The organism is Micromonospora sp. NPDC006766 (genome assembly GCF_040636055.1).
Lineage (GTDB): Bacteria > Actinomycetota > Actinomycetes > Mycobacteriales > Micromonosporaceae > Micromonospora.
In genome coordinates, this window is record NZ_JBEYIX010000040.1 from 1 (window position 1) to 54662 (window position 54662).

Below are 54662 nucleotides of genomic sequence, written 5' to 3' on the forward strand. Positions count from 1 at the left end.
AACTCGCGGGCGAGCTCGCTCTTGCCGACGCCGGCACCGCCCGTGAGGGTGACCGGGCCGCTGCTGTCGGTCAGCCGGTCGCGGAGCCGTTCCAGCCCGACCCGCCGGCGGTGTCGGCGTGTACCGTGGCCAGCCGCAGCCGCCGCTGCACCGGGCCCTGGGTCACCCGCACGCTCTGGATCCGGGCGTACGGCACCAGCGTCATCCGGCGGGTCAGCAGCCCGGACCGGGCGACGAAGACCTGCTCGTCCAGACCGGCGCCGACCGCGGTGCGGGTCAGCGGGCGCAGCCAGCGGGCCCGCGCCGGCGGCGGTGTCGTGGGCAGCGCCGCCAGCCGTACGCCGGCCAGCACCTCCGCGACGATCAACTCGGCCGCCGGCGCGTCGCCGACCGGCAGCAGCCGGTCCGGCCGGTTCCGGTCGTCCGGCTCGCCGGTCGAGTAGCCGGCCACCTCCAGCCGCAGCCGCAGCCAGCCCTTCATCCGCCACAGCAACGGCCAGGTGACGCCGACGGTCTGCACCCGGTGCAGCGGCACGGTCTGCACCCTGGTCTCCAGCAGGCCGCGGCGGACCCGCAGCGTGTCGTCGTCCCGGTCGAGCCCGAAGCTCCAGTCGTCGAGCACCCGGCGAGCCGGATGCAGCAGCACGCCCGCCATCGCGGTCAGGGTGCTGGCGAGCGCGATGAACGACCAGGACCCCGCGGTGAGGAACTGCACCACCACGAAGGCCACGCCGAACGGAAGCAGGAACGCCTGCGGGGTGAGCAGCTGGCTGACCAGCAGGTCCTCCTTGCGTACGGTGTGCAGTCGGCGCCCGGCCGGCGCAGGCGTGGGCGCGGGCGGCTCGCCGACGGCGGGCGGGGTGGCGGTCTCGCGCGCGCGGCCGGCCACCGCGAGCAGCCGCTGACGCAGCGCGGTGGCTTCCGCCACGCTCAGGTACGCCAGCGGCGCCTCGGTCTTGCCCCCGCCGACCACCTCCAGCCGCAGCTCGGCCAGCCCGGTGAGCTGCGCGAGCAGCGGCCGGACCACCTCCACGGCCTGCAGCCGTTCCAACGGGATCGCCCGGGTACGCCGCCAGATCAGCCCCTCGTGCACCCGCAGCTCTCGGCCCACCAGGTGGTAGCCGGTGTTCCACCAGCTGATCACGGACAGCACGGTGGCGCCGAGGGCGAAGATCGCGACCAGCAGGGCGAACCAGCCGAACCCGACCCGGGACAGCGTCGACCAGGAGAGACCGGCGATCACCACGACCAGCGACTTGGCGCCGTGCAGTGCCGGGCTGAGCGGGTGCAGCCGCCGCCGCGGCTCCTCCCCGGCCGGCGGGGACGGGACCGGATACGTCGGCCAGCCGGGGCCGGCGTCGGCCGGTGCCGGTGGCCACCCGGTCGGGGGACGGTCGTCGGCGCCCGGGTACGGCGGTGGGAGGCCGGGCCCTGGGTCGGCCGGGCCGTGGCTCACAAGCCCTCCGCCCGGTCCTCGCCGAGCGCGGTCAACCGGTCGCGCAGCCGGGACGCCTCGGCCGGGCGCAGGCCGGGCACCCGGGCGTCGCTCGCCGCCGCGGCCGTGTGCAACTGCACGGTGGCCAGGTCGAACGCGCGCTCGAGCGGCCCGGCGGTGACGTCGACGAACTGCATTCGCGCGTACGGCACGATGGACAGCCGCCGCACCAGCAGCCCGTGCCGGACGAGCAGGTCGTTCTCCCGTTCGGCGTAGCCCCAGGCGCGCACCGCCCGGACGATGGTGACGGTGCGCCAGGCCGCCAGCAGCAGCACCACGCCGAGGGCGGCGCCGGGCAGCCAGTGACCGGTTAGGGCCCAGGCCACGGCGAGCACCACCAGCACGACGGCGAGCAGGATGCCGAGCCGGATCAGCTCGACCCAGATCAGGTCGCGGGAGATCGGCTGCCACCGGACGGTGTCCGGCCAGGGCTCGAGGGCGCTGGTCGGGCTCGGCGCTCGGCCGGCGAGGTCGTCACCGTTCACCGGAGTGGTCCCTGCGGTCGCTCACCCCTCAGAGGGTAGGCGATTCCGGCAGCGCCACCACCTCGCGGAGAAAGCCACGCGCGTCGAGGAATGCGCCGAGTGATTCCCGGTGCCCTCCGCAGGCCAGCCAGGTCTTGCGCCGGTCGGCGTCGTGCAGGCGGGGATTGTTCCAGCGCAACGCCCAGCCGGCGGTGGCGCGACACCCCCGCGCGGAGCAGATCAGGGGCTCACCGGTGGGGGTGGGAATGGTCACCGGGCCGAGTCTAGGGTCGCGCTCCGGGAGGTTTAGCGCCGGGCGGCCACGGGGGGAGCCGCCCGGCGACGGGGTGAATCGTACACATGCCGGACCCCTGGTTGTCCACCCGTGTTCATCGTTTTCCGCGGGGCGGGACGGCGTGGCGAAAATCGTCCCTCTCCCACCCTCTGCTCCCAGCCGAGCATGACAGTCTGGATAGGCACCACGCCGCGATGACGACCATGCTGTGGAGGACCGGTGGCCCAGCCGACCACGCCCGACGCCCCGAACCCGATCGAGGCCCTGCCGAGCGGGGTGCCGCCGGCGACCACCACCCCGGCCCAGGACGCCACCCTGCTGGAACGGGCGCTGTTCGAGATCAAGCGGGTAATCGTCGGCCAGGACCGGATGGTCGAGCGGATGTTCGTCGCCCTGCTCGCTCGGGGGCACTGCCTGCTGGAGGGGGTGCCCGGCGTGGCCAAGACCCTCGCCGTGGAGACCCTGGCGAAGGTGGTCGGCGGGTCGTTCGCCCGGGTGCAGTTCACCCCGGACCTGGTGCCGGCCGACATCATGGGCACCCGGATCTATCGGCAGTCCAGCGAGAAGTTCGACGTCGAGCTGGGCCCGGTTTTCGTGAACTTCCTGCTCGCCGACGAGATCAACCGGGCGCCGGCGAAGGTGCAGTCGGCGCTGCTGGAGGTGATGAGCGAGCACCAGGTGTCGATCGGCGGGGAGACCCATCGGGTGCCGGACCCGTTCCTGGTGATGGCGACGCAGAACCCGATCGAGCAGGAGGGGGTCTATCCGCTGCCGGAGGCGCAGCGGGACCGCTTCCTCATGAAGATCGTGGTGGGTTACCCGACCGACGCCGAGGAGCGGGAGATCGTCTACCGAATGGGTGTCGCGCCGCCCGAGCCGGCCCGGGTCTTCGACACACCGGACCTGATCGCGCTTCAGCGCAAGGCCGACCAGGTCTTCGTGCACAACGCGCTGGTCGACTACGCGGTCCGGCTGGTGCTGGCCACCCGCGCGCCCGCCGAGCACGGCATGCCGGATGTGGCGCAGCTCATCCAGTACGGCGCCAGCCCACGCGCCTCGCTCGGCCTGGTCCGGGCCACCCGGGCGCTGGCGCTGCTGCGGGGCCGGGACTACGCGCTGCCGCAGGACGTGCAGGACATCGCCCCGGACATCCTGCGCCACCGGCTGGTGCTCAGCTACGACGCGCTCGCCGACGACGTGCCGGCCGACCATGTCGTGCACCGGGTGATGTCGACCATCCCGTTGCCGTCGGTCGCGCCTCGGCAGCAGGCCACCCCGCCACCGGCCGTCCCGCAGGGGCCCGGCTGGCCCGGGCAGCGGCCGTGACCCCACCCACTCGGCTGCCGGCCACCGGCGACCGCTCCGGGGCCGTCCTCGCCCGGCTGCAGCTGATGGTCACCCGCAAGCTCGACGGGCTGCTCCAGGGCGACTACGCCGGGCTGCTGCCCGGCCCGGGCAGCGAGGCGGGGGAGTCCCGGGAGTACCGCCCCGGCGACGACGTGCGCCGGATGGACTGGCCGGTCACCGCGCGGACCACGCTGCCGCATGTTCGGCGTACGGTGGCCGACCGGGAGTTGGAGACCTGGCTGGCGGTGGACCTGTCGGCGAGCCTGGACTTCGGCACCGGGCGGTGGCTCAAGCGGGACGTGGTGGTCGCCGCCGCGGCCGCCCTGGCGCACCTGACCGTCCGGGGCGGCAACCGGATCGGCGCGGTGGTCGGCACGGGCGGTCCCGTGCCCGCGCGGGCCGGCCGGTGGCGGGGCGAGGCTCCGGCCCCCGGGCCGGGGACGCTGCTGCGGCTGCCCGCCCGGGCCGGCCGCAAGGAGGCGCAGGGGCTGCTGCGGGCGATCGCCGGGACCGAGATCCGCCCGGGCCGCAGCGATCTCGGGGCGCTGGTCGACATGCTCAACCGGCCGCCGCGCCGGCGTGGCGTGGCGGTGGTGATCTCCGACTTCCTCGCGCCGCCGCAGCAGTGGGGCCGGCCGGTCCGTAAGCTGCGGGTCCGGCACGACGTGCTGGCGATCGAGGTGGTCGACCCGCGCGAGCTGGAGCTGCCCGACGTGGGGGTGTTGCCGGTGGTGGACCCGGAGACGGGAGAGCTGCACGAGGTGCAGACCGCCGACCCGGGCCTGCGCCGCCGGTACGCCGAGGCGGCGACCGTTCAGCGCGCGGCCATCGCCGCCGAGCTGCGGGCCGCCGGCGCGGCCCACCTGCGCTTGCGCACCGACCGAGACTGGCTGCTGGACATGGTGCGGTTCGTCGCCGCGCAGCGGCACGCCCGGACCCGAGGGACGACCAGATGATCCGTTTTCTGCAACCGTGGTGGCTGTTGGCCGTGCTGCCGGTGCTCGCCCTGGCCGCCGCGTACGTCTGGCGGCAGCTGCACCGGCGGGCGTACGCGATGCGGTTCACCAACGTCGACCTGCTGCGTACCGTGGCGCCCAAGGGCCTGGGCTGGCGGCGGCACGCGGCGGCCACCGCGTTCCTGCTCTGCCTGCTGGTGCTGGCCACCGCGCTGGCTCGGCCGGCGGTGGACACCCGGGAACCCCTCGAACGGGCCACCGTGATGCTCGCCATCGACGTGTCGCTGTCGATGCAGGCCGACGACGTCGCGCCGACCCGGCTGGAGGCGGCGCAGGAGGCGGCCAAGCAGTTCGTCGGGGAGCTGCCGGCAAGCTACAACGTCGGGCTGGTGTCGTTCGCCAAGTCGGCGAACGTGCTGGTCGCGCCGTCCAAGGATCGGGCGGCGGTGGTGACCGCCATCGACGGTCTCGTGCTGGCGGAGGCGACCGCCACCGGGGAGGCGGTCTTCACCTGCCTGGAGGCGATCCGTTCGGTGCCCGCCGACGGTACGGCCGGTATTCCGCCGGCCCGGATCGTGCTGCTCTCCGACGGCTACCGCACCGCCGGCCGGTCGGTCGAGGAGGCGGCAGCCGCGGCGCAGGCGGCCAACGTGCCGGTATCCACCATCGCGTTCGGCACCGACTCCGGCACTGTGGACATCGGTGGCCAGCTCCAGCGGGTGCCGGTGGACCGGACTGCGCTGTCGGAGCTGGCGGAGACCACCCGGGGCTACTTCTACGAGGCCGCCTCGGTGAGCGAGCTCAAGCGGGTCTACCAGGACATGGGCAGCTCGATCGGGTACCGGACCGAGCCGCGCGAGATCATCCAGTGGTACGCGGGGGTAGCGCTGCTGTTCGCCCTCTGCGCCGGCGCACTGAGCCTGCTCTGGTCGTCCCGCCTGGTCTGAGGCGGGACGACCCGGGGTGGCTGGCCCGGGGTCAGTGACCGCCGGTCAGGACGAAGAGGACGGCCACCCAGACGGCGGCGAGGGTGAAGCCCAGCGGGGCGACGTAACGGCTCATGGGACTGCTCCGTGGCGACGGCGTTCCGGGCTCGACGACCGGACCGCGGGGGGTGGATCAGGGTGTACGCACACGAGAGTCGTGACCGGGGTGCTCCTCCACGGCAGCCGGATGGGCCGCACAGCACGATCGCCCCGACCAATGGGCGGGGAGATGGGTGATGCGGAGGCGCGGGAAGCTGGGTCAGCTCAGCGACTAAGCCGTGGCTCAGCGGGGCTGACGGTGGGCCCGGCCACGACTAGGAGGATCGCTATCTCGCACAGCGATCACCTCCTGCGGTCGGCGGGGCTCCGAAAGCGGGCGTGCAGCGGCCCGCAAGACGCGAACAGCATACACCCGCACCTCACCGTCCCGCACCCGGCCGACCGGCCGGCCCCGCTCCGCCGATGGGCCGGCCGGCACCGGCTCGGGATGACGACCCGACGGGTCCCCGCCGCGGCGTCACCAGCACGGCCAGGACCAGGGTGAACAGCGGCAGCCAGCAGATCCGGGCGGCCAACCAGCCGAGTCCGGCCGGCGCGGTGTGCAGCCCCGGCAGCGCCCGGCCGAGGTGCACGGCGAGCGCGGTCACCGTGACCAGCACCGGCTGGTGCCACAGATAGATCCCCATCGCCTCCCGGTTGACCGCGGCCACCAGCCGAGCCGGCCGAGGCCGGTCCAGCAGCCGGGCCAGCGCCGGCCGGGCCAACAGCGCGAGGCCGACCTGGCCCACGCCCAGCGCGACGGCGAACAGCGACGGCGGGTTCAGGTTGGACACACCCGCGCCGGGCACTCCCACGGCGCTGGCCGGGTAGCCGAGCGCGACCAGCCCGACGAGCGTCACGCCGCCGGCCGCGGCGAGCCCCGCGGCCGGGCGGGGGCCGACCAGCCGCCCGTCGGCGTGCGCGACCCCGAGCAGCCAGGGCACCGCCCAGGCGGCCAGCAGGGCGACCGGCAGCCGCCCGGGCGCCGCCGGCAGCAGCCGGGCCGCCAGGTCGGCCGCGGCCACCGCGGCCACCGCCGGGGCGGCACAACGCAGCGGGCCCCAGCGGCGTACGGCCGCCCGCAGCGGCCCGGTCAGCGCGGAGAGCGCCACCAGCGGCAGCAGGAACCACAGCGGACTGGCCGCCAGCGTGACCGCAACTCCGAGGGTGTCGTCCGGGGTGCCCAGGACGATCGCGGCCAGCAGCACCCCGGAGCCGACGCCGAGCAGCGCCAACGCCGGACGCAGCAGCCGGCCCAGCCGGCGGGCCAGCCAGCGGCCGGTGCCGTGCGGGTAGCCGGCCAGCGACCGGGTGGCCGCGTACCCGGCGGTGAAGAAGAACAGCCCGAGGGTCTGCAGCAGCCAGGTGGCCGGGGCCAGGCCCGGCAGCGCGGTCAGCGGGCTGGCCGCGCGCAGCGTCCCGTCAGCGGCCACCACCAGGGCGGTGACCAACCAGTGCCCGAGCACCACACCGCCGATCGCGTACGCCCGCAGCGCGTCGATCACCCGGTCCCGGCCCATCGGGGCTCGCAGGCCCGGCTCACTCCTCGCGCTCACGGTGCCACCGTCCCGGGGGCGGCGGCGAGCACGACCGACGCCACCGCGCCCGTCGTGACACTGCCCGGCGCCAGGTAGCCGTCGTGGCCGGTCACTCCCGTGGTGGGCAGCGGCCGCGCGCCGAAGGCCGGATTGCCGGGGCGGGCGCCGTGCCCCAGGCCGGGCAGCCGCACCTGCGGCACCCGGCGGATCCAGTCGGTGGGCGCCTCCGCCGCCCAGATCCGCACCCGGCCCAGGTCGTCGGCCCGGTCCACGCCGACGCCTACCCCGCCGAGCGTCACCACGTCGGTCACCCCGGCCGGCGACCGGCGGGCGGCGAGTCCGACGACCAGCGCCCCGTAACTGTGCCCGACCAGCGTCATCGTGGCGTTCGGGCGGCGGTCGGCGAGCACCCGCAGCTGGGCCTGGAGCGCGGCGGCTCCGCGGCGGGCCGCGGTCGCCCCGGCCCCGGCCGGCACCCCGTTCGGCGGGTGGTAGCCGAGCCAGATCAGCACCGCGACCCGGACGTCCGGTGCGGCGGCACGCAGCGCCTCGTACAGTTCGGCACCCTGCCGGGCCGGCGCCCGCCTCGCCACGCCGCCCAGCCCCCGGTCGAAGTCGCGCAGCGTGCTGCCCACCCCGGGGACCAGCACCGCGATCCGGTCGGCGGTGGCCAGGTCGCCGAGCACCTCCACGGCGAGGCCGTCGCGCGGATCGAAGACCAGGAACCGTCGGCCGGCCGCGGCCCAGCCCCCGTACGGCGGTCCGGCCGCCCGCAGCCGCGCCGCGACCAGCGGATACGCCTCGACATACGCGGCCGCCGCCACCGGGACGGGCCGGTCCGGCAGCAGCAGGCCGAGGCCGAGCAGCACGGTCAGCGCCGCCCGGACGGGTCGGTTCCAGTGCATCGTCGTCTCCCTCCGGATGTCTGTCCGGCGGAAGCGTGCGGCGTAGACGGGTCGAAGATCGTCACCCCGTGGGGTGGTTCCCGGCGTGCCACCCGGGAGCTATTCGCCGGCGGCGACCAGACCGGTCTCGTACGCGATGACCACGGCCTGGGCGCGGTCGCGGAGCTGGAGCTTGGCCAGGATCCGCCCGACGTGGGTCTTGACCGTCTGCTCGGCGACCACCAGGTCGGCGGCGATCTCCGCGTTGGAGCGCCCCCGGGCGATCAGGCGCAGCACATCGGTCTCCCGAGGGGTCAGACCGGCCAGGTCGCTCGGGCGGGGCCGGCGGTGCCCGGGCCGGGCGGCGAACTCGGCGATCAGCCGGCGGGTCACGGCCGGCGCGAGCAGCGCGTCCCCGGCCGCCACCACGCGCACGGCGTGCACCAGGTCGGCGGCGGGGGCGTCCTTGAGCAGAAAGCCGCTCGCCCCGGCGCGCAGCGCCTCGTAGACGTAGTCGTCGAGGTCGAAGGTGGTCAGGATGAGCACCCGGGGACGGTCCGCGCGGCGGTCGCCGAGCAGCTGCCGGGTGGCGGCGAGCCCGTCCAGCACCGGCATCCGTACGTCCATCAGCACCACGTCCGGGTCCAGCCGGCGGGCCGCCTCGACCGCCGCCGCGCCGTCGGCGGCGTCCCCGACCACGAGCAGGTCCGGCTGGGCGGCGAGCAATGCGCCGAAGCCCTGCCGGACCATCGCCTGGTCGTCGGCGATCAGCACCCGGATCATCCGTCCCCACCCTCTTCCCCGTACGGCAGCGCCGCGTCGACGGCGTACCCGCCGCCGTCGAGCGGCCCGGCGGCGAACGTACCGCCCAGCGCGAGGGCCCGTTCGCGCATCCCGGTCAGCCCGTGCCCGGCGCCCCGCTCGGCGGTGGTCGGGCCGGCCGGGCCGGCGGTGTTCTCGACCCGGACCGTCAGGACCAGCGGCCCCGGGCGCACGCTGACCCGTACCGCCGAACCGGGCGCGTGGCGGGCGACGTTCGCCAGTCCCTCCTGCACGATCCGGTACGCGGCCAGCCCGACCGGCGCGGGCGTCCCGGCGGCCGGCGCGGGGGCGTCCAGGGTGACCGTGAGGCCGGCCCGGCGGGCGGCCGCCACCATCGCCGGAACGTCGGCCAGGCCGGGCTGCGGCGCGGTCTGCGGGCCGGCCGACTCGCTGCGCAGCACGCCGAGCAGGCGGCGCATGTCGGTCAGCGCCGCGCGGGCCGAGCCGGCGATGGCCTCGAACTCGGCGCGGGCGCCGTCCGGCACGTCGGCGAGGCGGTACGGCGCGGTCTCCGCCTGCACGGCGATCATCGACATGTGGTGGGCGACCACGTCGTGCAGTTCCCGGGCGATCCGGGTGCGTTCCTCCAGCACCGCCCGGCGTTCCTGCTCCCGCTCACTGACCTCGGTCTGCTCGGCCAGCGCCCGGCGGCCGGCGCGGTTGCCGCGGACCAGGTCGCCGAGCACCAGCAACGTCACGAGCAGCAGCACGACGCCGGCCAGGTTGCTGGGCCGGACCAGGGCGACCACCGGCGTCATGGTGATCAGACCCACCCAGAGCAGCGCCGGCCGGTCCACCCGGGCCGCCACCACCAGCAGCACCAGCAGCGACCCGAGCACCAGAACCGGGTTCCACGGCCAGGCCTGGGCGGGTGGCGCGTTGAACGTGCAGGTGCACAGGGCCACGACGGTGAGCCGCCAGGCCAGCAGCGGACGCCAGAGCAGGGTGAGCAGCGGCGCGACGGTCAGCGTGGCGAAGAGGATCGCGACAGCCTGGGGCAGGTGCCGGCCGGTCTCCTCGGCCAGGGTGGCGGCGAACAGGCCGACCACCGCGAGCAGGCTCGCGTACCGGAGCAGCCGGGGCCAGCGCTCCAGCGGCGGCCGGACGGGTGGGACGTCCGGGCCGGCGACGACCCGGCGCAGCGCCGGCCACCAGGTTCCGACCCACGATTGCTCCATCAGCGGCAGCGTACGGGTCGGCCCCGTCGACGTCGTCCCGCCGCAGGGTGAGGTCCGGCGTCATACCCCGGTGCGACCCGCTCGCGTTAGCGCTTACCTGCCGGTAACCCCTAGGCTCCGACCGGCGAGATCAGCTGAGCAGAGGGGGAACCGTGGCCCGTACCGTGCTGGTGACCGGCGGAAACCGGGGGATCGGCCTGGCCATCGCGCAGGCGTTCGCCAAGCAGGGCGACCGGGTGGCGGTGACCCACCGTAGCGGCGACGCCCCGGAGGGGCTGTTCGGCGTGAAATGCGACGTGACCGACGCCGAGTCGCTCGACGCCGCGTTCACCGCGATCGAGGCCGAGCTGGGCCCGGTCGAGGTGCTGGTCGCCAACGCTGGCATCACCGACGACACGCTGCTGATGCGGATGTCCGAGGAGCAGTTCACCCGGGTGCTCGACACCAACCTGACCGGCACGTTCCGCTGCGCCAAGCGGGCCTCGACGAAGATGCTCCGGGCCCGGTGGGGCCGGATGATCTTCATCTCGTCGGTGATCGGCCTCTCCGGCGGAGCCGGTCAGGTCAACTACGCGGCCAGCAAGGCCGGCCTGGTCGGCGTGGCCCGCTCGATCACCCGCGAGCTGGGCAGCCGTAACATCACCGCCAACGTGGTCGCGCCCGGCTTCATCGACACCGACATGACCGCAGTGCTGCCCGAGGACCGCAAGGCGGAGATCCGCAAGTCGATCCCGGCGGGCCGGATGGCCAGCCCCGAGGAGGTCGCCGGTGTGGTCACCTGGCTCGCCTCGGACGCGGCCGGGTACATCTCCGGCGCCGTCATCCCGGTCGACGGCGGCCTGGGCATGGGTCACTGAGAACACGGAGGAATTGCGCAATGTCCGGACTCCTGGCCGGTAAGCGGCTGCTGGTCACCGGCGTCATCACCGACGCCTCGATCGCCTTCTCCGTGGCGAAGCTCGCCCAGGAGAACGGCGCCCAGGTCGTGCTCACCGGCTACGGCCGGCTCTCCCTGGTCGAGCGGATCGCCAAGCGGCTCCCCGAGCCGGCCCCCGTGATCGAGCTGGACGTGACGAACCCGGAGCACCTCGCCGGGCTGGCCGACAAGGTGCGCGAACACGTCGACGGCCTGGACGGGGTGGTGCACTCGATCGGTTTCGCCCCGCAGAGCTGCCTCGGTGGCGGCTTCCTCGACGCGCCGTGGGAGGACGTGGCCACCGCGGTCCACGTCTCGACGTACTCGTACAAGTCCCTGGCCATGGCGGCGCTGCCGCTGATGTCGGCGGGCGGCGCGGTGGTCGGCCTCACCTTCGACGCCACCAAGGCCTGGCCGGTGTACGACTGGATGGGCGTGGCCAAGGCCGGGCTGGAGTCCGCCTCCCGCTACCTGGCGCTGCACCTGGGCAAGCAGGGCATCCGCAGCAACCTGGTCGCCGCCGGCCCGCTGCGCACCATCGCCGCCAAGTCCATCCCCGGCTTCGAGCAGTTCGAGGACGCCTGGGCCGAGCGGGCCCCGCTCGGCTGGAACCTCACCGACCAGGAGCCCGCCGCCCGGGCGTGCCTGGCGCTGCTGTCGGACTGGTTCCCCGCCACCACCGGCGAGATCGTCCACGTCGACGGCGGCTACCACGCCATCGGTGCCTGAGGTGTAAGGAAAGGCCCCTTCTTAACGTCTCCGGTAGAGGAGGGGCCCCTGTTAACGCCTCGGCCCGGGGCCGTTGCCGGGCCGTCACGGCCGTCGGGGGACAATGGGGCCATGGCGTACGACGCGTTGGTGCTGGTCTCCTTCGGCGGCCCGGAGCGGCCCGAGGACGTGCGGCCCTTCCTGCAGAACGTGACCCGAGGGCGGGGCGTGCCGCCGGAACGGCTCGACGAGGTGGTCCAGCACTACCTGCACTTCGGCGGGGTGTCCCCGATCAACCAGCAGTGCCGGGAGCTGCTTGCGGCGATCCGCGCCGACTTCGCCGCCAACGGCGTCGACCTGCCGGTCTACTGGGGCAACCGGAACTGGGACCCGATGCTCGCCGACACCGTGGCCCTGATGCGTGACGACGGCGTCAGGCGGGCCCTCGCCTTCGTCACCAGCGCGTACGGTGGCTATTCCTCCTGTCGGCAATACCAGGAGGACATCGCCGCGGCGCGGGCCGCGGTCGGCCCGGACGCCCCGGTGATCGAGAAGCTGCGCCAGTTCTGGGACCACCCCGGTTTCGTCCAGCCGCACGCCGACGCGGTGCGCGCGGCGCTGGCCCAGCTCGACCCGGCCCGGCGGGACAGCACCCGGCTGGTCTTCACCGCCCACTCCATCCCCACCTCGATGGCCGTCACCGCCGGCCCGCACGGCGGCCGATACACCGCGCAACTGGAGGAGACCGCCCGGCTGGTGCACGCCGCCGCCGCGCCGGACCTGCCGTACGACCTGGTCTGGCAGAGCCGTTCCGGGCCGCCGCAGGTGCCGTGGCTGGAGCCGGACATCAACGACCACCTGGCCACCCTCGCCGGGCAGGGCGTCACCGGTGTGGTGGTCAGCCCGATCGGGTTCGTCTCCGATCACCTCGAGGTGGTCTGGGATCTGGACACCGAGGCCCTGGAGACGGCCAAGCAGCTCGGCCTGGACTACGCCCGCGCCGGCACCCCCGGCACCGACCCGCGGTTCGTGGCGATGGTGCGCGAACTGGTCCTGGAACGCACCACCCCGGACGCCGACCGCCGCCGCCTCGGCGACCTGCCGATCTGGGACACCTGCCCGACGGCGTGCTGCGTGCCCCCGGCCCGCCGCCCCTGAGCCTGGCCGACCTCCGACACCCCTGAGGACGACAAATGCAGGACCGCAAGCCGGTGCAAAGCTGGCTCACCGATATGGACGGCGTGCTGGTGCACGAGGGGCAGCCGGTGCCCGGCGCGCCCGAGTTCATCAAGCGGTTGCGCGCCTCCGGCAAGCCGTTCCTGGTGCTGACCAACAACTCGATCTACACCCCCCGCGACCTGCAGGCCCGGCTCAACCGGATGGGCCTGGACGTGCCGGAGGAGGCGATCTGGTCGTCCGCCCTTGCCACCGCCCAGTTTCTGGCCGACCAGCGGCCGGGCGGCACCGCGTACGCGATCGGTGAGGCCGGCCTGACCACGGCCCTGCACGCGGTGGGGTACGTGCTCAGCGACTTCGCTCCCGACTACGTGGTGCTGGGGGAGACCCGCACCTACAGCTTCGAGGCGATCACCAAGGCGATCCGGCTGATCAACGACGGGGCCCGGTTCATCTGTACCAACCCGGACGCGACCGGCCCGTCGGTCGAGGGCGCGCTGCCGGCCGCCGGCTCGGTGGCCGCGATGATCTCCAAGGCGACCGGGGTGGAGCCGTATTTCGTCGGTAAACCCAACCCGATGATGATGCGTTCGGCGTTGAACACCATCGACGCGCATTCGGAGAGCACCGCGATGATCGGCGACCGGATGGACACGGACATCCTGTGCGGCCTGGAGGCGGGGCTGGAGACGATCCTGGTGTTGACCGGCATCAGTACCCGGGCGGAGGCGGAACGATACCCGTTCCGGCCGTCCCGGATCGTCAACTCGGTCGCCGACCTGATCGACGAGGTCTGAACGGCGCCGACGCCTGCGGGGCAGGCGTCGGTCTCCCGGCGATGCGATGCACGAGCGCCGCCGCTGATCCGGTTAGGCTGGGGCAAACCGGCCCCGACTGCGGGAGGAGACGCACATGAGTGCCGAACCGGTGTTCGAGTGGCCACTGCCACCGCCCGGCGGCTTCACCGCCGAGGACCTGGACCGCATCCCGGATCTCCCGCCGCACACCGAGCTGATCGACGGGAGCCTCGTTGTCGTGAGCCCGCAAAGGGTCTTCCACACCTTGGCCGTTGACCTGCTGCTACACGGGCTGCGCCGGATGGCGCCGAAGGGCCTGCGGGTACGGCGGGAGATGTCGGTGATCCTGGGGCCTCGCCAGCGGCCCGAGCCCGATCTGTTGGTGGTTCAGGCGGGTGCTGAGACGAGCCCGGACCAGACGGCGTACCTGGCGGACGCGGTCGAGCTGGTGGTCGAGGTCGTCTCCCCCGACTCTGAGGAGCGCGACCGGGAACGCAAGCCGCAGCTGTACGCCCAGGCCGGCATCCGGCATTTCTGGCGGGTGGAGGACAGCTCCGGCGGAAAGATCGCCCTGTACGTCTACGAGCTGGACCCGGCGACCCGCACGTACGCCCTGACCGGCATCTACCACGACCGGGTGAAGCTGGCCTTTCCGTTCGAGATTGACCTCGACCTCACCGAGATCGACCAGCTCTGAGCTCGCTGCGCCCGCCGGCCGCCACTTGGTGCGAAGGCCGCCCAGCCTAGGCCGACAGCGGGGCGTTGCAGGCGGCCACCAGGGCCTGCCGGCAGGCGGTGGTGAGTGGGCGCAGCGCCGCGTCGCGCTGCTGTGCCTCGTAAGTGTTCACCGCGCCGCCCGGGGCGCTCTCGCCGGCCAGGGCGAGCACTCGGTCGAGCACCGCCGCGCGGGCGTACAGCCGTCGGGCCCGCGGGTCGAAGCCCGGGGGTAGGTCGGTGGTGCCGTCGGGGCGGCGCAGCGCGGCGAGGGCCCCGGCCAGCTCGGGCCGCCACTGCGCCACGTCGAGCCGGGTCAGCGCGGCGGTCGTCTCGGCGAGCGCGGCGGCCAGTTCGGCCTCCGCCTCGGCCGCGCCGGGCACCGCGAGGGACGCCTTCGGCGCGTCGGCCGGCAGCGGGTACACCCGCCAGAGCACCGTCTCCCAGGTCATGCCCGAGCCGGAGGTGTGGCTGCGTACCTCGGGTACGAGGCCGAGCCCGCTGGCCACCACTGCCTCTCCGGTGAGCAGCGCCGCCCCGGCGAAGTCGCCGGGGCCGGGCAGACCGCGCGGGTCGCCCGGGGCCGGCAGCACCAGGCGGATCTCGTCCGGGGAGTGCTTCGCCAGGCTGGGCAGCGCCTCCCGCAGGGACACGTCGGTCCAGGTGCCGGGGGCGTCGGCGACCAGGTGCTCCTCGTCGCCGGCGATCTCGTCGGCGACTTCGTCGAAGGGCACCAGGCCGGCCCGCCAGGCACGTACCCAGGCAACGAACCGGCTCGACCGGCGCGGAGCCAGCGTGGCCGCGCCCATTGCGGGGGAGGACATGCCGAAAGGGTACGTGCTCCCCACCGCCCCTGTCTCGGCTGCCGCACCACCACCCGTCCGCCCTGCCGATCATGGAGTCGTGGCGCCTGCTTCGCGTCGTCCGCGGCTTTTGTTCGGTGCCACAACTCCATGATCGACAACTGGGGCGGCGCGTCGGCGCGCGGTGGGGCGGGGTGGTGGTTAGCGTGAGTGGCGTGGTGGGGGGATATGGCGGGGACGTGTTGGCGGGGGACTGGCGGCGGCGGAAGGTCGTCCCGGAGGTGGACGCCGAAGCGGACCTGGTCATCGAGGACGCCGACTCCGGGTTCTGCGGCGCGGTGGTCGGTTTCGAGTCCGGCGCGGTGGTGCTGGAGGACCGGCACGGCCGGCGGCGCAACTTCCCGCTGCTGCCCGCCGCGTTCCTGCTCGACGGCCGGCCAGTCACCCTGCGCAAGCCGGTACGCGCTCCGGTGCCGGCGGCCCGGCGGCGTACCGCCTCCGGGTCGGTCGCGGTCGACAACGTCCGGGCCCAGGTGGCCAAGGCTAGCCGGATCTGGGTCGAGGGCATTCACGACGCCGCACTGGTCGAGCGGATCTGGGGCGACGACCTGCGCATCGAGGGCGTGGTGGTGGAACCCCTGGACGGAATCGACGCCCTGGCGGCCGAGGTACGCGCGTTCGACCCCGGCCCGGGCCGGCGGCTCGGCGTGCTCGTCGACCATCTGGTGCCCGGCTCGAAGGAGAGCCGGATCGTGGCGGCCGTGACCTCGCCGCACGTCCTGGTCACCGGCCACCCTTACGTCGACGTGTGGCAGGCGGTCAAGCCGACGGCGCTGGGCATTTCGGCCTGGCCGGTGGTGCCGCCCGGTCGGCCCTGGAAGGAGGGGGTCTGCGCGGCCCTCGGGGTGGCCGAGCCGGCGGACATGTGGCGGCACATCCTGTCCCGGGTCAACAGCTTCGCCGACGTGGAGACGCCGTTGATCAACGCAATGGAGCGGTTGATCGACTTCGTCACCGAGCCCGCGTAGGGGCCGGCTCCGGTCACCGGCGGCGTCAGGCCACCGACAGCAGAGCGTTGGCGCGCGAGGACGACGTTCAGGACCTTCCCCGCGACCGCCAGCTCCGCCTCGGGCAGGTCGCCCCACAGCTTCGGCGTGATCTGGTCGATCGTCGCGCGGACCTCGCGCCACCGCGCCTCTCCCCGTTCGGTGGTGGCGATGGTGTTCCCAGCCGTGTGGACCAGGCCGGCGGCTGTCAGCTCCGCGATGCGCCGTCGGGCATCGGCCTCGTCGACCTTCAGGGCGTCGGAGATCCGCGCCAGGAGCGCGCCGCCGGTCAGGGTGCCGCCGCTGGTGACGGTGAGCGTCAGCGCCACCCACTGCGGCTCGGTGAGGCCGGGGTCAACGCGGAGTTGGCGCGGGTGGCCGCCCGCAAGTGGCACTACGCCGTGCTCGCCACCCTGAACGAGTTCGGCCCGGCCAGCCAGGCGCAGCTCAGCCAGCGGACCGGCATCTACCACAGCGACCTCGTCGCCGTCATCACCGAGCTGACCGGTCGCGGGCAGGTGGAACGCTCGCCCGACCCGGCCGACCGCCGCCGGAACGTCATCACCCTCACCCCGGGAGGGCGCCGGCAGCTCCGCAAACTGGACGAGCTGCTCGCGGACGCGGAGAACGAGGTCTTCGCCCCCCCCCCTGACGCAGCCGGAACGGGAGCAGCTCACTCAACTACTCGCCGCACTGGTGCGCCACCACGGTCCCCACCTGTGAACAAGCGACTCCCGGGGCCGCCGCAGCGCGAGCCCTCGGTCGGGCGGTCGGCGTCACCGGCCGGGACGGCTCACGGCTCCTGATCGGGCGTACGGGTGAAGACGAAGGTGGCGATGTCCAGTGCCACCGGGCGGCCGGACTCGTCGCGGAGCACGGTGAGGAGCTCGCCGTCCTGCGAGCCGGATCGGCCCCGCCAACGGTCCGGGCCCTCGGCGGTGAACCGGAGCACCGGCCGGCCGACCGGGCCGCCCACCAGGTCACCGGCGGGGTCGGGGCGGAACTCGTACTCCAGGCCCATCCACCACCAGCGGCCGGTCAGCTCGGCCACGTCCGCCGCGGGCTCGGCGGCCGGCCGCCACGGGGTGGGCGGGGCCGGCTCGGCGTCCAGCGTCAGGGTGAGCACCTGCCGGGCCAGCTCGACGACGTGGTGGCCGGCGCGCAGCCCGTAGGAGTTGGCGAAGTCGACCACGGCGGTACGGCTGGGTCGGTGCACCGCCAGGCCGGCGACGTATCCGGGCATCGAGCCGCCGTGGCCGACGTACACCCGGTCGCCGACCCGGTAGAGCTCCACGCCGAGGCCGTGCCCGCCGGTCCACGAGTCCAGGTCGCTGATCACCACCGGCGCGCACATCTCGGTGAGCGTGGCCGGGGCGAGCACGTCCGGGGCCGGGTCGGCCAGGAACGCCGCCCAGCGGCCCAGGTCCGCGACGGTCGACCAGAGCTGGCCGGCGGGCGCCATCGCGCCGGTGTCGGTACGGGGTTCCTCGCTCAGCGTGTCGTGCCAGGGGTGCACCACGTAACCCCGGGCGTACGGCTCGGTGGGGTGGTAGGTGGTGCGTCGCATGTTCAAAGGTTCGAGGATGCGCTCCCGGAGCAGCTCGGCCCAGGGGGTCCCGGTGACCCGCTCCAACACCCCGCCGAGCAGCCCGTACGCCAGGTTCGAGTAGTGGTAGACGTGGTGCGGCGGGTGGGAGATCTTCTCCGGCGTCAGTCCGGCGAGCAGGGTGGTCAGGTCGACGCCCTCGCTGCGCTCCCACCACTGCCCGTCCGGTTCGCGCTGCAGGCCGCCGGCGTGCCCGAGCAGCTGGCGCAGGGTGAGCGCGCCGACGGGGGTGCCGGGCAGGTGCTTGTCCAGCGGGTCGTCCAGGGCCAGCCGGCCGGCGTCGCGCTGCTGCATCACCAGCACGGCGGTCATGGTCTTGCTGATCGAGCCGATGCGATACTGCAGGTCGACGTCGGGGGTGGGGTGATCGCCGGCGAACGCGAGGTGGGCGAGGCTGTCATCGCGGATCACCCCGAGGGCGATCGAAGGGCCGCGTCCCTCGGCCTGGGCCCGGGCAACCAGCGCGTCGACCCGTCGGGCGGTCTCCGGCAGCAGCTCCATGATCATCCTCCTCGGCGAGGTCGGCGGGCGCCGCCGAGCTTACCGATCATGGCGGATTCGTGAGATGTGCTTTCGCGTGTCACGATCGGGGGGTGGACGCAGTGCTGTGGATCGTGCTGGGCGTGTTGTTGGCGGTCGCCGAGATCTTCACGACGACGCTTTTTCTGATCATGTTCTCGGCCGGGGCGTTCGCCGCCGCCGGGGCCTCGGCGCTCGGCGCCCCGCTCGAAGTCCAGGCGCTGGCTTTCGCCGTGGTCTCGGTGCTCTGCGTGGCGGTGATCCGGCCGGTCATCCGGCGGCACGCGCAGCCGGCAGGTGAAGGCGACGAGCGGTTGTTCGGGGTTGAGGCGCTCGCGGGGACGACGGCCCTGGTGATGGAGCCGGTCGACGTGGAGGGCGGCCTTGTCAAGATCGGCGGCGAGCTGTGGACCGCTCGGGCGTACGACGCGACGCGATGCTACGCCGTGGGCGAGCACGTGCAGGTGATGAAGGTCCAGGGCGCTACCGCCCTGGTCTGGCAGGACGAGATTTCCACCCCGGGCGGACTGCCCGAAGCGAAAAGGTGAACGATATGGAGTTTGCAGCGATCCTGTTGATCGCGGTGGCGGTGATCGCCGTGGTGACGCTGGCCAAGGCGGTGCGGATCGTGCCTCAGCAGCGGCAGGACGTGGTCGAGCGGCTGGGTAGGTACAAGCGGACCCTCAACCCGGGGCTGAACCTGCTCGTGCCGTACGTCGACTCGGTGCGCACCAAGGTCGACATGCGCGAGCAGGTGGTCAGCTTCCCACCGCAGCCGGTGATCACCTCGGACAACCTGGTCGTCTCGATCGACACGGTCCTCTACTACAAGGTGGTCGACTCGGTCCGGGCCACCTACGAGATCTCCAACTTCATCCAGGCCATCGAGCAGCTCACCGTGACCACGCTGCGTAACGTGATCGGCTCGCTGGACCTGGAGCGGGCGCTGACCAGCCGCGAGGAAATCAACCGGCACCTGTCCGGCGTGCTGGACGAGACCACCGGCCGGTGGGGCATCAAGGTCACCCGGGTCGAGATCAAGGCGATCGAGCCGCCGCCGAGCATCCGCGACTCGATGGAGAAGCAGATGCGCGCCGAGCGGGACCGCCGTGCCGCGATCCTCAACGCCGAGGGCCTCAAGCAGTCGCAGATCCTCACCGCCGAGGGTGAGAAGCAGGCTGCCGTGCTGCGCGCCGACGGTGACCGGCAGGCCCGGATCCTGCAGGCGGAGGGCCAGGCCAAGGCGATCCGTACCGTCTTCGACGCGATCCACCAGGCCAACCCGAGCCAGAAGGTGCTCGCCTACCAATACCTGCAGGCGCTGCCGCAGATCGCCAACGGCTCGGCCAACAAGGTCTGGATCGTCCCGGCCGAGCTGACCAAGGCCCTGGAGGGGATGGGCGGCGCGCTGGGCGGGCTGGCCAACATGGTCGGCGACGTACCGTCGCCGGAGGTCAGCCAGGGCGCCGGCGACGTGGAGCGGGAGGCCGCCGAGGCGGCGCAGGCCGCCGCCAGCGCCGCCCAGGAGATCCACGACGAGGTACGCGTCGCCGAGGCGCAGACCACTGGCGGCAACGTCCCGCAGCAGAGCCTGCCGGCACCCGAGCCGGTGTCGCCGGAGAGCCTGGTCAACGACCCCTCGGACCAGCGCGAGCGGGGCTGAGCGGGGCCGCCCGACCCGGGCGGCAAAAGCGAGAAAGTCTCATGCGGCGCCCCGGTGCCTGCCACCATCGGTCTCAAGGACGGGTGGTGACCAGGACCGGGGCGCCGAGCGCGTCCCGCACCGCCCGCAGGCGGAGCGAGGTGACGCATGAAGGAGCCGGCGAAGAGCCTGTTCTCCAAGGAACTGTTCTCCCGGGAACCGGTCCCCGGCGCGCACGATCCCGCCGGACCGCTCGGCAGTCGGCGTACCGGGGGCGGGTTCGGAGTGCTGCCGTTTGTCTCCGAGCCAGGAGCGCCCGCGCCGGCCACCAACGCGAGCTGGGCCTGGTCCGTACGCCGGTTCGCCCGCGCGGCGGTCTGGCTGCTGCCCGCGTACGCGATTCTCTACGGCCTGGTGGCGATGGCCAGCAAGGGCGGGGTGGGCAACGACCCGTACCCGGCCGACGGCAGCCCGCTCTACCTGGTCGGCTGGGTCGCCGCGGTCTGGCTCGGGCTGCTCGCGCTGCTGGCCCTCACCGGTCTGCTCGCCGCCACCCGATGCCGGCGGATCGCCGCGACCGGCCTGCTGGTCAGCATCGCCGGCGTCGTGCTGATGCTGCCTTTCGCCGGGCTGGACGGGCAGGCGCCCGTCTTCGGCACCACCGCGCGCAGCCTCGTCCTGGTCGGCACCACCTGCTACACCATCGGGTGGTTATGCACCGGGTGGTCGGTGGCCCGCTCCGGGATGTTCTCCTACGGCGACGGAATCATGCTGATGATCGCCGCCCCGCTGCTCGGCCTCGGTGGTGCGTTGGTCGGTTCGTTACAGACCTTCGGTGCGATCTTCGCGCTGGTCGCCGGGCTCGGCATCGGCTACCGCTCCGGCCGCCTGGTCCCCGCCGCGATAGCCCGCGACGCCCTAACCGCCAGCACCCAATCCACCCCCACCCCACCCACCTCCACCCCACCCCCCGGCCCCGCAGGCCCGTGAGCTCTCGTTGATCATGAGGTTGGCGGCGGCCAGGGAGATCGACATCGCCGCCAACCTCATGATCAGCGGTGCGGGGGTGGGGAGGGACGGTGGCTGGGAGGGTGCCGTGAGGTAACTGACAGTTGGCTTGGGGAGTGGTCGGTTAGTGGTATTCGCGGCAATCTGGTACCCATGCCGTCTCACCGGTCGCCACTGTCGCGGCTTCTCACCGTGCTGCTCGCCGGCGTCCTCGCCGGGCTTGTCCTCGCGGTCGTCGCGCTGCCCGGCAACCTGGTCGGCGGGTTCGCCGCCAAGGCCGCCCTCGGGGCGTACGCGCAGCTGCCCGACGCGCTGCGCACCCCCGCCCAGCCCCAGCGCTCCTACCTCTACGCCAACGATGGCAAAACCCTGATCACGACGTTCTACGACGTCAACCGCACCGACGTGCCACTGGCGGAGATCGCGCCGGTGATGCGGCAGGCGATCGTGGCCGCCGAGGACCGCCGCTTCTACTCCCACGGCGGCGCCGACCTGCGCGGCCTCGTCCGCGCCCTGGTCGCCAACGTCACCGGCGGCGGCACCGAGCAGGGCGGATCCACGCTGACCATGCAGTACGTCCGCAACGTGCTCAAGACCGACCCCAACAGCACCCCGGAGGAGCGGCAGGCCGCCACCGAGCAGACCATCGGCCGCAAGCTCCAGGAGATCCGGTACGCGAACGCGCTGGAGAAGACCCTCAGCAAGGACGAGATCCTCAACCGCTACCTCAACATCGCGTACTTCGGTTCCGGGGCGTACGGCGTCGCCGCGGCCAGCCAGCGCTACTTCGGCAAGTCACCCGCCGACCTGACCCTGGCCGAGGCGACCCTGCTCGCCGGCCTGGTCCAGTCGCCCGACGCCTACAGCCCGATCGACGGCGACAAGGACCAGGCCCTCGCCCGCCGGACGTACGTGCTCGACTCGATGGTCGAGACCGGCGCGATCACCGCGCAGCAGGCCGCCGCCACCGAGGCGGAGCCGCTCACGCTGCACCCGACCGCCCAGCCCAACGGCTGCACCGCGACCGCCCAGGGGCACGACGACTGGGGCTACTTCTGCGACTACCTGCGCCAGTGGTGGCTGGAGCAGCCGGCCTTCGGGGACACCGAACAGGAGCGCGAGCAGGCGCTGCGCCGCGGCGGCTACACCGTCATCACCTCCCTGGACCCGAAGATCCAGCAGACCGCGCAGCAGCAGGCCACCGCCGTCTACGGGTACGACAACAAGCGCGCCCTGCCGATCGCCGCGGTCGAACCGGGCACCGGCCGGGTGCTCGCCATGGCCGTCAACCGGCACTACAGCCTGGCCGACAACCCGGCCGGGCAGGCCAACCGCCCGAACACCGTCAACCCGCTGATCTCCGGCGGCCCCAGCGTCGCCGGCTACCAGGCTGGCTCCACGTTCAAACTGTTCACCATGCTCGCCGCGCTGGAGGCCGGCAAGCCGCTTGCCACCGGCTTCGACGCCCCGGCCAAGCTGCCCACCCGTTACGCCTCGGACGACGAGGGAAACTGCGGCGGCAAGTGGTGCCCGGCCAACGCCAACCCGCAGTGGATGAACGGCTACCGGATGATGTGGGACGGCTTCGGCCGCTCCGTGAACACGTACTTCGTCTGGCTGGCCGAGCAGGTCGGCGAGGACAAGGTGGTGGAGATGGCGCAGCGGCTCGGCATCACCTTCCGGGCCGGGTCCGACGCCGCATTCGCCAAGAACAACGCGGCGAACTGGGGCTCGTTCACCCTGGGCGTCTCCGCCACCACCCCGCTCGACCTGGCCAACGCGTACGCGACCGTGGCGGCCGAGGGGACGTACTGCACACCGCTGCCGGTGATCTCGGTGACCGCCGCCAACGGCGAGAAGGTCGACGTGAGTCAGCCGTCCTGCAGGCGGGTCCTGGACCCCGATGTGGCCCGGGCCGCCACCGACGCGGCCCGCTGCCCGGTCGGGCAACAGTCGGCGTACGGGCAGTGCAACGGCGGCACCGCCACCGGGGTGAACGGGATCGTCGGCCGGCCAGTCGCCGGCAAGACCGGCAGCTCCGAACAGAACGCCACCGAGACGTTCGTCGGGTTCACCCCGCAGGTGGCCGTCGCCGGCATCGCGGCCAACCCCGACGACCCGACCGACCCGGTCGGCTCGGCGGTGCAGTCCAAGGTCGTCGACGCCGTCTCCCGGGTTATCCGTAAGGCGGTGGACGGCAAGCCGGTACAGGACTTCACCGCCCCGAGCCCCGAACTCGCCGGCGACCCCCAGCAGCCGCAGCCCACCCCCCAGTGGCAACAACAGCAGGACCAGAACCCGCCGTCGAACCTCCTCCGCTGGCTCCAGAACCGCAACCGCGGCTAACCAAAACCCAAAACCCCGCCCCCACCTCCTCCCGACGGTGATCATGGAGTTGTGGCAGTTGACAAAAGTGGCAAACAGTGTAATTTGGGCACCACAACTCCATGATCGACGGGGGCCTCGCCGAAGTGGTGGGGGTGTCGGCGGGCGGCTCCGACCTCTTGGTGAGCGCGCCCGCCGGGCGCGTCACCGAGCAGGAGGACATCATGCGCAAGCTCGTCTACTGGGTGCACCAGTCCGTCGACGGGTTCATCGAGGGCCCGAACGGCGAGTTCGACTGGCCGGCCATGGGGCTGGAGCTGTCCGCGTACTCCTTCGAGCTGTGCGACCGGGCCGACACCTTCCTCTACGGCCGCAAGGTGTGGGAGTTCATGTCCTCCTACTGGCCGCGCGTCGAGGAGAACTCCCAGGACCCGCACGACCTGAGGTTCGCCCCGGTCTGGCGGCGTACCCCGAAGATTGTCATCTCGCGGACCCTGAAGAGCGCCGAGTACGGCGCCCGGGTGATCGGCCGCGACCTGGCCACCGAGATGGCCGAGCTGAAGGCCCAGCCCGGCAAGGAACTGCTGCTCACCGGGGGTTCGGGGGCTGCTGCGGCGCTCACCGACCTGGGCCTGGTCGACGAGTACCAGGTGGTCGTGCACCCGGTGGTGCTCGGCGGCGGTCGGCCGGTCTTCCCCGGCAAGGACCGACTCGCCCTGCGGCTGGCGGAGACCCGCGCCTTCGACGGCCGCTCGGTGCTGCTGCGCTATACGCGGGCCTGACGGGGTGGTGCGTCAGCCCCGAGCCCGGGCCCAGCCGAGAAACCGGTCGGTCAGGTCCGGCGCCGGGTGCGAGTTGAGCTGGCCGAGCTGGTCGCGTGCCTCGGCCATGAGGATGCCAAGGTAGACCAACAGGGCGGTACGGTCGTGCCGGTACTCGACCAGCAGGGCGAGACGAGCCGGCTGGCACGGCCACTCCGCCGCGCAGTTGCGGCACCGCCAGAGCGGTCGCATGGCCACATGGGGTACGGGCCGCCGCGTCATCGCAACCGCAGGGCCACGGCCCGCGCCTCGTCGTCGGTCAGCGGTAGGAACCAGAGGAACCGCTGCACGATCTCCGGCGGGGTCGGGCCCTCCGGCCGACCCCGCAGGTCGGGGATCGCCGACCGCAGCAGGACGGACATCGTCGGAATCAGCGCCGCGCGGGACAGCCGCCGATCGGTGTACGCGCGGAACGGCGGGCAGGGCCAGGGGTCCGTGCAGGATTCGCAGACCCAGCGCGGGCGGTGACCGACGTGACCGCCGGTGACCCGCGGGTCGGTCAGGTCCAGCGCCGTCAGGGCTGCCCTCGGCGCGCTCATCGCTGCTGGCCTGTTTGGTGGGGTTTGCATAGGTGACAGTCTGCTGATGGCATCGCTACGCTCGGAAGGCATCGAGACTGGTCGCGCCGGTGGTCTGGCGGCCCGGTGCCGCACACGATGATGCTTGGTGATCATGCGGAATCCCTGGAGGAGCCTTGGAAGGTGAGCTGACCGTCGACCGGATTCGCATTCAGCTCCGGCGGGTGCGGGCGTTGGCCGGTTTGAATCAGGAGGAGTTCGGTCGGCGTACGAACTTCTCGGCGTCCACGGTCTCGGCGGTCGAGACGGGAACTCGTCCGATCGACCTGCCGTACGTCAAGCGGGTGGACGAGGTGCTGGACACCGGCGGGCTCTTCGAGTCGCTGCTCCGCACGGTCCAGCGCGACGGCCAGCCGTCGTGGTTCCGGCCCTGGCTGGAGGCGGAACGCGCCGCCAAGCAGCTCCGATACTTCAATCCCACGCTCGTCCCCGGTCTGTTCCAAACCGCGAACTACGCCCGCGCAGTGCTTCGCTTCGACGACACTCGACCGGAGGATGAGGTCGAGCAGCAGGTGACCGTCAGGCTGGAGCGCCAGGAACTCCTCTGCAGAAAGCATCCGCCGCAGGTCATCGCCGTTGTCGACGAGGCGGCCCTGCGCCGGACGGATGCGATCATGGCGGAGCAACTCGCGCATCTGCTGCGGATGGCCGAGCTGTCGCACGTGCACATCCACGTCATCCCCGCGAACGCTGGGCTGCACGTCGGGCTGTCCGGGCCACTGGCCTTGGCGAGATTGGCCGACGGAGGCTGGGTGGGACACCTGGAGAACCAGCTTGACGGCGTGATCACCGATGCTGAGGATGAAATGGCTACGCTTCTAACCAGGTGGGAGAGCGTGAGGGGCGTCGCCCTCCCGGAGGCGCTGTCGGTCGCCCTCATGAAGGAAGTCGAGAGCCAGCATGGACCTCAGTAAGGCTCAATGGAAGAAGTCCACCCGCAGCGGCACGAGCGGAGGCGACTGCGTCGAGGTAGCCGACAACCTGCCCGGCGTCGTCGCGGTCCGGGACAGCAAGGACCCGTCCGGCCCGGTGCTCGCCTTCGACCCGTCCGCCTGGCAGGCGTTCGTAGCGTCGGCCAAGCAGTAGTCCCGACGCAATCCCCGCCGAGGCCCTTCAGCGCGATGCTGAGGGGCCTTGCTCGTTGTCGGTGAGCTGCTTGAGGGTCTTCGCGGCTGCGTCCCGCAGCGGAACAAAGACATCCGGCTCGGTGGCGGCGAGTTCACCGAAGAGGCGCACCGCCTCGGCGGTCGCCTCGATCGCCTGTGGTGCTTCCTCGCGTGCGCCGAGCAGCACGGTCATCCATCCGAAGTTCCAAAGCGATCGGGCCAGGCTCGGCAGGTAAGCGTCGCGGTTGAGGTTGACCAGTTCTCGGTGCAGTTTGACGGCTTCGTTGGTGGTGGTGAGTGCTTCGGTTCGCCGGCCGGCGTCCGCCAACCGGATGGCGTGGATGTTCAGCGACCCTGCCAGGTCTGGTAGGTGGGCGTCGCGGTTGAGTTGCACCAGTTCCCGGTACAGTTTGACGGCTTCGTTGCTGGTGGTGAGTGCTTCGGTTCGCCGGCCGGCCTCCACCAACCAGACGGCGTGGTTGTGCAGCGATTGCGCGAGGTTTGGTAGGTGGGCGTCGCGGTTGAGGTCGACCAGTTCTCGGCGGAGTTTGACGGCTTCGTTGCTGGTGGTGAGTGCTTCGGTTCGCCGGCCGGCCTCCGCCAAGGCGCTGGCGTAATTGTTAAGCGAATGCGCGAGGTTTGGTAGGTGGGCGTCGCGGTTGAGGTCGACCAGTTCTCGGTGCAGTTTGACGGCTTCGTTGCTGGTGGTGAGTGCTTCGGTTCGCCGGCCGGCCTCCGCCAAGTCGCTGGCGTAATTGTTAAGCGACCCTGCCAGGTCTGGTAGGTGGGCGTCGCGGTTGAGGTCGACCAGTTCTCGGCGGAGTTTGACGGCTTCGTTGCTGGTGGTGAGTGCTTCGGTCTGCTGGCCGGCCTCCGCCAACCGGATGGCGTGGTTGTTCAGCGACCCTGCCAGGCGTGGTAGGTGGGCGTCGCGGTTGAGTTGCACCAGTTCCCGGTACAGGTTGACGGCTTCGTTGCTGGTGGTGAGTGCTTCGATTGTCCGGCCCGCCTCCGCCAACTGAACGGCGTGCCGCAAGCGCCAGAGTGCGCGGTGCGCGGTTGCATCGCTCGCGTCGGTGCTGGTGATCGCGGTGGTGAGCGCCAGCGCCAACCGGTTCAACTCCAACGACGGGTACGGCACCCGTTCTGCGAGGTCACGCAGCCACTGCAGGTCCTTTGGTGGCTGCTCGGTCAGCAGGGTGGCCATCCGGGCGGCGTAGCGGCCGGGGAACTGGACCGCCACCCGCACCACGGCCTCGGCCATCGTCGGCACGTCCGCAGCGAGCGCCTCACTGATGAATTCGTCCACTTCGGCGTGCCCGGCCGCGACCTGGTCGGACGCAGCTCGGCCCAGCACGGTCAACGCCTGCACCGCCTGCTCGATGGTGAGCCGGCGGAACAGCGCCTGCCGCTCCGGTGCGGTGTATCCGGCCAGCGCCTGCACCGCCAGGTGCTCGGCGAGCAGGTCCGGCTGGAGCGTGCCCAGCCGACCCGCCGCACCGTTGCCGTCGGCAGGGTAGAGACCGTAGAACCACCGTACCCATCGGACTGACCTGTCCGGCTTGGCCGGCACCGCGCGCTGGACCAGGCCAGCTACCCCCTGCTCGTCGTCGGCGCCGAACAACGCCGCCACCCCGACCACCCGAGCCAGCAACGCATCGGCCTCAACAACGTCGTCCGGCAGGTGCACCTGCTGCCGCTTGGCGCTGTCCCGCCAGTACCGCCGCTCGTGCCCCAGCACCTCGGCGATCGCATCTCCCCGGCCGTAGTCGTCGGCCGGGCCGCCCAGCACCGCCACCAGAGCCGCCGCGTGCAGGCGCAGCACCGGCGAGCCTTCCGGATACGTACGACCCGCGAGGTTCGGAACCGGCCGCCTCTTGAGTCGGCGCGCGAACACCTCCGCCGCGTGCGCCACCACCTCGCCCGGCGTCCGGGCGTCGATCTGCACAGCCAACGGCATCAGGTTGCGCCGGTCACCGGTCATCGCGTCCAACAGCGCCGCGTGGTCCCCGGCGGTGGCAGACAGCGACGTCCACCACGACCCGGCCGTACGGGCCAGCAGCAGCACCCGGACCCGGTCAGTGCGCCGCCGCGTCGCCGCCGCCAGCAACTGCGCCAAGCCGTCGGGTGCGCGTGCGTCGGCGTAGTCCACCACCAGCAGCAGCCGGCCCGGAGCGCCATCGGCCGTCGCCTTCTCGGCCGCCTCCCGCTCATGCCCCGGCCGAACCGGCACACACTGCCAACCCTGGCCCGTCAGCTCGTCCATCAGCTTCAGCGCCAGCCGGGTCTTGCCGTAGCCGCCGGGGGCGAAGACCAGCCGGACCGGTGACCCGCCACGGTCCGCGCACCATGCTGTCAACTGCCGACGCTCAGTGTCCCGGCCCCGGAACGGCACGACCTGCTCGCCTGGTTGCAGCAACCATGCCACCGACGGCGGCGGCACCGTGGCAACCGCGCCGAAGTCCACCCGCCGCCGGGACGCCGATAGCCGGTCGTACGCCGTCGGCGCGAATGCGCCCACCATCGCGGCCACCGCGCCAGCCAGCACGGCGGCGATCGGTTTGTCCTCCGTCACCCCGGCCCACGCCGCGGACGCGCCCACCACGAGGCCGCACAGGCCAGACAGCGCGCGGATCAACCACCTCGGCACGGGGGCACCGTACCGACCGTGAGCAAGTGGCAACAACCAACGGCCGTCCCACACTCAGCCTGATCCGCCACAGCTCGTTGGCGTCATCGACGAGGCGATCCTTCATCCGATGAGATACCGCGGCCTCATGGCACAGCAGAGCGAACACCTGGTGGTCAGCGCCGAGCGCCCGCAGCGAAGGCGTCAGGTCCGGTGGCAGCGAGTTCACTGTAGAGGTGTCAGCGCTCGGTCAGAGGCCTCATGCTTCATTGAAGCTTGTCTTCTCATTCGCCTGTCAATCAGGTTAACTTCCTCTTAACGTTCAACCGAACGGGTGATCGGAAGCCGGTGCCCCACAAGGGCGCGCAGAAGGGGGAAGTGCACATGGCTACTTCCGTACCTGCCAGGAGGTTCCTGGCAGCAGGGTTCGTCGCGGTGGTCTCGGCCGCCGCGGTCGGTGTTGGCGGGGCAGCGAGCGCCGCTCCAGCGGAGGGTACGGTCAGGGCCGCTACCGGGGCGTCGGTAGCGGGCAGCTACATCGTGGTGCTCAAGGACGGGGCGGGCGACCAGGCGGCCACTGTGGCCAGCGAGCACGGAGCGTCGGTGACCCACCGGTACCGCAGCGCGCTGCAGGGCTTCGCCGGCCACATGTCGGTGCGGCAGGCACGCCGGCTCGCCGCGGACCCGCGAGTGGCATACGTGCAGCAGGACGGTGTGTTCACCATCACCGCGACCCAGACCAACCCGCCGTCCTGGGGTCTGGACCGCATCGACCAGCGGAACCGGCCACTGAGCGGCTCCTACACCTACAACACGACGGCGAGCAACGTCAGGGCGTACGTCATCGACACGGGGCATCCGGGTCACGCACAGCGACCTCGGTGGCCGGGCGGTCTGGGGTACGAACACGAGTGGAGACGGTAACAACACCGACTGCAACGGCCACGGCACGCACGTGGCGGGCACCATCGGCGGCGCATCCTACGGGGTGGCCAAGAACGTGCAGCTCGTCGCCGTCAAGGTGCTCAACTGCAGTGGCAGCGGCACCACCGCCGGCGTCGTGGCCGGTGTCGACTGGGTGACCGCCCAGAAGAACAGCAACCCGAGCCAACCGATGGTGGCGAACATGTCGCTCGGCGGCGGTGCGGACACCACCCTGGACAACGCGGTGAAGAAGTCGATCGCAGCGGGCGTGACCTACGCGATCGCGGCAGGCAACGGCAACATCCTCGGCATCGCTCAGGACGCGTGCAAGTCGTCGCCGGCGCGGGTGCCCGAGGCGATCACAGTCTCGGCGACCGACAACACCGACAAGAAGGCGTCGTGGGCGAACTACGGCACCTGCGTCGACCTGTTCGCTCCGGGCGTGAACATCACGTCCTCCTGGAACTCCGACGACAGCAGCACCAACACGATCAGCGGCACGTCGATGGCGACGCCGCATGTGGCGGGTGCGGCCGCACTCTATCTGGCCAACAACCCGTCGGCGTCCCCGGCGACGGTGGCGGCGGCGATCAACAGCAACGCCACCACCAGTGTGGTTTCCTCGCCGGGCAGCGGCACCCCCAACCGCCTGCTCTACACGCTCAACTTCTGACCGAGACCTGGGTAAGCCGGCCGGCTTGGTCCACCGCTGATGGGGCAGGCCGGTCAGCATTGCGCAGCCGCGCCCACCGGTGCGTGGCGGGTCGGGGCCGGCCAGGCAGAATCGGCCGGTGCCCGTACACCTGATCACCGAGCCCGACGACGACCGGATCGCCGACTACCGTGCGCTGACCGACGTGGAGCTGCGTACCCGCTGGGAGCCCCCGCACGGCCTGTTCATCGCCGAGGGGGAGTTGGTGTTGCGGCGGGCGCTGCGGGCCGGCTACCCGGCCCGGTCGTACCTGGTCGACGCGAAGCGGGCCGACCAGCTCGCCGACCTGGACACCGGTGACGCCCCGGTCTACGCCGCCACCCCCGACGTGCTCCAGCGAGCCACCGGCTTCCACGTTCACCGGGGTGTGCTCGGCTCGTTCCACCGTAAGCCGCTGCTGACCGCCGCCGAGGTGCTGGCCGCCGCCCGCCGGGTGGTGATCCTGGAGGACGTCAACAACCACACCAATCTTGGCGCCATTTTCCGGGGTGCCGCCGCGCTCGGAATCGACGCGGTGCTGCTCTCGCCGACCTGCGCCGACCCGCTCTACCGGCGCAGCGTCCGGGTCAGCATGGGCGAGGTCTTCGCAGTGCCGTACGCCAAGCTCGAACGCTGGCCCGCGGGCTTGGACCAGGTACGGGAGGCGGGCTTCACCGTGCTCGCCATGACGCCGGCTCCGGACGCCGTACCGATGCAGCGGTTGACTCCGGCGCAGCGCGAGCGGGCGGCGCTGCTGCTGGGAGCCGAGGGCCCGGGCCTCACCGCGGCGGCCCAGTCCGCCAGTGACGTACGGGTGGTCATCCCGATGCGGCGCGGGGTGGACTCGTTGAACGTCGCCGCCGCTGCGGCGGTGGCGTTCTGGGAGTTGGGTCGCGACGACCCACCTGGGTAGTCGAGCATTCCGCTTGCATGATGATGCGGTCGAGCGCATAATCTTCCTTGTGTCCAAGGTTCTCACCTCCCTGCCCAGCGGCGAACGCGTCGGCATCGCTTTTTCCGGCGGCCTCGACACCTCGGTCGCGGTCGCGTGGATGCGCGACAAGGGTGCCGTTCCCTGCGCCTACACCGCCGACATCGGCCAGTACGACGAGCCCGACATCGTCTCGGTGCCCGGTCGCGCGCTCAGCTACGGCGCCGAGGTCGCCCGCCTGGTCGACTGCCGCGCCGCCCTGGTCGAGGAGGGCCTGGCAGCGTTGACCTGCGGGGCCTTCCACATCCGCTCCGGCGGCCGGGCGTACTTCAACACCACCCCGCTGGGCCGGGCCGTGACCGGGACCCTGCTGGTGCGGGCGATGATCTCGGACGACGTCCAGATCTGGGGCGACGGCTCGACCTTCAAGGGCAACGACATCGAGCGGTTCTACCGGTACGGCCTGCTGGCCAACCCGCAGCTGCGCATCTACAAGCCGTGGCTCGACACCGACTTCGTCACCGAACTGGGCGGGCGTAAGGAGATGTCGGAATGGCTGCTCGAACGCGGCCTGCCCTACCGGGACAGCACCGAGAAGGCATACTCCACCGACGCCAACATCTGGGGCGCCACGCACGAGGCGAAGACCCTCGAGCACCTCGACACCGGCATCGAGACGGTCAACCCGATCATGGGGGTCCGGTTCTGGGACCTGTCGGTGGAGATCCCGACCGAGGATGTCACTATCGGCTTCGACCAGGGTCGTCCCGTGACGATCAACGGTAAGGAGTTCGGCAGCCCCGTCGACCTGGTGCTGGAGGCCAACGCCATCGGCGGCCGACACGGCCTGGGCATGTCGGACCAGATCGAGAACCGGATCATCGAGGCCAAGAGCCGGGGCATCTACGAGGCGCCCGGCATGGCGCTGCTGCACGCCGCGTACGAGCGGCTGGTCAACGCCATCCACAACGAGGACACGCTGGCGAACTACCACCACGAGGGCCGCCGCCTCGGTCGGCTGATGTACGAGGGGCGCTGGCTGGACCCGCAGGCGCTGATGCTGCGCGAGTCGTTGCAGCGCTGGGTCGGCACGGCGGTCACCGGCGAGGTGACGTTGCGGCTGCGCCGGGGCGAGGACTACTCGATCCTGGACACCACCGGCCCGGCGTTCAGCTATCACCCCGACAAGCTGTCGATGGAGCGTACCGAGGACTCGGCGTTCGGCCCGTCGGACCGGATCGGCCAGCTCACCATGCGCAACCTGGACATCGCCGACTCGCGGGCGAAGCTGGAGCAGTACGCCACCCTCGGCATGGTCGGCGGAGCGGCCCCTCAGCGGATGGTCGGCGCCGCACAGGCAGCCTCGACCGGGCTGATCGGAGCGATGCCCGAGGGCGGCGCGGAAGCCATCGCCTCCCGGGGCGTCTCCTCCACCGCCGAGGCACTCGACCGCGCCGCGATGGAGTTCGGCGTCGACTGAGCGACGCCGCTCTGATCCCCGGCCGGTGCTTCGAGAACGGCGGTGACGGCGGGTAGCGTGTCGCCCGTGTTCCCTACCGTGCGTGAGGTGCTTGCGCTGGTGCCGGTGCGCCACGGCGCGCCGCGCCTGGTCGCGGGCGACGCGGGGCTGGACCGGGCGGTCCGCTGGGTGCACGTCGCCGAGGTGCCGGACATCGCCACCCTGCTCGGTGGCGGCGAGTTGGTGTTGACCACCGGCATCGGGTTGCCGGCCGACGACGCCGGGCTGCGCGCGTTCATCGGTGACCTGGCCGACGTGGGTGTCTCCGGGCTGGTGGTCGAGCTGGGCCGCCGCTACGTCAGCGGAGTGCCGAGGGTGATGGCCGCCGCCGCCGAGCGGCGCGGGCTCCCTCTGGTCGAGTTGCGGCGGGCCGTCCCGTTCGTGCGGGTCACCGAGGCGGTGCACGCGCTGATCGTGGACGCCCAGCTCACCGAGCTGCGGGCCACCGAGGAGATCCACCAGCGGTTCACCGAGCTGTCCGTGGAAGGCGCCGACGCGGCCGAGGTGGTGCGGCAGGCTGCCGAGCTGTCCGGGTGCCCGGTGGTGCTGGAGAACCTCTCCCGGCAGGTGCTCGCGTACGACCCGGCGGGGCAGAGCGCCGAGCTGCTGCTGTACCGCTGGGAGCAGCATTCCCGGCGGATCCGTCCGGGCGGGCGTACCGCGTACGACCCGGACAGCGGGTGGTTGGTGACCACCGTCGGGGCACGCGGCCAGGACTGGGGGCGGTTGTTGCTGCGCTGGCCGGCCGGCGGGGAGCTGACCACGGGCCGGGCGTTGCCTGCCGAGTCCGAGCGGCCGGGTTCCCCGGCCGATGCCGTCCCAGCCGAGCGAACCGACGGCGACCGGGTCGCCAGTGCGAGTGCCGCCGGGTCGGGTGCTCCGCCGACCCGGCTCACCATTCTGGTCGAGCGGGCCGCCTCCACTCTCGCCCTGGGCCGGCTGATCCGTCGCGACGCCGAGGGGCTGGAACGTCAGATCCACCGCACCCTGCTCACCGCCCTGCTCGACCACTCCCGCCCGGTGGACGAGGTGGCGTTGCGGGCCAACGCGCTCGGCGTGCCGCTGGACCGCCGACATCTGGTCGGCGTGGTGGTCCGCCACCGGGCCGACGACCTGGCGGGGGAGGCCGGGACGGCGGGTGCCGAGGCCGGTCCGGAGGTCGGCCCGGCGCGGCTGCGCGATCTTGCCGAGGCGGTCGGCCAGGCGTTGCGGGAAGCCAGGCTCGCCGGTCTGACCAGCGCCGTGGACGACCATGCGGTGGGTGCGCTGCTCGCGCTGCCCGATCCGGCCGCCGAGGAGAAGGCGCTCGCCGCGTTCGCGGCGGCGTTGCGTCGGGTACGCCTAGACGCCGCTCCGCCCCGCCCGCCCGCGCCCCGGTCCGGCCCGCCCGGTGCCCCGTCCGCTGGGCCGAGGGCGGTCGGTCCGGCGGCGGTGATCGTCGCGGCCGGGTCGGGGGTGGGCAGCCTGCGGGAGGCGGGACGGTCGCTCACTGAGGCGCGGCAGATCGCCGAGACGGCCCGGCGGGACCGGCGGGAGCTGCCGGTCTTCCGGCTGCCGCACGTCGGGCTAGCCGGGCTGCTGCACCTGCTGCGCGACGAGCCACGGTTGCAGACCTTCGTCGAGCGGGAACTCGGCGCGCTGTTGACCTATGACGCTCAGCATCCGCGCGAGCAGTTGCTCGACACCCTTCGGGCGTACCTGGAGCAGGGCCGGAACAAGTCGGCGGCGGCCGCTGCGGCGCACCTGTCCCGGCCGGCATTCTACGAGCGGCTGGCCCGCATAGCCCGGATCCTCAACACCGACCTCGACGCGGTGCAGCCCTGCCTCTCCCTCCACGTAGCCCTCCTGGCCCTGGATGCCATCCGCAATCCCGGCCCCTCGCGTTGATCATGAGGTTGGCCGCGCCGAGCCGGGAGGGAGGGGCGGTGGGGGCTAGGTGAGGGTGGTTAGGGCTTTGGCGTACGCCGGGGGGACGTAGGCGGGGCCAGCGGGGGTGAAGACGTCGGAGGTGGTCGCCGCTGACCAGGCGGTGGCGGGCAGGGCGTCGACCAGGGCGCGGACCACGGGGGCGTCGCGCCACTGCTCCTGCTGGGCGAGCAGGCTCAACGCCACCACCGACTCCTCTACCTCACCGACGCACTCGAACGGCTTGTGCCCGTCCACGCCGAGCAACTCCCGGTAGCCAGGGATCTGAGCCGTGTCGGCGAGCAGGTCGGCACCGAAGATGCGGGTGATCCGTTCCCGGGTCATGAACGGCGCCAGGGCCAGGAAGACGAACCGGCACTTGGGGCAGTCCCGGCACCAGCGCTCGCTCGCGTCGCGCAGCTTGAACGCGGCGTTGCAGCTGGTCACCACCGCGTCATACCGGTCGATCTCGGCGAAGAGCCGGGCGATGTGCAGCTCGGACAGCGACCGCAGCAGGGAGAAGTACGGTTCGGTGAGCCCGGCGTGCTCCGCCAGGGCCGCCCGCAGCAGCCCCTCCGCCTCGACGCCCTTGGACCACTGGTGGTTGATCTCACGCCCCTGCCAGACCAGGTTCGGATCCGACGCCGAGCGCTCGTTGGACATCACCACCGGGCCGAGCCCGTGCAGCACGGCCGTGGCGACCGCGATCAGCGAGTTGATCGCGGTGACCGGGATGTGCCCATTGCGCGCGCCCGCCGCGTTCAAATCGAACAGCACCGGGTCGATCCGCCGCCGGGCCGCGAGGGGCACCAGGTCGGACGCCTGGTTGACCGAGACGATGATGTGGTTGGGGTTGACCGAGAAGGGCACCGGGTCGAAGCCGGCCCGGCGTAGCGCCTCCAGGCTGACGATGGAGTCCTTGCCCCCGCCGACGGCCGACAGCGGCCGGCGGTCCGAATCGTCGTACACCCGGGGTGGGGCGACCTCGCCGGCCGGGACCTCGGGGCGCAGCTCGAGCACGTGCGGGAGCTGGTTGCGGTACGCGTACTCGGCGAGGCCCTTGGTGTAGACGGCGGTGACCAGCTCGACGGCGGCGGCGCCCAGCGGCGCCGGCAGCACCAGCCGGGGCGGTGCGGCGGCCTTGTAGTAGCTGACCCCGGCGACGATGTGCAGCAGGTCGAGGACCCGGTTGACGGTGGCCGCCGTCTCGTCCGACACCGGCTCGGCCGGCAGCGGGAGGGTGATCACCTCGGTGAACCGCTGCTCGCCGTCCGGGCCGGTCAGGGCGTAGTCGAACAACACCTCGCCGGTGGCAAAGTCGATCGAGTAGGACGGGAAGGTGAAGGCGTCCATCCGCCGGAGCTGCTCGTTGCGCACACGCAATACTAGGCCCTGGTTCGTCCGGCCGTGTCCGGCTGTGCCGGACCGTTCCAGCCGACCGCCGTCGCCAACCTGAGGAGAGCCTGTGCGCCTGTCTGAATTGCGCGGACGTCATGTCGCCGTCTGGGGAGCCGGCCGGGAGGGGCGGGCCGCCGTGATCGCGATCGCCGCGCACGGCCCCGCCGGCCTGGTCGCCGTCGACGACAGCGCGAACTTCCTCAGCCTGCCCTGGGAGGGCCCGGTGGCGGCGGCCGCGCCGTTGGTGACCGGCGAGGACGGGTTCGCCCGGCTGGCCGCCGCCGACGTGGTGGTCCGGTCGCCGGGGGTGCCTAGCACCCACCCGTGGATGGTCGAGCTGCGCCGGCGGGCCGTCCCGGTCACCCAGGGCAGCGCGCTCTGGATGGCCGACCACGGGCACCGGACGGTGGGGGTCACCGGCAGCAAGGGCAAGAGCACCACGGCCAGCCTGATCAGCCACCTGCTCACCGCGATGGACCGGCCGAACGTCTTCGGCGGCAACATCGGCGTGCCGCTGCTCGACCTGCCCGAGGCCGAGCTGTACGTGCTGGAGCTGTCCAGCTACCAGTGCGCCGACCTGACCGACTCGCCCCGGGTGGCGGTGGTCACCGCGCTGTTCCCCGAGCACCTCGACGCGCACGGCGGCGAGCGGGAGTACTACCGGGACAAGCTGAACCTGCTCGCGCACGGCCCGAACACGGTGGTGGTCAACGGCGCCGACCCGCGGCTCGTGGTGGAGCTGGGCGACCGGGCCGCGGTACGCGCCGGCCTGCCGGACACCACCCACGTCGCCGCCGGCCCGGACGGCGCCCCCTGGTTCCACCTGCGGGACACGCCGCTCTTCCCGCGCGGGGTGCTGCCGCTGGTGGGCCGGCACAACGAGGGCAACCTGTGCGTGGCGCTCGCCGTGCTGGACGCGCTCGGCGTCGACGTGGTGGAGCGTAAGGACAGCCTTGCCGTGGCGGTCGCCGAGTTTCAGGGACTGGCCCACCGGCTCACCGAGATCCCCGACCCGTCGGGCGTCACCTTCGTCGACGACACCCTCGCGACCAGCCCGTACGCGGCGATGCACGCGATCGACGCGTACGAGGGACGGCCGCTGACCGTGATCGTCGGCGGGACCGACCGGGGGCTGGACTACACCCCGCTGCGCGAGCACCTGGCCGAGCGCGAGATCACCGTGATCGGCATCCCGGACAGCGGCCCGCGGATCGTCGAGGCGCTCGCCGGGCTGCCGGCGGTGCGCACCGAGCTGGCCGAGGACCTGGTCGCCGCGGTGGGGCTGTCCCGCAAGCTCACCCCGGCCGGCGGGGTGGTGCTGCTCTCCCCGGCCGCGCCGAGCTACGGCCGGTTCCGCAACTGGGAGCACCGGTCGGAGGTGTTCGCGCAGGCGGTCGCCGACACCGCCCGCTGAATCCCGGATCGCCCGTCGGCCAGCAGCGGCGGCCGGTGCGGGACTCAGCTGGCCGGCAGGGCGGCGTGCAGGGCGCGCAGCGACCGGATCGCCGAGCGGATCTCCTGGAGGTAGCGGCCCGGGGTCAGCGCCGGCTCGGGCACCCCGGCCAGCGCGGCCAGCGCCGGGTCGACGCCGACCGTGTCGACCCCGCAGCCGTACGGCAGCGCCAGGGTGCGCAGCGCGTCGCAGTGCTGGAACGGCACGTAGATCTGCGCGGTCACCATCAGCACCGGGTCGCCGGGGCGCAGCCGGACGTGTTCGGCCCAGAAGCGTTGGGTGTCGGCGGTGTGCGCGCGGCGCCGGTCCGGTTCGCTGGACGGGGCGGCGAGGACACGGACCGGGGGCAGGCCGGCCGGGCGGTAGGTGCGCGAGGACCAGGCCGAGTGCGGGTGGTCCGCCTCCTCGCCGGTCTCCTCGCTGGGCGTGTTCACCCCGAACGCCACGCGTACGCCCGCGTCGAGGGCGTCCACCTCGGTCACGCAGCCGTGGATGCCGACGTCGGCGAGGGTCCGGGACTCGGCCGGGGAGAGCGTCCGGCAGCTGCCCAGCACCGCCACCTCGCCGGTGATGTCGGCGATCGTGCGGGCCAGGTGCGCGGCGTACGCGGTGCGCCGCAGGCAGGCGTGCGCGAGCCCGCCGAGCACCAGCAGGTGGGTGTACCGGGGCAGGGCCGGCGGGACGGCCCGGACCAGGCCCAGCGCCGCCGCCGCATCGCGCACCAGCCCGACCGTGGCCGGGTCGAAGGCCGGCTCGCGGGCGTCGGGGCGTTCCCGTCCCTGCCGGAAGTCCCAGTGTCGGGCGGAGAAGTCGTCCAGCGCGGCCAGCACCGCCGGCAGATCCCCGGTCGGCCAGTCGCCGCCGAAGTGCCCGACCAGGCCGCGCAGCGGCGACGATTCCACCCAGGCCCGCACCCCCGCCGCGATCCGCCCGTCGATCGGTTCCGCCGCGCCGGCCGGCAGCGCCACCTCCGTCGTCCGCACCCGGCGGATGCTACCGCCCGTCGTACGCGGACACCGGCCGTTGTGGATCGTGGCTACCCTGGTGGCACGACGGGACCGGAGGCTGCCGATGACGGGTGACGTGGTGCGTCGATGGTCCAGGGGGCGAGCAGGCTCCGCGGGTGGCCTTGCCCGGTTGGTCGCGCACACCGATCCGGTCGCGCTGATCGGCATCATGCTGTCGATTTTCCTGTCGGTGACGCTGGACCTGACCAACGCGGCGACCGGGGTCGAGTCGCTGCTGGCCGGGCTGATGGGCATCACCATTTCGCTGGTGGTGGACTCGCTGGCCCGGGCCGAGCGCCGGTTCCACCTGCGGACGCTGCTGGACGGGCCGTCCTGGCTGGTGAGTACCACTCCGCAGCTCGCCGGCGCGGTCCGCGAGGCGGCCGAGCGGCACGCCGGCACCCGGGTCGCCGCGGAGGCGCAGCGCCGCTACGAGGAGTTTCGCCTGGAGGCCGAGCAGCTCGCCGCCGGCCGGATCGTCCGGCGCGGCGACGACGAGGAGGATCTGGTCGGTGCCACCCGGGACTGCAAGCGCGAGATGGTCGGGCTGACCAACGTGATGCCTCGGTTCAGCGGGGAGCTGAGCTGGTGGCGGGGGGACGTCGGCCGGCGTTACTGGGAGGCGAACCTGGCCGCCCTGGCGCGAGGCATCAGCATCACCCGGATCTTCCTGTACGCGACGCTCAGCGACGAGCTGTCCGAGCTGGTGGAGACGCAGCGTCGGGCGGGCGTACGGGTGGGTCTGCTGCCGCACGGCGCGGTCAGCGCGCACCTGCACGTCAACCTGGCCGTCTGGGACGACTCGAGCTGCTGGGAGGCGAGGATGAGCGCGCACGGCGAGATCAGCGAGAACCAGTTCTCGGTCAACCGGTCGGATGTGGAGCGCCTCACCCGGATCTTCCGGCACTGCGCCGACGCCGCCACCTTCCAGGACTGAGAGCGGGCCGAGCATGACGTGGAGTGCGGTGCTGCTGGTTACCGCCGTGGTCTGGGCGGTCAGCGTGATCCGCTCGGTCCGCGTGCGCGCGTTCGTCTACAGCCTGCCGCTGCCGATGACCCTCGCCCTGGTCACCACCGGCCACCGGGTGGACGGCGCACAGCTGCTCGGGGTGGTCGGCCTCAACCTCTTCTTCGTTGCCGTCGCGGTCACCCACCGGCGGCTGCGCTGGCCGATCCTCGTCGCCGACGCGGCCGGGATTGCCGTGTACGTGGCGCTGAGCGCAGGCGTGCTGGCGGTCCCGGTGCCGTTCGAGGTGGCGGTGGTGGCCACCCTGGTGCTCTGGGCGGGGACCATGGCGGTGCTGGCCCACCGGGCCCGTGCCCGAGCCCGCAGGGCGCCCGCCCCGGCCGGGCCACCGGAGGCGGACCCGACGCTGGCTGCCGACGCCCGGCGGGACAGCCTGGCCCCGCCCGCCAAGCTGCTGGTGATCTTCGTCGGCGCGGTGCTCACCGGGCTCCTCGGCGAGCTGCTGCGCGGCATGGTGGTGACCTTCCCGTACTCCGGGGTGCTGGTCGCCGTGGAGGCGCGCCGCCAGCTGGTCGACTTCAGCCGGCACTTCGCCCGCAACAGCCTGGCTCTGATCGGCTTTCTCACCGGCTACCACTACCTTCAGGACGCCTCGCCGGTCGGCGCACTGGCGGGTGGTTGGGCCGCATTCGCGCTCGTTTCCGCCGCGTTGCACCTGCCGCGCCGGCGGCCCAACCAGCCGGCACGGCAGCGTGGGCCGGCGGGCGGTCCGCGTCGCCTCGCCGGTCCCCGGCAGAGCACCGTCACCTGACCGTTCGGGCACCCGTGCGACAGGCGGTGGTCAGGCCGCCTCGACCAGCTCCGCGATTCGGGCGAGCGGCTCGGCGTACGTGGGCCAGTCCAGACCGTCCACGCTCAGCTCCGCCCGGCGGCGTACGCCGTCCACCGCGCCGGCCTTTTCGACGATCGCGACCAGCACGTCGTACGACCACTCGGGGCGGAGCAGGTCGCGCAGGGCGACCACCTCGGGTCGCAACAGCGCCAGCGCGCCGACCAGCGCGGCGGCCGCCCAGTTGGAGGTGCCGCCGACCAGCAGCGCCTCGCAGTCGACCACGCAGCGGATCCGGTCGCCCCGGTCGACCACCCGGGCCACCAGCTCGGCCGGCAGACGGCCCATGCCCAGCTCGTTGCCGCCGTCGCCGATGCCGATCCGGAAGGCGGGACCGGCGGTGAAGAGCCGGTCGAGTGGGGCGGTGTGCGCGCCGATGTCCTCGCCGCGCATGTTCCGGGGCCGGCCGTCGGGAGCCGGGCCGACCCGCTCGCAGGCGATCACATGTGACAGCCGGGCGTACCGGGGAAGGACGCCGGCGGCCCACGGGTCGTATCCCGACAGGGGCGCCACGTCGAGCGGGACGCCCGGTGCGCCGGCGGCGATCGCGGCCGCGACCACCGGCGCGCAGGGCGTATCGGTGACCAGCCGGACCTGGCTGCCGAGCGCGCGTAGCGCGGCGGCGAGCTGCACCGCGCCGATCGGGCCGTCGGTTTCCGCGGCAGGTGATTCGGCGGCAGGGATGAAGAACCCGGTCAGCACGGCGGCGTCGGGGGCGGGCCGACCGGCGAGTGCCCGGGCAGCGGCGAGCAGGCCGCCCGTCGCCGGCACGGCGAGCGCCTCGCTGCCCCGGCCCGTCTCCCGCGCCGCGACCCGGGCCAGCTCGGTGACGATCTCCTCGACCCGCATTCGCGTTCCTTCCCGAGGGCGGTGACCGGATCAGGGTAGGCGCGTCGGTCCAGCGGGAGGGGTGGTGCGGAAACTGCGGCGAGTGGTTGACGTGGTGTCAGGCGAGGGCGGGCGTTGCGCTACACAGTGACAGTTGTTCGGTCATCGGCGCGGTGAGAGCGTGCGAGGACCAACCGCCGCTGAAGGGTACGACGATGACCTCCGACGACCTGCTGGCCCGGCACCGGGCTGTGCTCCCGTCCTGGATGCCGCTCTACTACGCCGAACCGCTCGAGCTGGTCTCCGGCTCCGGCCGCCGGGTGACCGACGCGCAGGGGCGCACCTATCTGGACTTCTTCGGTGGCGTGCTGACCAACATGATCGGTTACGACATTCCGGAGATCCGGGAGGCGGTCGAGCGGCAGCTGCGTACCGGGGTCGTGCACAGCTCGACGCTCTATCTGATCCGGCAGCAGGTGGAGCTGGCCGAGAAGATCGCCAGGGTCTCCGGCATTCCCGACGCGCGGGTCTTCTTCACCAACTCCGGCACGGAGGCGAACGAGGCGGCGCTGCTGGTCGCCACCAACTACCGCCGTTCCCACCAGATCCTGGCGGTGCGCAACAGCTACCACGGCCGGTCGTACGCGGCGATGGGCGTCACCGGCAACCGCAGCTGGTCGGCCAGCGCGCTCAACCCGCTGCAGGTGGCCTGGCTGCACTCCGGTGAGCGGCTGCGCGGCCTGCTCGCCCGGCTCGGCGAGGACGACCGGATCGACGCCGCGGTCGAGGATCTGCACGAGGTGCTCGCCACCCAGACGTCCGGCGATGTGGCCTGCCTGATCGCCGAGCCGATCCAGGGTGTCGGCGGGTTCGTGCACGGCCCGGACGGACTCTTCGCGGCCTGGAAGAAGGTGCTCGACGAGCACGGCATTCTGCTGATCAGCGACGAGGTGCAGACCGGTTGGGGCCGTACCGGCGAGCACTTCTGGGGCTACCAGGCGCACGGCGTCACCCCGGACCTGCTCACCTTCGCCAAGGGCATCGGCAACGGCTTCGCCCTGGCCGGCGTCGTCGGCCGGGCTGAGGTGCTGGAGTCGGTGCCGGCGATCAGCTTCTCCACCTTCGGCGGCAACCCGATCTCCACCGCTGCCGGCAACGCCGTGCTGGACTATCTGCTCGACCACGACCTGCAGGCCAACGCCGAGCGGGTCGGCGCGATCCTCGGTGACGGACTGCGCGCCGCGGCGGCCGACCTGGACTGCGTCGCCGAGGTACGCGGCAAGGGCCTCATGCTCGGCGTCGAATTCGTCCGCCCGGGCAGCACCGAACCCGACCCGGCGCTCACCACCCGGGTCTTCGAGGCGTGCCGGGCCGGTGGCCTGCTGGTCGGCAAGGGCGGCCTCTACGGCAACGTGGTGCGGATGGGCCCGCCGTTGACGTTGACCGAGGAGGAGGCCCGGGAGGGGCTGGCCATCCTGGTCGACGCGATCCGTTCCAGCGCGGCGGCGGAGGTGGCGGCGTGAACACGATCGGGCACTTCATCGACGGCAAGCGGGTCGGCGGCGACTCCGAGCGGCGCGGCGACGTCTTCGACCCGGCCACCGGCCGGCGTACCGGGCTGGTCGAGCTGGCCTCCGCCGCGGACGTGGCGGGCGCGGTGGAGTCCGCCGAGCGGGCCGCCCGCGCCTGGCGGGACGCCTCCCTGACCAAGCGGACGGCCGTGCTGTTCGCCTTCCGGGAACTGGTCAACGCCCGGCGGGACCGGCTCGCCGAGGCGATCACCGCCGAGCATGGCAAGGTGCTCGCGGACGCCGCCGGCGAGGTGCAGCGCGGCCTGGAGGTCATCGAGTACGCCTGCGGCATCCCGTCGGCGTTGCGGGGCGGGTTCAGCGAGAACGTCTCCACCGAGGTCGACTCGTACAGCCTGCGGCAGCCGCTGGGGGTGGTGGCGGTGATCTCGCCGTTCAACTTCCCGGCGATGGTGCCGCTCTGGTTCATCCCGGTGGCCGTCGCCTGCGGCAACGCCGTGGTGCTCAAGCCCAGCGAGAAGGACCCGAGCGCGGCGCTGCTGCTGGCCGAGTGGTTCGTCGAGGCGGGCCTGCCCGACGGGGTGCTCAACGTGGTCAACGGCGACAAGGAGGCGGTCGACGCGCTGCTCGACCACCCGGGCGTGAAGGCGGTGTCGTTCGTCGGCTCCACCCCGGTCGCCCGGTACGTGCACCAGCGGGCCTCGCTGGCCGGCAAGCGGGTGCAGGCGCTGGGCGGGGCGAAGAACCACATGGTGGTGCTCCCCGACGCCGACCTGGACCTGGCCGCCGACGCGGCCGTCAACGCCGGTTTCGGCTCGGCGGGGGAGCGGTGCATGGCGATCTCCGCGCTGGTCGCGGTGGAGCCGGTCGCCGACGCGCTGGTCGCGAAGATCGCGCAGCGGATGGCCCGGCTGCGTACCGGCGACGGCCGGCGGGGCTGCGACATGGGGCCGCTGGTCACGGCCGCGCACGCCGAGCGGGTCCGCTCCTACGTCGAGTCCGGGATCGCGGCCGGCGCGGTGCCGGTGGTGGACGGGCGGGAGGTCACCCCGGACGGGGACGTCGACGGGTTCTGGCTCGGCCCGACGCTCTTCGACCACGTCACCCCGGAGATGTCGATCTACACCGACGAGATCTTCGGCCCGGTGCTGAGTGTGGTGCGGGTCGGCTCGTACGACGAGGCGGTCGAGCTGGTCAACGCCAACCCGTACGGCAACGGCACGGCGATCTTCACCAACGACGGCGGGGCGGCCCGGCGGTACCAGCACGAGGTGGAGGTCGGCATGGTCGGCATCAACGTGCCGATCCCGGTGCCGATGGCGTACTACTCGTTCGGTGGCTGGAAGGCGTCGCTCTTCGGTGACCTGCACGCGCACGGCGCCGACGGGGTGGCCTTCTACACCCGGGGCAAGGTGGTCACCAGCCGTTGGCTGGACCCGCGGCACGGCGGGGTCAACCTCGGTTTTCCCACCCAGACCTGAGCAGTCGCAGCACGCCCGCCCCGACCAGATACGCCACCAGCGTCGGGGCGGGCAGCCCCAGCGGCTCGGCCGCGCTCTTCGGGGTCAGGCTGTTGATGAGCAGCCCGGCGGCCACGCCCGCGTACCCGATCGTCACGAGCGCGGTGTGGACCGGACGACCGGTGCTCGCCCGGCCGTGCCGGCGGGTGCGGGCCTCGATCGGGCCGAACACGGCGACCAGCCCGGCCAGCACCACGGCCAGGGCGAGCAGCCAGGGCACCCGCCAGGCCCACCAGGCCGCCGTACCGACCGTAGGGGTGGGCAGCACGCCGAGCGCGTTCAGCAGGCCGATCAGCAGGACGACGGCGGTCAGGTGCCAGAGGAAGACGGTCAGCACCACGGCGTTCACCGCGAGCACCGTCTGCCAGGGGCCGCTGCGGCGCAGCCACCGCCGGGCCGGGTTCTGCAGCAGCAGGATCAGGCCGAGCTGCGCGGTGGCCGCCGCGAGCAGCGCCACGCTGGGCGGGGCGGTGTTGTTCAACCGCTCGCCCGGCACGTTCAGCATCGCCACCGGATACGGCCCGACAACGGTCAACAGCACCAGCGCGACCAGCCCCGTCAGCAGCAGCACCGCGCCGGCGCGCCGCGAGGTGGGCAATCGCCGTCGGCGCAGGCCGGGACGGTCCCGACCTGGTTCGATGGGACTCGCGCCCCGGGCGTCGTACCAGGCGAAGCCGAGCTGGTGTACGGCCAGCCAGCCGAACAGGTAGTTGGCGGTGGCGAGGTTTGCCGGGCCGAGGATGCGGCCCAGGTCGCCGAGGGCGACCAGCCCGACCAGCACCAGCGGCACGACCAGCCCGACGCGGCGGTGCAGCGCGTACATGGCCGGGGTCAGCGGGACCATCACCAGGTAGGCGACGAGGAACCAGAGCGGGATGGTGGCGAACCAGATCACCGTGCGGACCTCGCTGGGGTTCGCGCCCCTCAGCCGGGCGATTCCCCCGCTGATCGCGAGGATCACCAGCAGCGCGGTGGTCGGGCGGATCAGCCGGCTGCTGCGGTCGATCAGCCAGCCGGTGGCGTTCCCGCCGCGTTTCCGCCAAGCGGTCAGGGCGGCGCCGTTGGCGTACCCGCCGACCAGGAAGAAGACCGGCATCACCTGGGCCACCCAGGTGATCGGCCAGGCCCAGGGGAGGTAGCCGAGGGCGGACTGCCCGGTCGGCCGGCCGGCGCGGTCGTACCCGATCGCCGTGATCAGCCAGTGGCCGAGGACGACCATGGCGATGGCCAACGCGCGGAGCAGGTCGGCGTAGCGCTCTCGGCTGGGCGGGGTGCGCTCGGCGAGCTGCCGGAGGCGGCGCATGGGCCCACGCTATGCCAGCCGTCACCGGCCTGGGGTGATAACGGTTCGGTTGTCGGGTCTTGTGGTCCGCGCCGCACTGCCGTAGAAATTCTTCAGCAATATCTTCAAAACTGAAGACAAGCAACAGCCCCCGTGCCTCGACGCCGCGGCCGCCGTCGCCCCACCCTCGGCGGGCCGCACCGTACCCGAACCGAGGAGATGCGATGAACAGGCGTGAGATCCTCCGGCGCACCGCCGCCGCCGGTCTGCTGGCCACCCCCGCCGCCGGCCTGCTCGCCGGCTGCGCCACCCCCGGCGGCGACGACAAGGGCGACGCCGACACCTACCACGGCACCAAGAGCGAGCAGAACCCGCTCGGTGTCAAAGAGGACGCCCCGCTCGAGGTGGTGATCTTCAACGGCGGCTTCGGCGAGCAGTACGCCAAGGCCCACGAGGCCATGTACACGGAAAAGTACCCGAAGGCCAAGATCACGCACTCGGCGACGCAGGAGATCAACAAGACCCTGCAGCCGCGCTTCGTCGACGGCAACCCGCCGGACGTGGTCAACAACTCCGGCGCCGGCCAGATCGACTTCAACGGCCTGGTCAGCCAGCAGGCCATCGCCGACCTGACCGCGCTGCTCGACGCGCCGAGCCTCGACGAGCCGGGCAAGAAGGTGCGCGACACGCTGCTGCCCGGCGCCGTCGAGGTCGGCTCGTACGACGGGAAGTTCCTCGTTCTCAACTACACCTACACCGCGTACGGCATCTGGTACTCGACCAAGCTGTTCAAGGAGCGCAACTGGCAGTACGCGAAGACCTGGGACGACCACATCGCGCTCTGCAAGCAGATCAAGGCCGCGGGCATCGCGCCGTGGACGTACGCGGGCAAGCACCCCCGCTACATGAGCTGGCCGCTGATCGCCACGGCGATCAAGTTCGGCGGCCCGTCGGTGGCGACGGCCATCGACAACCTTGAGCCGAATGCGTGGAAGTCCGACGCCATGAAGGCGGCCGCCGACGCGTGGCACCAGATCGTCAAGGACAAGTACATCCTGGACGGCTCGCCGGGGCTGGACCACGTCCAGTCGCAGACGGCCTGGTGCCAGGGCAAGGCCGCCTTCATCTCCTGCGGCTCCTGGCTGGAGAGCGAGCAGGCGAACGTCACCCCCGCCGGCTTCAACATGACCATCGCGCCCACGCCCAGCCTGGGCAGCGGCGACCAGCTGCCGTTCGAGGCGATCCGGGGCACCGCGGGCGAGCCGTTCATGGTCCCCGCCAAGGCCAAGAACATCGCCGGCGGCCTGGAGTACCTGCGGGTGATGCTCTCCAAGAAGGGCGCCCAGGACTTCACCAAGAAGGTCGCCAGCCTGACCGTGGTCGCCGGCACCACCGAGGGCGTCGACCTGCCGTACGGGTTGAACACTGTGGTGCAGGCGCTGGAGGCGTCCGGGTCCAACGGCTTCAACTGGGTCTACAACAACTACTACCGCAAGCTGGAGCGCGAGCTCGTCGACGCCGCCTGCGGCGAGTTCTTCAGCGGGCGGATCGGCCCGGCCGACTTCCTCGACCAGTGCCAGAAGGGCGCCGACTCGATCGCCCAGGACAGCTCGATCAAGAAGTACAAGCGGGCCGCGTAATCCACCCGGTGGGGGCGGGCGGCCCGGCCCGCCCCCACCGCCGTGGACGGTTGGAGGAGGATCCACTTCGTGCGACATGGCAAGTACCCGCTGATCATCGCGTTCCTGGTGCCGCCGCTGGCGCTCTACGCCCTGTTCGTGATCTCGCCGTACCTGCAGGCCTTCCAGATCTCGACGACGAGTTGGCTCGGCTACTCGGCCAAGGCCGACCCGGTCGGGCTGGCCAACTTCCGCACCATGCTGCACGACGGGTACATCTGGAACGCGCTCAAGAACAACGCGATCATGCTCGCCGTGGTGCCGGTGCTGACCATCGTCCTCGGGCTGTTCTTCGCCACCATGCTGTCGATGGGCGGTCGCGGTGGCCGGGCCGGGGTGACCGGGGTCCGCGGCAGCGCCTTCTACCGGCTGGTGTACTTCTTCCCGCAGGTGCTCTCGGTGGTGATCATCGCGCTGCTCTGGCGGGAGATCTACCATCCGAACAACGGTCTGCTCAACGGCGCGCTGCGCGCCGTCGGCCTGCCCGCCCCGACCTGGCTCGGCGATCCGCGGACCGCGTTCTGGTGCGTCCTGGCGGTGATGGTGTGGAGCAACGTCGGCTTCTACGTGGTGCTCTTCGGCGCCGCGATGTCCGCCATCCCGCGCGACATCTACGAAGCGGTCCTGCTCGACGGCGCGTCCCGCTGGGTCACGCTACGCCGGATCACCGTGCCGCTGCTCTGGGACACCGTGCAGGTCGCCTGGATCTACCTGGCCATCGCCGCGCTGGACGGGTTCATCCTCGTCCAGCAGATGACCAACGGCGGGCCCAACTTCTCCTCCGACGTCATCGGGCTGCGCATGTACGAGACGGCGTTCGGCAGCGAGAGCAAGTTCGGGTACGCCTCGGCGATCGGCGTGGTGATGTTCTTCCTGACCCTCACCGTGGCGGTGCTGGCGCTGCGGGCCGCCCGACGCGAGAGGATCGAGTACGCGTGACCACGCTGGACAGGCCCGCCGCGACGGGCGCGCAGCCGGGTCCGACCCGCCGCGACCCGGGGCCACGCCGCGAGCTGGGCGTCGTGAACGTCGCCTCGCACGCCTTCCTGCTGGTCTGGGGCGCGCTGACCGTGCTACCGCTGCTGTGGATGTTCCTCAGCTCGCTCAAGAGCGACGGTGAGATCCTCGCCGACCCGTGGGGGCTGCCCGGCGCGCTGCGCCTGGAGAACTGGGCCCGAGCCTGGACCGAGGCGCACATCGGCCGATACTTCCTCAACAGCGCCATCGTGGTGGCCGGTTCGCTCACGCTGACGATGCTGCTCGGCGCGACCGCGGCGTACGTCTTCGCGCGCTACGACTTCCGCGGCCGTCAGCTGGCCTACTACCTGTTCGTCGGCGGCATGATGTTCCCGGTCTTCCTCGCCCTCGTACCGCTGTTCTTCGTGGTCCGCAACTCCGGCCTGCTCGGCACCTGGACCGGTCTCATGCTGGTATACACGGCGTACTCGCTGCCGTTCACGGTGTTCTTTCTGACCGCGTTCTTCCGTACCCTGCCGACCGCAGTGGCAGAGGCGGCTCTGATCGATGGTTGCGGTCACTTCCGGCTCTTCTTCCGGGTGATGCTGCCGATGGCGCGTCCGGGACTGATCAGTGTGGCGATCTTCAACTTTCTGAGTCACTGGAACCAGTTTCTCCTGCCGCAGGTGCTCATGCAGGGCGACGACTCGAAGTGGGTGCTCGCCCAGGGCCTCGCGGCACTTGCCGTGAGCCAGGGCTACCAGGGCGACTTCAGCGGCCTGTTCGCCGGGCTGACCATCGCCACGCTGCCGGTGCTGGTGGTCTACGTGACGTTCCAGCGGCAGATCCAGACCGGCCTCACCGCAGGCCAGCTCAAATGATGCCCCCGGCTTCGACCCGGACGACTCGGTGCAGCGTCGGACCTTCACCCTGCTCGGCGGCGGCTGGCGCACGCACGTCTGGGCCTGTGGCGTGGGCCGGTGGCTGGCGTGAATCGTCCGCGTCATCAAGTTCGTAGCTGCCGAGAAGTCGTCCGGTCCTGCCGGAGAGGACAGTCCCTTCGAGGCGCTTTGGAGCTGATGTCGTCTCCGATTCAGCCGGTCTTGGGAGGTCGCCTGGCCGCTGAGTCGTTCGTGATGTCAGCTCCAAAGCGACACGTTGGTCAACGTCCATTGGCGCGGGGCGCGGCGTCAGGTTGCGGCGGGAAGCAGGAGGGCGTGCAGGGCCGCCGGGTCGATCACCTCGGGCAGGTCCCGGGCGGCGAGCCAAGCGGCCCCCGCCGCCCCGTCTCCGGCGGTCCGTAGCGGCGCGTCCGGCCAGCGTCGGGCCAGTTCGGCGCGGACCGCGTCGGCGAGTGGGGTGTCCGCGGTGAGCAGTCCGCCGCCGAGCACGACCGGGCCGGCCGTCCCGGCCGGCCGGATCCGGGTGACGCTCTCGGCGAGCAGCGTGGCGGCCTCCCGGATGAGCGCCAGGGCGATCGGTTCCGCCGCCCTGGCGGCGGCCACGACCAGCGGCGCGAGGCGGGCCAGCTCGACCGGCGCGCGTCGGGTGACCGCCTGCACCACCAGAGCGGCCGTCGCCCGAGGACGGGCCGCCACCTCGGGTGAGCCGGTCAGCTCGGCGAGCACGCGGCGGCCCAGCTCGCCGGGCGGGTCGGCGCGGTCCAGGTCGGACAGGAGCCGGCGGACCGCCTCCCGGCCCAGCCAGAATCCGGAGCCGGCGTCGCCGAGCAGCCAGCCGTGTCCGTCTGCGGTGCGATCGAGGCGCAGGTCGTGGACCTGGGCGGCGATCGCGCCGGTGCCGGCGATGAGCACGGTGCCGTTCGGGGCAGCGGTGCCCGAGGCGTACGCGACCAGGGCGTCGCCGTGCACGGCGTACGGGCAGCGCAGGCCCGCGTCGGCCCAGGCGCGGTCGAACGCGGCCCGCCCGTGCGGGTCGGCGAGGAGCCGGCCGGCCCCGGCGAGCCCGATGACGCCGGCGCGTACCCGGGTGGGGTCGACGTCGACGAGCGCGGCGCGCAGCGCGGTGAGTAGCTCGGCGGCGGCAGGTTCGACGCCGTGGCTGGTCGGGTTGCCACCGCCGGCCCGGCCGGTGCCGAGGCGTACGCCGTCGAGGCTGAGGGCGGCGGCCCGGGTGGACGTACCCCCGATGTCGAGGCCGACCACGACGGTGTCGGACATCCGGTGGGCCTTCCTGTGTGCGGGCCTGATGGCCCTTCATGCTGGTCGGCGCGGTGGGTCAACGCAAGATCCATAGTCGACTCTCCGGGTGCGTCCCAGGTAACGGTTTGAAAACTTCGCCCACAGTCTTGACACGGAGGGTCGTTTAGTAAGAACTTTTACCACTAACAGTTAACACTCTTTTCCGAAAGGCGTCCCATGGTTGATCACGAGGTGGACACCCCCGCGGAATCCGTGGTGGTCGACGCCGACGCGGTCGACCGGCGGGGTGCGGTGGGAGTCCCCTCCGGCGGCGTGCTGGCCCGAGTCCGAGCCGGAGCGGGGGAGCTGACCGGGGCGTTGCGCCGGGTCGCCGAGCACGTGCTCAGTGACCCGGAGGCGGCGGCCCGGGCCACCATTGTGGAGCTCGCCGAGCGCAGCGGCACCTCACCGGCGACCATCACCCGGTTCTGTCGGGCGATGGGTTTCGACGGCTACGCCGACCTGCGGCTCGGCATCGCGGCGGAGACCGGCCGGGTGCGTTCGGCGGGCTGGACCGTCGACATCGGCCGGGAGATCCAGCCCAACGATCCGCTGTCCCGGGTCCTCGACCAGATCATGGCCGCCGACACCCGGGCCATGCACGACACGGCCGCGCTGCTCGACCTCGCCGAGGTGGAGCGGGCGGCGGTGGCCATCGCCGGCGCGAGCCGGGTGAACATCTTCGGCGCCAGCGGCAGCGCCCTGGTGGGCGAGGAGATGCAGTTCAGCCTGCACCGCATCGGGGTGGCTGCCTGGGCCTGGAGCGACGTGCACGAGGGGCTGGCCAGCGCGGCGCTGCTCGGCGTCGGCGACGTCGCGCTCGGCATCTCGCACACCGGGCAGACCCGCGAGACCATCGAGCTGCTCGCCGAGGCCGACAGCCGGGGCGCCACCACGATCGCACTGACCGGCTTCCCCCGATCGCCACTGGCCGAGCTGGCCGACATCGTGCTGGTCACCGCCAGCCAGGCCACCACCTTCCGGCCCGACGCGCTCTCCGCCCGGCACCCGCAGCTCGTCGTGCTCGACCTGCTCTACATCGCGGTGGCACAGCGGACCCATGACCGTGCCCACGCGGCCTTCCGGCGTACCGCCCAAGCCGTCGACGGGCACAAGGCCGCGAAGGCGGCCGCCTCATGATCAGTGCGCTCCGGCGCACCGCCTGACCCGATACGACAAGGAGAGACGAAGATGTCCGTTACTCCCGAGAATCTCGGCGATCTCAGCCGCCGGACCCTGCTGCGGCGGGCCGCCGCGGCCGGCCTGCTCGCCGCCCCGGCGGTGGGTCTGTTGAGCGCCTGCGCCGGCAGCGAGCCGAGCAAGTCCGACGACAGTGGTGGCACGAAGAGCAAGGACAACCCGTTCGGCGTGAAGGACGGCAGTGCGGTCAAGGTGGTCATCTTCAACGGTGGCCTCGGTGACCAGTGGGCGAAGGAAGACAAGGTCGTCTTCAACGCCAAGCACCCCAACGTCGCGGTCAACATGAGCTCCACCCAAAAGATCAAGACCGAAGAGCAGCCGAAGATGGCGACGCAGCCGAGCGACCTCGTCATGAACTCGGGTGCGGACATGATGGACCGCAGCACGCTGATCAACGAGGGCGCCATCGAGCCGCTCGACGACCTGCTCGCCGCCCCCGCGTGGGACGGCGAGGGCACCGTGGCCGACACGCTGCTGCCGGGCACCGTCAGCGACGGCAGCCAGAACGGCAAGTTCTACGTCGTGAACGTGGCCTTCACCGTCTGGGGCAACTGGTACAACGGCGCCCTGTTCCAGAAGGAGGGCTGGGCGGCGCCGACCACCTGGGACGAGTTCTTCGAGCTCGCCCCGAAGATCAAGGCCAAGGGCCTGTCGCCGTACGTCTACGACGCGGTCCACGGCTACTACCCGCGGTGGGCGCTCATGGCCAGCATCTGGAAGTCCGCGGGCAAGCAGGCGGTCGTCGACATCGACAACCTTAAGGACGACGCCTGGAAGGCCGACGGCATCCTCAAGGCGCTGGAGCCGTGGGAGAAGCTCGTCAAGGACAAGCTGGTGCTGCCGGGCAAGCTCGACCACACCCAGTCGCAGCAGGCCTGGCTCGACGGCAAGGCGGCGTTCATCCAGGTCGGCACCTGGCTGAAGAACGAGATGTCGGCGACCACCCCGCCGGGCTTCGAGATGACCCTCTCCGACTACTGGTCCCACGCGGACGACAAGGCGCCGAAGGACGTGTTCGCCGCCGCCGGCGAGGGTTTCGTCGTACCGAGCAAGGCTCCCAACAAGGCGGCCGCCAAGGAGTTCCTGCGGGCGATCCTGTCGAAGGAGGGCTCGGCCAAGTTCGCCGAGCTGACCAAGTCGCTGGCCTCCACCAAGGGCTCCGGCGACAACGTGCAGGACTCCGCACTCGCCAGCGCGAACGCCCTCATGAAGAACGGCGGCAGCGAGCTGATCTCGGTCAAGTACCAGGACTTCTACGCCGACCTGGACAAGGAGAGCCAGAACCTCTCCGAGGAGCTGATGGCTGGCCGCCTCACCGCGCAGCAGTTCGTCGACAAGATGCAGGCGGCCGCCGACAAGGTCGCCAAGGACTCGTCGATCCCGAAGCAGACCCGCACCGCCTGATCCGAACGAGAGTGTGATTCTCATGCGGCACGGAGTTGCGCGTTTCGTCACGGGCTTCCTCGCCCTGCCCGTCGCGCTGTACCTCTTCTACGTGGTGTGGCCCTTCGCCCAGGCGGCCGGATACTCGCTGACCAACTGGGGTGGCTACTCCGACAAGCAGGAGTTCGTCGGGCTGGACAACTACGTCCGGCTGTTCTCCGACGAGCTGATCAGGAAGGCGTTCTGGCACAACGTCTTCTTCCTGATCACCGTGCCGCTGTTCACCATCGCGCTGGCCCTGCTCCTCGCGTTCCTGCTCAACGTGGGCGGACGCGAGGACAGGGCCGGCATCCGCGGGGTGTTCGGCTCCGGGTTCTACAAGATTGTGTTCTTCTTCCCGCAGGTGCTGTCGCTGGTGCTCATCGCCGTCATGTGGAATCAGATCTACCGTACCGACGGCCAGGGCCTGATCAACGGCGTGCTCATCAAGATCGGGCTGGTCGACGCGGACAACCCGATCGCGTTCACCGCCGATCCGGAACCCTTCCTCGGCGTACCGGCGGTGCTGTGGTGGCTGCTGCTCATCGCGGTCTGGAGCGGGGCCGGTTTCTACATGGTGCTCTTCTCCGCGGCGATGCAGTCGATCCCGAAGGAAATCTACGAGGCGGCCATCCTCGACGGCGCGGGACGCTTCCACACCTTCTTCCGGGTCACCCTGCCGCTGCTGCGGGACACCGTCTCGGTGGCCTGGGTCTACCTGGGCTTCATCGCGCTGGACATGTACGCCCTGGTCTTCGTCATGACCCCGAGCCAGGGCGGCCCGAACCACGCCAGCGAGATCTTCGCGTCGGTGATCAACTTTACGGCCTTCCAGCGGGGCCAGTACGGCTACGCCTGCGCGATGGGTGTCGCGCTGGCCATCTTCACGATCCTGCTCGCCGCGCTGCAGCTGAGGATCACCCGTCGTGACCGTATCGAGTTCTGAAGGAGGCGCGACGATGAGCACGGCGACACCCGGTCTCGGCCGGGCCGACCAGGCCGGCCCGTCCCGCCCGGCACCAACCCGGCGGGCGCGAGGCGGGGCCGGGATGAGCACCCGGATCTTCAACGGCTTCTCCCACCTGTTCCTGGTGGTCTGGGCCCTGATGGTGGTCTACCCACTGCTGTGGGTGGTGATGTCGGCGTTCAAGGGCGACTCGGAGGTGATCCGCGAGCCGCTGTCCCTGATCCCGAGCAAGCTGCACTGGGACAACTTCGCCCGCGCCTGGACCAATGGGCACCTCGGGTCGTTCTTCCTCAACACGGTGCTGGTGCTGCTCGGCAGCGTCACCCTGACCATGCTGCTCGGCTCGATGGCCGCGTACGCGCTGGCCCGTTACGAGTTCCCCGGCAACCGGCTGATCTACTACCTGTTCCTCTCCGGCCTGACCCTGCCGGTCTACCTGGCCGCGGTGCCGCTGTTCAAGGGCGTCTACAAGATGGGCGTCACCTTCCCGTTGCTCGGGCCCAACAAGCACGTCATGCTGATCGTGGTCTACGTCGCCTGGTCGCTGGCCTTCACGGTCTTCTTCATGCACTCGTTCTTCCGGACCCTGCCGGACTCGATCGCCGAGGCGGCCATGGTCGACGGGGCCTCGCACACCCGGACCTTCTTCAGCGTCATGCTGCCGATGGCCAAGCCGGGCCTGATCAGCATCGGCATCTTCAACGTGCTCGGCCAGTGGAACCAGTGGTACCTGCCGACCCTGCTCATGCAGTCGCTGTCCGGCGAGCCGAAGCATCAGGTGATCTCCCAGGGCCTGATCGAACTGTCGGTCAACCAGGGTTACAAGTCCGACTGGTCCGGCCTCTTCGCCGGCGTCACCATGGCCACGCTGCCGGTCCTGATCGTGTACATCGTCTTCCAACGCCAGGTCCAGTCCGGCCTCACCGCCGGCGTCGGCAAGTAACCCCGCTCTGCGGTTAGGAAGGGCCCCTTGTTATCGCCAGGCGATAACAAGG

Annotated in this window: 50 protein-coding genes and 1 pseudogene; 34 read left to right on the forward strand and 17 right to left on the reverse strand. The window is 71.9% G+C overall.

The window, feature by feature from the left end:
- Positions 1 to 94 precede the first annotated feature (94 nt).
- The 3 genes and pseudogenes from ABZ671_RS24710 to ABZ671_RS24720 all read right to left on the reverse strand — a co-directional run.
- Positions 95 to 1291 (reverse strand): annotated as a pseudogene (locus tag ABZ671_RS24710) (PH domain-containing protein); the annotation flags it as partial.
- Between the two features lie 161 nt (positions 1292 to 1452).
- Complete coding sequence (locus ABZ671_RS24715; RefSeq protein ID WP_357862281.1) at positions 1453 to 1980, reverse strand: PH domain-containing protein; 528 nt, start codon at positions 1978 to 1980, stop codon at positions 1453 to 1455.
- A gap of 28 nt (positions 1981 to 2008) precedes the next feature.
- On the reverse strand, positions 2009 to 2233 hold the full coding sequence (locus ABZ671_RS24720) for a hypothetical protein (protein ID WP_357862283.1): 225 nt from the start codon (positions 2231 to 2233) through the stop codon (positions 2009 to 2011).
- Positions 2234 to 2473: 240 nt separating this feature from the next.
- On the opposite strand from ABZ671_RS24720, the gene ABZ671_RS24725 reads away from it, so the two are divergent.
- From ABZ671_RS24725 to ABZ671_RS24735, 3 genes are read left to right on the forward strand one after another with little or no spacing between them, the layout of a single operon-like run.
- Positions 2474 to 3580, forward strand: coding sequence for a MoxR family ATPase (locus ABZ671_RS24725; RefSeq protein WP_357862285.1), 1107 nt, complete (start codon positions 2474 to 2476; stop codon positions 3578 to 3580).
- Positions 3559 to 4557, forward strand: a complete 999-nt coding sequence (locus tag ABZ671_RS24730) for a DUF58 domain-containing protein (protein ID WP_357862375.1) — start codon at positions 3559 to 3561, stop codon at positions 4555 to 4557. Before ABZ671_RS24725 ends, ABZ671_RS24730 begins: the two co-directional genes overlap by 22 nt.
- Complete coding sequence (locus ABZ671_RS24735) at positions 4554 to 5504, forward strand: VWA domain-containing protein (RefSeq protein WP_357862287.1); 951 nt, start codon at positions 4554 to 4556, stop codon at positions 5502 to 5504. The genes ABZ671_RS24730 and ABZ671_RS24735 overlap by 4 nt, the downstream gene beginning before the upstream one ends.
- A 458-nt stretch (positions 5505 to 5962) precedes the next feature.
- On the opposite strand, the gene ABZ671_RS24740 is transcribed toward ABZ671_RS24735, so the two are convergent.
- From ABZ671_RS24740 to ABZ671_RS24755, 4 genes are all read right to left on the reverse strand, one after another.
- Positions 5963 to 7138 (reverse strand): acyltransferase family protein, encoded by a 1176-nt coding sequence (locus ABZ671_RS24740; protein WP_357862289.1) that lies wholly within the window; start codon positions 7136 to 7138, stop codon positions 5963 to 5965.
- On the reverse strand, positions 7135 to 8025 hold the full coding sequence (locus ABZ671_RS24745) for an alpha/beta hydrolase (protein ID WP_357862291.1): 891 nt from the start codon (positions 8023 to 8025) through the stop codon (positions 7135 to 7137). The genes ABZ671_RS24740 and ABZ671_RS24745 overlap by 4 nt, the downstream gene beginning before the upstream one ends.
- A 99-nt stretch (positions 8026 to 8124) precedes the next feature.
- On the reverse strand, positions 8125 to 8787 hold the full coding sequence (locus ABZ671_RS24750; protein WP_357862293.1) for a response regulator transcription factor: 663 nt from the start codon (positions 8785 to 8787) through the stop codon (positions 8125 to 8127).
- Positions 8784 to 10004 (reverse strand): histidine kinase, encoded by a 1221-nt coding sequence (locus ABZ671_RS24755; protein WP_357862295.1) that lies wholly within the window; start codon positions 10002 to 10004, stop codon positions 8784 to 8786. The genes ABZ671_RS24750 and ABZ671_RS24755 overlap by 4 nt, the downstream gene beginning before the upstream one ends.
- A gap of 152 nt (positions 10005 to 10156) precedes the next feature.
- Here ABZ671_RS24755 and ABZ671_RS24760 point away from each other — a divergent pair, with 152 nt between their 5' ends.
- The 5 genes from ABZ671_RS24760 (at position 10157) to ABZ671_RS24780 (ending at position 14298) form a co-directional block, all read left to right on the forward strand.
- Positions 10157 to 10861, forward strand: coding sequence for a beta-ketoacyl-ACP reductase (locus ABZ671_RS24760; protein ID WP_357862297.1), 705 nt, complete (start codon positions 10157 to 10159; stop codon positions 10859 to 10861).
- 20 nt (positions 10862 to 10881) lie between these two features.
- Entirely contained in the window at positions 10882 to 11649 is a 768-nt protein-coding gene (fabI, locus tag ABZ671_RS24765) for an enoyl-ACP reductase FabI (RefSeq protein WP_357862299.1), read from the forward strand.
- 111 nt (positions 11650 to 11760) lie between these two features.
- Positions 11761 to 12786, forward strand: a complete 1026-nt coding sequence (locus tag ABZ671_RS24770) for a ferrochelatase (RefSeq protein WP_357862302.1) — start codon at positions 11761 to 11763, stop codon at positions 12784 to 12786.
- Between the two features lie 35 nt (positions 12787 to 12821).
- Positions 12822 to 13601 carry an HAD-IIA family hydrolase gene (locus ABZ671_RS24775; protein ID WP_357862304.1) on the forward strand — a complete coding sequence of 260 codons (780 nt, stop codon included), beginning with the start codon at positions 12822 to 12824 and terminating at the stop codon, positions 13599 to 13601.
- 115 nt (positions 13602 to 13716) lie between these two features.
- The gene (locus tag ABZ671_RS24780) at positions 13717 to 14298 is read left to right on the forward strand and encodes a Uma2 family endonuclease (protein ID WP_357862306.1); all 582 of its coding nucleotides are present in this window, start codon (positions 13717 to 13719) and stop codon (positions 14296 to 14298) included.
- Positions 14299 to 14344: 46 nt separating this feature from the next.
- Here ABZ671_RS24780 and ABZ671_RS24785 read toward each other — a convergent pair whose 3' ends face one another.
- On the reverse strand, positions 14345 to 15139 hold the full coding sequence (locus ABZ671_RS24785) for a hypothetical protein (protein WP_357862308.1): 795 nt from the start codon (positions 15137 to 15139) through the stop codon (positions 14345 to 14347).
- Positions 15140 to 15357: 218 nt separating this feature from the next.
- On the opposite strand from ABZ671_RS24785, the gene ABZ671_RS24790 reads away from it, so the two are divergent.
- Together ABZ671_RS24790 and ABZ671_RS24795 are read left to right on the forward strand one after the other, a co-directional pair.
- Positions 15358 to 16146, forward strand: coding sequence for a DUF3097 domain-containing protein (locus ABZ671_RS24790; protein WP_357862377.1), 789 nt, complete (start codon positions 15358 to 15360; stop codon positions 16144 to 16146).
- A 206-nt stretch (positions 16147 to 16352) separates the two neighbouring features.
- Positions 16353 to 16970, forward strand: coding sequence for a MarR family winged helix-turn-helix transcriptional regulator (locus ABZ671_RS24795; protein WP_357862310.1), 618 nt, complete (start codon positions 16353 to 16355; stop codon positions 16968 to 16970).
- On the opposite strand, the gene ABZ671_RS24800 is transcribed toward ABZ671_RS24795, so the two are convergent.
- Positions 16958 to 18271, reverse strand: coding sequence for a serine hydrolase domain-containing protein (locus tag ABZ671_RS24800; RefSeq protein WP_357862312.1), 1314 nt, complete (start codon positions 18269 to 18271; stop codon positions 16958 to 16960). The two genes, ABZ671_RS24795 and ABZ671_RS24800, sit on opposite strands and share 13 nt — an antisense overlap.
- Positions 18272 to 18363: 92 nt before the next feature.
- Here ABZ671_RS24800 and ABZ671_RS24805 point away from each other — a divergent pair, with 92 nt between their 5' ends.
- The 5 genes from ABZ671_RS24805 to ABZ671_RS24825 all read left to right on the forward strand — a co-directional run bounded on the left by ABZ671_RS24805 (position 18364) and on the right by ABZ671_RS24825 (position 24046).
- The gene (locus ABZ671_RS24805; protein ID WP_357862314.1) at positions 18364 to 18837 is read left to right on the forward strand and encodes an NfeD family protein; all 474 of its coding nucleotides are present in this window, start codon (positions 18364 to 18366) and stop codon (positions 18835 to 18837) included.
- 5 nt (positions 18838 to 18842) lie between these two features.
- Positions 18843 to 19952 carry an SPFH domain-containing protein gene (locus ABZ671_RS24810; RefSeq protein WP_357862316.1) on the forward strand — a complete coding sequence of 370 codons (1110 nt, stop codon included), beginning with the start codon at positions 18843 to 18845 and terminating at the stop codon, positions 19950 to 19952.
- A gap of 147 nt (positions 19953 to 20099) precedes the next feature.
- Positions 20100 to 20921, forward strand: a complete 822-nt coding sequence (locus ABZ671_RS24815) for a hypothetical protein (protein WP_357862318.1) — start codon at positions 20100 to 20102, stop codon at positions 20919 to 20921.
- 171 nt (positions 20922 to 21092) lie between these two features.
- Positions 21093 to 23285, forward strand: coding sequence for a transglycosylase domain-containing protein (locus ABZ671_RS24820; protein WP_357862320.1), 2193 nt, complete (start codon positions 21093 to 21095; stop codon positions 23283 to 23285).
- 101 nt (positions 23286 to 23386) lie between these two features.
- The gene (locus tag ABZ671_RS24825) at positions 23387 to 24046 is read left to right on the forward strand and encodes a dihydrofolate reductase family protein (RefSeq protein WP_357862322.1); all 660 of its coding nucleotides are present in this window, start codon (positions 23387 to 23389) and stop codon (positions 24044 to 24046) included.
- 12 nt (positions 24047 to 24058) lie between these two features.
- Here ABZ671_RS24825 and ABZ671_RS24830 read toward each other — a convergent pair whose 3' ends face one another.
- Both ABZ671_RS24830 and ABZ671_RS24835 read right to left on the reverse strand, forming a co-directional pair.
- Positions 24059 to 24277, reverse strand: coding sequence for a flavin reductase (locus tag ABZ671_RS24830; protein ID WP_357862324.1), 219 nt, complete (start codon positions 24275 to 24277; stop codon positions 24059 to 24061).
- Positions 24278 to 24303: 26 nt separating this feature from the next.
- Entirely contained in the window at positions 24304 to 24624 is a 321-nt protein-coding gene (locus tag ABZ671_RS24835) for a hypothetical protein (protein ID WP_357862326.1), read from the reverse strand.
- 155 nt (positions 24625 to 24779) lie between these two features.
- On the opposite strand from ABZ671_RS24835, the gene ABZ671_RS24840 reads away from it, so the two are divergent.
- Positions 24780 to 25577 (forward strand): helix-turn-helix transcriptional regulator, encoded by a 798-nt coding sequence (locus ABZ671_RS24840; RefSeq protein WP_357862328.1) that lies wholly within the window; start codon positions 24780 to 24782, stop codon positions 25575 to 25577.
- Positions 25564 to 25749, forward strand: coding sequence for a DUF397 domain-containing protein (locus ABZ671_RS24845; protein ID WP_357862329.1), 186 nt, complete (start codon positions 25564 to 25566; stop codon positions 25747 to 25749). The genes ABZ671_RS24840 and ABZ671_RS24845 overlap by 14 nt, the downstream gene beginning before the upstream one ends.
- A gap of 27 nt (positions 25750 to 25776) precedes the next feature.
- On the opposite strand, the gene ABZ671_RS24850 is transcribed toward ABZ671_RS24845, so the two are convergent.
- The gene (locus tag ABZ671_RS24850; RefSeq protein WP_357862331.1) at positions 25777 to 28419 is read right to left on the reverse strand and encodes a tetratricopeptide repeat protein; all 2643 of its coding nucleotides are present in this window, start codon (positions 28417 to 28419) and stop codon (positions 25777 to 25779) included.
- A gap of 363 nt (positions 28420 to 28782) precedes the next feature.
- Between ABZ671_RS24850 and ABZ671_RS24855 the strand changes: the two genes are divergently transcribed.
- The 5 genes from ABZ671_RS24855 to ABZ671_RS24875 all read left to right on the forward strand — a co-directional run bounded on the left by ABZ671_RS24855 (position 28783) and on the right by ABZ671_RS24875 (position 34350).
- Positions 28783 to 29322, forward strand: coding sequence for a S8 family serine peptidase (locus tag ABZ671_RS24855; protein WP_357862333.1), 540 nt, complete (start codon positions 28783 to 28785; stop codon positions 29320 to 29322).
- A 31-nt stretch (positions 29323 to 29353) separates the two neighbouring features.
- Entirely contained in the window at positions 29354 to 29995 is a 642-nt protein-coding gene (locus ABZ671_RS24860; protein ID WP_357862335.1) for a S8 family peptidase, read from the forward strand.
- A gap of 79 nt (positions 29996 to 30074) precedes the next feature.
- The gene (locus ABZ671_RS24865) at positions 30075 to 30926 is read left to right on the forward strand and encodes an RNA methyltransferase (RefSeq protein ID WP_357862337.1); all 852 of its coding nucleotides are present in this window, start codon (positions 30075 to 30077) and stop codon (positions 30924 to 30926) included.
- Positions 30927 to 30975: 49 nt separating this feature from the next.
- Entirely contained in the window at positions 30976 to 32424 is a 1449-nt protein-coding gene (gene argG, locus ABZ671_RS24870; protein WP_357862339.1) for an argininosuccinate synthase, read from the forward strand.
- Between the two features lie 57 nt (positions 32425 to 32481).
- Positions 32482 to 34350 carry a PucR family transcriptional regulator gene (locus tag ABZ671_RS24875; RefSeq protein WP_357862341.1) on the forward strand — a complete coding sequence of 623 codons (1869 nt, stop codon included), beginning with the start codon at positions 32482 to 32484 and terminating at the stop codon, positions 34348 to 34350.
- A gap of 45 nt (positions 34351 to 34395) precedes the next feature.
- On the opposite strand, the gene ABZ671_RS24880 is transcribed toward ABZ671_RS24875, so the two are convergent.
- Complete coding sequence (locus ABZ671_RS24880; protein WP_357862343.1) at positions 34396 to 35745, reverse strand: hypothetical protein; 1350 nt, start codon at positions 35743 to 35745, stop codon at positions 34396 to 34398.
- Positions 35746 to 35833: 88 nt separating this feature from the next.
- Between ABZ671_RS24880 and murD the strand changes: the two genes are divergently transcribed.
- Positions 35834 to 37180 carry a UDP-N-acetylmuramoyl-L-alanine--D-glutamate ligase gene (gene murD, locus ABZ671_RS24885; RefSeq protein WP_357862345.1) on the forward strand — a complete coding sequence of 449 codons (1347 nt, stop codon included), beginning with the start codon at positions 35834 to 35836 and terminating at the stop codon, positions 37178 to 37180.
- A gap of 44 nt (positions 37181 to 37224) precedes the next feature.
- Here murD and ABZ671_RS24890 read toward each other — a convergent pair whose 3' ends face one another.
- Positions 37225 to 38202 carry a hypothetical protein gene (locus ABZ671_RS24890; RefSeq protein ID WP_357862347.1) on the reverse strand — a complete coding sequence of 326 codons (978 nt, stop codon included), beginning with the start codon at positions 38200 to 38202 and terminating at the stop codon, positions 37225 to 37227.
- Positions 38203 to 38356: 154 nt separating this feature from the next.
- Between ABZ671_RS24890 and ABZ671_RS24895 the strand changes: the two genes are divergently transcribed.
- Both ABZ671_RS24895 and ABZ671_RS24900 read left to right on the forward strand, forming a co-directional pair.
- Positions 38357 to 39163, forward strand: a complete 807-nt coding sequence (locus tag ABZ671_RS24895; RefSeq protein ID WP_357862349.1) for a hypothetical protein — start codon at positions 38357 to 38359, stop codon at positions 39161 to 39163.
- Positions 39164 to 39176: 13 nt separating this feature from the next.
- Positions 39177 to 40004 (forward strand): hypothetical protein, encoded by an 828-nt coding sequence (locus ABZ671_RS24900; RefSeq protein WP_357862351.1) that lies wholly within the window; start codon positions 39177 to 39179, stop codon positions 40002 to 40004.
- Positions 40005 to 40034: 30 nt separating this feature from the next.
- On the opposite strand, the gene ABZ671_RS24905 is transcribed toward ABZ671_RS24900, so the two are convergent.
- The gene (locus ABZ671_RS24905; protein ID WP_357862353.1) at positions 40035 to 40931 is read right to left on the reverse strand and encodes a glutamate cyclase domain-containing protein; all 897 of its coding nucleotides are present in this window, start codon (positions 40929 to 40931) and stop codon (positions 40035 to 40037) included.
- 194 nt (positions 40932 to 41125) lie between these two features.
- On the opposite strand from ABZ671_RS24905, the gene ABZ671_RS24910 reads away from it, so the two are divergent.
- Together ABZ671_RS24910 and ABZ671_RS24915 are read left to right on the forward strand one after the other, a co-directional pair.
- Positions 41126 to 42433, forward strand: a complete 1308-nt coding sequence (locus ABZ671_RS24910; RefSeq protein WP_357862355.1) for an aspartate aminotransferase family protein — start codon at positions 41126 to 41128, stop codon at positions 42431 to 42433.
- Positions 42430 to 43920 carry a CoA-acylating methylmalonate-semialdehyde dehydrogenase gene (locus ABZ671_RS24915; RefSeq protein ID WP_357862358.1) on the forward strand — a complete coding sequence of 497 codons (1491 nt, stop codon included), beginning with the start codon at positions 42430 to 42432 and terminating at the stop codon, positions 43918 to 43920. The genes ABZ671_RS24910 and ABZ671_RS24915 overlap by 4 nt, the downstream gene beginning before the upstream one ends.
- Here ABZ671_RS24915 and ABZ671_RS24920 read toward each other — a convergent pair.
- Positions 43892 to 45262, reverse strand: coding sequence for an acyltransferase (locus ABZ671_RS24920; protein ID WP_357862360.1), 1371 nt, complete (start codon positions 45260 to 45262; stop codon positions 43892 to 43894). The two genes, ABZ671_RS24915 and ABZ671_RS24920, sit on opposite strands and share 29 nt — an antisense overlap.
- Before the next feature lie 203 nt (positions 45263 to 45465).
- Here ABZ671_RS24920 and ngcE (ABZ671_RS24925) point away from each other — a divergent pair, with 203 nt between their 5' ends.
- The 3 genes from ngcE (ABZ671_RS24925) to ABZ671_RS24935 all read left to right on the forward strand — a co-directional run bounded on the left by ngcE (ABZ671_RS24925) (position 45466) and on the right by ABZ671_RS24935 (position 48758).
- Positions 45466 to 46881, forward strand: coding sequence for an N-acetylglucosamine/diacetylchitobiose ABC transporter substrate-binding protein (gene ngcE, locus ABZ671_RS24925; protein ID WP_357862362.1), 1416 nt, complete (start codon positions 45466 to 45468; stop codon positions 46879 to 46881).
- A 69-nt stretch (positions 46882 to 46950) separates the two neighbouring features.
- Positions 46951 to 47859, forward strand: a complete 909-nt coding sequence (locus ABZ671_RS24930) for a sugar ABC transporter permease (protein WP_357862364.1) — start codon at positions 46951 to 46953, stop codon at positions 47857 to 47859.
- Between the two features lie 149 nt (positions 47860 to 48008).
- Entirely contained in the window at positions 48009 to 48758 is a 750-nt protein-coding gene (locus tag ABZ671_RS24935; protein WP_357862379.1) for a carbohydrate ABC transporter permease, read from the forward strand.
- A 309-nt stretch (positions 48759 to 49067) separates the two neighbouring features.
- On the opposite strand, the gene ABZ671_RS24940 is transcribed toward ABZ671_RS24935, so the two are convergent.
- A complete protein-coding gene (locus tag ABZ671_RS24940) occupies positions 49068 to 50057 on the reverse strand; it encodes a BadF/BadG/BcrA/BcrD ATPase family protein (protein WP_357862366.1) in 990 nt (329 codons plus the stop codon).
- 198 nt (positions 50058 to 50255) lie between these two features.
- Between ABZ671_RS24940 and ABZ671_RS24945 the strand changes: the two genes are divergently transcribed.
- From ABZ671_RS24945 to ABZ671_RS24960, 4 genes are all read left to right on the forward strand, one after another.
- Positions 50256 to 51218, forward strand: a complete 963-nt coding sequence (locus ABZ671_RS24945) for a MurR/RpiR family transcriptional regulator (RefSeq protein ID WP_357862369.1) — start codon at positions 50256 to 50258, stop codon at positions 51216 to 51218.
- Positions 51219 to 51269: 51 nt separating this feature from the next.
- Positions 51270 to 52682 carry an N-acetylglucosamine/diacetylchitobiose ABC transporter substrate-binding protein gene (gene ngcE, locus ABZ671_RS24950; RefSeq protein WP_357862371.1) on the forward strand — a complete coding sequence of 471 codons (1413 nt, stop codon included), beginning with the start codon at positions 51270 to 51272 and terminating at the stop codon, positions 52680 to 52682.
- Positions 52683 to 52704: 22 nt separating this feature from the next.
- Positions 52705 to 53646 (forward strand): sugar ABC transporter permease, encoded by a 942-nt coding sequence (locus ABZ671_RS24955; RefSeq protein ID WP_357862373.1) that lies wholly within the window; start codon positions 52705 to 52707, stop codon positions 53644 to 53646.
- A 103-nt stretch (positions 53647 to 53749) separates the two neighbouring features.
- Complete coding sequence (locus ABZ671_RS24960; RefSeq protein WP_357862381.1) at positions 53750 to 54610, forward strand: carbohydrate ABC transporter permease; 861 nt, start codon at positions 53750 to 53752, stop codon at positions 54608 to 54610.
- Positions 54611 to 54662: the final 52 nt, after the last annotated feature.

Bases quoted from the DNA above. Each gene is read 5' to 3' on its own strand.
- ABZ671_RS24955 (WP_357862373.1), top strand. From the start codon at position 52,705: ATGCGGCACGGAGTTGCGCGTTTCGTCACGGGCTTCCTCGCCCTGCCC.
- ABZ671_RS24910 (WP_357862355.1), top strand. From the start codon at position 41,126: ATGACCTCCGACGACCTGCTGGCCCGGCACCGGGCTGTGCTCCCGTCC.
- ABZ671_RS24745 (WP_357862291.1), bottom strand. From the start codon at position 8,025: ATGCACTGGAACCGACCCGTCCGGGCGGCGCTGACCGTGCTGCTCGGC.
- ABZ671_RS24945 (WP_357862369.1), top strand. From the start codon at position 50,256: ATGGTTGATCACGAGGTGGACACCCCCGCGGAATCCGTGGTGGTCGAC.
- ABZ671_RS24835 (WP_357862326.1), bottom strand. From the start codon at position 24,624: ATGAGCGCGCCGAGGGCAGCCCTGACGGCGCTGGACCTGACCGACCCG.
- ABZ671_RS24960 (WP_357862381.1), top strand. From the start codon at position 53,750: ATGAGCACCCGGATCTTCAACGGCTTCTCCCACCTGTTCCTGGTGGTC.
- ngcE (WP_357862371.1), top strand. From the start codon at position 51,270: ATGTCCGTTACTCCCGAGAATCTCGGCGATCTCAGCCGCCGGACCCTG.
- ABZ671_RS24905 (WP_357862353.1), bottom strand. From the start codon at position 40,931: ATGCGGGTCGAGGAGATCGTCACCGAGCTGGCCCGGGTCGCGGCGCGG.
- ABZ671_RS24935 (WP_357862379.1), top strand. From the start codon at position 48,009: ATGTTCCTCAGCTCGCTCAAGAGCGACGGTGAGATCCTCGCCGACCCG.
- ABZ671_RS24845 (WP_357862329.1), top strand. From the start codon at position 25,564: ATGGACCTCAGTAAGGCTCAATGGAAGAAGTCCACCCGCAGCGGCACG.
- fabI (WP_357862299.1), top strand. From the start codon at position 10,882: ATGTCCGGACTCCTGGCCGGTAAGCGGCTGCTGGTCACCGGCGTCATC.
- ABZ671_RS24825 (WP_357862322.1), top strand. From the start codon at position 23,387: ATGATCGACGGGGGCCTCGCCGAAGTGGTGGGGGTGTCGGCGGGCGGC.
- ABZ671_RS24780 (WP_357862306.1), top strand. From the start codon at position 13,717: ATGAGTGCCGAACCGGTGTTCGAGTGGCCACTGCCACCGCCCGGCGGC.
- ABZ671_RS24830 (WP_357862324.1), bottom strand. From the start codon at position 24,277: ATGCGACCGCTCTGGCGGTGCCGCAACTGCGCGGCGGAGTGGCCGTGC.
- ABZ671_RS24855 (WP_357862333.1), top strand. From the start codon at position 28,783: ATGGCTACTTCCGTACCTGCCAGGAGGTTCCTGGCAGCAGGGTTCGTC.
- ABZ671_RS24920 (WP_357862360.1), bottom strand. From the start codon at position 45,262: ATGCGCCGCCTCCGGCAGCTCGCCGAGCGCACCCCGCCCAGCCGAGAG.
- ABZ671_RS24785 (WP_357862308.1), bottom strand. From the start codon at position 15,139: ATGTCCTCCCCCGCAATGGGCGCGGCCACGCTGGCTCCGCGCCGGTCG.
- ABZ671_RS24750 (WP_357862293.1), bottom strand. From the start codon at position 8,787: ATGATCCGGGTGCTGATCGCCGACGACCAGGCGATGGTCCGGCAGGGC.
- ABZ671_RS24940 (WP_357862366.1), bottom strand. From the start codon at position 50,057: ATGTCCGACACCGTCGTGGTCGGCCTCGACATCGGGGGTACGTCCACC.
- ABZ671_RS24770 (WP_357862302.1), top strand. From the start codon at position 11,761: ATGGCGTACGACGCGTTGGTGCTGGTCTCCTTCGGCGGCCCGGAGCGG.
- ABZ671_RS24735 (WP_357862287.1), top strand. From the start codon at position 4,554: ATGATCCGTTTTCTGCAACCGTGGTGGCTGTTGGCCGTGCTGCCGGTG.
- ABZ671_RS24775 (WP_357862304.1), top strand. From the start codon at position 12,822: ATGCAGGACCGCAAGCCGGTGCAAAGCTGGCTCACCGATATGGACGGC.
- ABZ671_RS24900 (WP_357862351.1), top strand. From the start codon at position 39,177: ATGACGTGGAGTGCGGTGCTGCTGGTTACCGCCGTGGTCTGGGCGGTC.
- ABZ671_RS24755 (WP_357862295.1), bottom strand. From the start codon at position 10,004: ATGGAGCAATCGTGGGTCGGAACCTGGTGGCCGGCGCTGCGCCGGGTC.
- ABZ671_RS24815 (WP_357862318.1), top strand. From the start codon at position 20,100: ATGAAGGAGCCGGCGAAGAGCCTGTTCTCCAAGGAACTGTTCTCCCGG.
- ABZ671_RS24820 (WP_357862320.1), top strand. From the start codon at position 21,093: ATGCCGTCTCACCGGTCGCCACTGTCGCGGCTTCTCACCGTGCTGCTC.
- ABZ671_RS24810 (WP_357862316.1), top strand. From the start codon at position 18,843: ATGGAGTTTGCAGCGATCCTGTTGATCGCGGTGGCGGTGATCGCCGTG.
- ABZ671_RS24800 (WP_357862312.1), bottom strand. From the start codon at position 18,271: ATGGAGCTGCTGCCGGAGACCGCCCGACGGGTCGACGCGCTGGTTGCC.
- ngcE (WP_357862362.1), top strand. From the start codon at position 45,466: ATGAACAGGCGTGAGATCCTCCGGCGCACCGCCGCCGCCGGTCTGCTG.